Here is a 57,671-nt window from a genome sequence, read left to right on the forward strand (position 1 = left end):
TCAAATCCACGCCCAACTCGCGGGCAAAGCGCCGCACACTGGGGCTGGCGTGGGGTAATTGACCCGGGGCGATGGCGGCTAAATCTGCCGGCCGCGGCAGCACTGGTGCTTTGCGCGACTCACCGGCGAGCGCGGCAGTCGTGGGCGGATGCAGCGTTTTGTCATCATGGGCAAATAACGAGTTGACCGGCAGCTCTTCCGTCGCCGTCGGTAGCAGCGTCAACAAGCGGTCGCCGTAGCCGACCTGATCGCCCACCTGCACCCAGACGTGTTGCACTAAACCGGCAAGCGGCGTGGGTACTTCCAGCGTCGTTTTGTCAGTTTCCAAAATCAACAGCGGCTGCTCGGCGTTGACCACATCGCCGGGGCGGATTTGCACCTCGATGATCGGCACTCGTTTAATGTCACCGATGTCGGGCAGGCAAATCTCAATCGGGGCGAGGGGTGAGGCGGGCGCCGCAGTGGGTGCTGGCGCGGCGGGAAATCCCCCCTGCCCAGTTGCGCCGAGAAATCCCCCCTGCCCCCCTTTGTCAAAGGGGGGTGAAGAGATTGGCGCGGCCGGCGGCGTCACGAGTGGCGCAGGTGCGGCGGCAACCCCGTCCGCGGGCGTGGTGCGCATGAGCAAATCGCCTTTGCTCACCCGTTGCCCGGCGGTCACGATCAATTCCTGCACCACCGCCGCAGCGGGGGCGGGAATTTCAATCGTCGCCTTGTCACTTTCCACCACCAGCAGCGGCTGTTCCGCGCTAATGGTGTCGCCCACTTGGACGAGGATTTCCACGATTTCGACATCGGCCACGTCGCCAACGTCGGGTAATACAACATCAATCAGCGTAGTCACGCGCACATATCCTCAAATCAATAATAAAAAAGTGGTCACTATTCGGTCTGTTCATCATTCAGTTAATCCCGTTTATCAATTCAAAAGGGCGTAGCAGATTAGTCAAATTATTTCTCGCTACACTCGATATGACAAATCACAGTTGGGAAATATAATAGGTTACGCCGCGGCCACTCAACCGTCGCGGCTATTCCAACTGCCAATAGCCATGTTGTTTAATTTCTGTGTGCATGGCGTCAGGTGCTAAATCCAGATGTTCTAACCAAGTTAATACACCATCCACAATGGTCACGGCCGCGAATTGCAATGGGTCATGCAATGGTGCGAATACGCCGCGGAAAAATGTTGGCGAACAATAAATCATGCCTTCCACACCATCACGAAAACGTACCCATAAAGAAAACTCTGGCATGACTTTCACATCAACGACATCCCATTCCATGATGTTACTCCAATGGTGCAACTGATTTTGGATGTTGCATGGTTTGACACAATTGCCAGTTTTCTAATAATTCACTCTGATGCAGTTCAGCCCAATCTAACACAAGATTGAGTGCGCGGCGCGGTAGTTTGCCCTCAGTCAATTCCGGTGGGTTAATAGCAATAATTGCTTTGTAGTCGCCGTATTTAACGTGAAAATGCGGTGGGCAATGCTCCCGAAAAAACATCTGAATGACCATTCCATAAAACATGCTAATCGTTGGCATGGATCAATTCCATTTAATAAGAAGTGAATCGTCCCCACGCGCTGCATGAGAACGATTAATCAATCATTACCGCGTCACCGGATGCCCCTGATCCGTCGCAATTTGATAGCGCGCAATGGCATCACTCACCACCGCCGCGTCCAATTGCCCATCATCCGCCAACGCTTTTAATGCCGCGACCACGACATGCCAGCGATCCACCTCGAAAAATTTGCGCAATTGCGAGCGCAAATCGCTGCGCCCGAACCCATCCGTGCCCAGTGTGACATACCGCTGTGACGACGGGAGGTACGGGCGGATTTGGTCGGGATAAGCGCGGATATAATCAGTTGCGGCCACGATTGGCGTCGAACTCGCGCCCAACTGCGCAGTGACATACGCGACCCGCGGCGCCGCTGCGGGATGCAGCCGATTCCACCGCTCCACATCACTCCCATCGCGGCGCAATTCATTAAAACTGGTCACGCTCCACACCGCCGCCGTGATATTAAAATCATTCTGCAATAATTCAGCCGCGGCTAAAACCTCGCGCAAAATCGCACCGCTACCTAATAATTGCACCTGCGCATTTAATTGCGGTTGAATCGCGTACAACCCGCGTTTAATACCCTCTTCTACGCCATCGGGCAATGCCGGTTGCGGGTAGTTTTCATTCATCACGGTAATATAATAAAAACAATTTTCCCGCAATTGATACATCCGCCGCAAACCGTCTTGAATAATCACCGCCAATTCATACGCAAAGGCCGGATCATAACTCACGCAATTGGGAATGGTCGCCGCGTTAATATGACTGTGACCATCTTGGTGTTGCAATCCTTCACCCGCTAATGTCGTGCGCCCGGCCGTGCCACCAATTAAAAACCCACGCGCCCGCATATCACCCGCCGCCCACGCCAAATCACCGACGCGCTGAAAACCAAACATCGAGTAATAGATATAAAACGGAATCATCGCCTGCCCGTGATTGGCATACGCCGTCGCCGCCGCAATCCACGATGACATTGCCCCCGCTTCATTAATACCCTCTTGCAAAATCTGGCCTTTTTTGTCCTCGCGGTAATACATCACCTGATCCGAATCTACCGGTTCGTATAATTGACCGACCGATGAATAAATACCCAATTGGCGGAACATGCCTTCCATGCCAAATGTCCGCGCTTCATCAGGAATAATGGGCACAATCCGCGAGCCAAGTGCCGGATCACGCACCAGAATTGTTAATAACCGCACCAACGCCATCGTGGTTGAGACTTCACGCTCACCACTACTTTCTAATAACGGTTGAAATGCCGTTAATGGCGGCGCATCTAATGCAGGCGCGGTATCCCGCCGCGCTGGTAAATAACCGCCCAATTCCGCCCGCCGCGCTTTCAAATAAGTAATTTCGGGGCTATCATCGGCCGGCCGATAAAAGGGCGCTTCGGCAATGCGATCATCCGAAATTGGGATATTAAACCGATCACGAAATGCTTTTAAGTGATCCTCGCCCATTTTCTTTTGTGAATGCGTAATGTTCATTCCTTCGCCGGCCACGCCCATTCCATAACCTTTCACAGTTTTGGCTAAAATCACCGTTGGTTGACCGCGATGTTGCACCGCAGCAGCATAGGCCGCGTGGATTTTAATAGGATCATGGCCGCCGCGATTTAATCGCCAAATATCCTCATCCGTCATATTCGCCACCATCTCGGCCAATTCGGGATATTTGCCAAAGAAATGCTCGCGGGTATAGGCACCGCCCTTCGCTTTATAGGCCTGATAATCGCCGTCCACGCATTCCTCCATGCGCTTTAATAATAGACCGTTTTTATCCCGTGCTAATAACGGATCCCAATAACTCCCCCAAATGACTTTAATCACATTCCAGCCGGCACCGCGAAACACCGCTTCTAATTCTTGAATGATTTTACCATTACCGCGCACGGGGCCATCTAAGCGCTGTAAATTGCAGTTAATCACAAACACTAAATTGTCTAACCGCTCGCGGGCGGCTAATGAAATGGCGCCGAGTGATTCGGGTTCATCCATTTCACCATCACCTAAAAACGCCCACACGCGGCGGTTATCCGTATTCACCAAGCCGCGATCTGATAGATAGCGCATAAACCGCGCTTGATAAATCGCCATCAATGGCCCCAATCCCATTGATACGGTCGGGAATTGCCAAAAGTCCGGCATTAACCACGGATGCGGATAAGACGATAATCCATTGCCATTCACTTCTTGGCGGAATTGATGTAATTGCGCTTCGCTAATCCGCCCCTCCATAAATGCGCGGGCATAAATCCCGGGCGCTGAATGCCCTTGTGTGAAAATTAAATCGCCGCCGTGATCGGGTGTCGGTGCATGAAAAAAGTGATTAAAACCGACATCATACAGCGTCGCGCTCGATGCAAATGACGCAATATGACCGCCCAATTCAGTGGATAAACGATTGGCTTGCACCACCATTGCCATTGCATTCCAACGAATCAATGAACGAATACGCCGTTCCATTGCGCGTTCACCGGGAAAACGTGGTTGCTGTGGCACCGCAATTGTATTGAGATACGCGGTATTGGCACTGAATGGCAAATACGCGCCAAAGCGGCGGGCGCGTTCAATTAAACGTTCCAATAAATAATGCGCCCGTTCCGTGCCTTCATTTTCTAACACGGCAGTGAGCGCATCGAGCCATTCTTGGGTTTCTTGGGGATCGTGATCGGGAGAATTAAGCATGGTCATTGCAGTTTTTCAATTCAAGTTCATTGATTTAGTGGATGAAGTAATCGCATTTTTTTAATGCTGACACGCGGTTAATTATACGCGATTAACCAATTAGGGCGCGATAAATCGGGCGCTGCCGCTGACATAACTGCGCACCTGACCGGCGGCGTTTTCAATACAAATGCCGCCGTGCGCATCAATCCCGCGATATATCCCATTGATTTGTTGGGCATTATCCGCGTGATCGCCCAACGTCAAGCAAATCGCCTGCCCATTGTACTCGTCAAATTGCCGCCAGCGGGCGCAGCCGCGTGCGCAACCGACCTGCTCGAATTCCGCGCAGGCAATGAGTAATTCATTTAATAGCGCCGCCGCAATCGTATTGCGACCGCCGTTAGGTAATTGCCCGCTCATCACGGTGAATAAATCAACCGCCGGCTGGTCAATTGCGTTTAAGTGCGCCGCTGGTATCTGAACATTAATACCAATGCCAATGATGAGCGTGGTTAGTTTGGGATGAACTCGGCTGGTTTCAATTAACACGCCGCCCAATTTGCGCCGCTGCCAGTGTAGATCATTTGGCCATTTAAGCGCTAATGAGGATGCGCCAAGTGCGGTTAATGCCGTTGCAATGGCCGCGCCAATCACTAAACTCAAGCCGTTTAATTGCGCGAATTGATGGCGGCTGTGCCACAGCAATGAAAAAGCTAATTGCGCACCGCGTGGTGATAGCCATTGTCGGCCATTGCGCCCCCGCCCGGCAAATTGAAATTCAGCAAAACAACAACTGCCGCTGGGTGCGTTATTCTGCCGGGCATGATTCAATAACCAAGTCTGGGTCGAGTCCAGTTCATTAAAAACGTGCAATTCACCGAGTGATGCTTGATGATTGTGCGGCAGTGCGGCGCGAATGAGAGCAGAGTCAAGCGGGAGCAAAATGGCGTCCTGATATTCAGCATGAAGTGTCGTGTCACAGTGTGAAAAATTCACAGTTTTATCTTAATAAATAATTGGAACAGCAAATATGAATCCGACATTTTATTTAATTGTTTTTGCATTGACTGCGTTCGTGTCACAATTGAGTTTCGCTTATGATGAACCAATTGTGATTGGTCACGGGCGTTACCTGTCAACGCCTGAACAACAGGCATTGTTTCGCATGTTAGAGCAATCAAAACCCACCGCAGATAAACAGCAATATATTGAAGCGTATCGCAATTATTCGGCGCATCACGATCAAACAGATCGAATTGCGGTATTACAATTCACCCGATTCAGCGCCGTTGTCAATCCAGACTGGTATCAAAAAACGAAAACGGGTAATGAAATATTAATGATTTGTTTTGGATGTGAAGAGGGCATTCCAATTAAAGAACGTGTGCGGCGCGAAACGCATCCAACACACCTGTATGATATTTGGATTTTTTCAGGCGAGTTCATTCTATTGGATAAGCACCCGCAGTCAGGCGAATGGCATCTATTATACAGTGGGGGAGCAGAATAGACTTTCACAATTTAATCGTTCCCCCGCCCGCGCAGCGGAACGATCAAAAGTTTATTCCACCGCCATCACGCTGTCTAATAACGCCGGGATATTGGCAATTGCTGCATTGCGGGTAATGACATCAGCCGTCACACCTTCTAATACTTCGGTGCCAGCGGTGCGTAATTGCGCTTGCTGCGCGGGTGATAACGCAGTATAAATTATACCGCGTTCATCTTGCGCATCGGCAAATGCCAATCCCACTTGGGTTAAATGGCGGAAGCGCATCATATCATCGGCCGCATTATCATTTGCCCAGCCGCCGTTAATCATCGCAATAATTAACTCATGCCGCGCCGTATTGCCCGCTGCTAATTGCGCTAACCAATAAGTTTTACCTTCGAGATCAGCGGCGCGATTAAAGATATTTTCATACAACGCATCCACCAGCGCTTCATCACCGGCATCCAGTGGATAACGCACCTGCACCAATTCATTATCAAAAAAACTCTGCGCAACCGACGTGGGCGTCCAATGATCATCTAATAATTTATTCACCCAATAACGCAGCCCTTCGCTATCCGGCGCATACCCGAGCGTGGCAATGTAGATTTCGGTGATTTGCCACGCCAGCGCCGCCCGTTCAGACGCCCGCGGTTGGTAGCTGCTGAAGCGGAAATTTTGGTGCGGCTCTGACCAGCGCAGCGTCAAGGCATCACCGGCGAGCGGAAAATTGGTCACGCGCTGTTGCTGTTGGACGCCTAAAATCACGCCCAATCCGCCCGGCGTGGCGACGGTGAAACGGCGAGTTTCAACGGGTAAATCGTTGATATTTAACGTAATCTGATGTTGCCCGTCGGTAAAATCATTCCAGTTAATCGCCAGCGCGTAGCCGTTATGACTGTCACCGCACACCGGTTGCGTGTCTTCGCGCTCGCTGCCGTAGGGCAGGGTGAAGGTCACGACGCCGTCGAGCGTAGCCGTCAACTGCGCCGCGTCACACGCCCAGCCGCGCAACAATGTATTGCCGCTCTCAAAGCCATTCGGCAGCGGACTTTCCCAATTGTGCAAAGTTGCCGTCGCATCCCGCGCTGCGTAGCGCAAGTCAGGCGCCGCGACCTGAGTACTGCCGGTCACGACAAAGTTTTGATGCGGTTCTGACCAGAGCAGATTGGTGCTGATGCCGGCGGCGGGAAAATTCGCAACGGTTGCAGCGGCCGCCGCGCCCTTGAGGTAAGCCGTGCCGAGCGTGACCACGTCAACGGTGACTTGCGTCGTGATCTGACCATCGGCCAGCACCGTCAGCGTGTGTTCACCGTCGCCGTAATCTGCCCAGTTGATCGCCGCCGCAAACCCGTTGGCCGTATCACCACACAGCGCGGCACTGTCGGGACGTTCCGCGCCGTAAGCGGTACTAAATGCTGGAAAATCATCCACTTGCAAACTGACCGTCGTGGCCGCGCACACCCACCCGTCCACAACGCCGATGCCACTTTCGACGCTGCCGTTGAGCGGATTGCTGAGTTGGTACGGATTGGACAGCTCCGCAAAGTTGGCGGTCACTGCCGTGCTGCCGCCGACCGTCACTTGACAATCGGCCGTGCCGGTGCAGGCGCCGCCCCAGCCGAGTAGTTGCCAGCCAAGCGTGGGCGTGGCGGTTAAAATCAGTGTCGTTTCAATCGGATAGGTGACGATGCAACTGCCGGGGCAATCAAGATCGTCCAGGTCACTGGTGACATGCCCGGCACCGCTGATCGTGACTGTCAAAGTCAGGGGTTCAAAGCGGGCGCGGACGGCTTGTGCCGCGTCCATCGTAACGATGCACTCTGGTTCGCTACCAAAACACCCGCCGTCCCAGCCGGTGAACACCGCGCCAGCCGCCGCTTGGGCGGTGAGGGTGACTTGGCTGCCACGCGGGTAGCTGCCGCTGCACACGTCTGGGCAGTCAAGATCGCCCGAATCAGCAGTGACGCGCCCCAAATCCGGCTGGTCGAGAGTGACGCTCAATAACGCGAGCGGTGCCGCAAAAGTGGCCGTGACTGACTGCGCGGCGCTCATGGTGACGGTGCAGGTGGTCGCAGTTCCCGAGCAGGCGCCGCCCCAGCCGGTGAAGGTTGCATTGAGTAGTGGCGTGGCGGTTAAAGTAACGACGGTGTTGGCCGCAAATGTCTCGCTGCAATCCGTTCCGCAGGTGATGCCGGCGGGGTTGCTGGTGACACTGCCGATGCCGTTGACCGAGGTGGTTAACGAGTAAGTGCTTGTATTAGCAGCAAAAGTGGCCGTGACTGACTGCGCGGCGCTCATGGTGACGGTGCAGGTGGTCGCAGTGCCGGAGCAGGCGCCGCCCCAGCCGGTGAAGGTTGCATTGAGTAATGGCGTGGCGGTTAAAGTAACGACCGTGTTGGCCGCAAATGTCTCGCTGCAATCCGTTCCGCAGGTGATGCCGGCGGGGTTACTGGTGACACTGCCGATGCCGTTGACCGAGGTGGTTAACGAGTAAGTGCTTGTATTAGCAGCAAAAGTAGCCGTGACGGAGGTCGTTGCTTGGTTGGCAGTGACGGTGCAGGTGGTCGCAGTTCCCGAGCAAGCGCCGCTCCAACCCGTGAAGGTTGCGCCGGCGACGGGCGTAGCCGTGAGGGTGACGGCGGTATTGGCGGCAACCGCTTCGGTGCAATCGCTGTTGCCACCGCCGCAGTTGATGCCGGCGGGACTGCTCGTCACCTGACCGTTGGCGGATACATTCACCAGCAACATGGGCGTGGTGAAAATCGCCGTGACCGACTGCGCGGCGGTCATGTTGACGGTGCAAGTTGTCGCGCTGCCGCCACAGTTGCCCGCCCAACCGGTGAAGAGCGCACCAGTTGCGGGCGTGGCTGTCAAGATCACTCGCGAAGTCGCGGCAAAGGCTTCGCTGCAATCTGCGCCGCAGTCAATGCCGGCGGGACTACTGGTGATCGAGCCGTTGCCACTGACGGTGGTTGTCAAGGTGTAAGTGTTTGTTACAGCGGTGAAATCTGCCGTGACTGACTGCGCGGCGCTCATGGTAACGGTGCAGGTGGTCGCCGTACCTGAGCAAGCGCCGCCCCAGCCGGTGAAGGTCGCGCCGTTTAATTCAACTGCCGTGAGGGTGACGACTGTATTGGCCGAATAAGCCGATTCACACAAGGTCGCGGTGCTACTGCATTCAATACCGGCTGGATTGCTGGTGACTTTACCATCGCCAGTGCGGGTGACAGTTAATAGATAATTGCTGCTGGCCGTATTATCGCGCACTAGGCGCACGACATTTGCCCCTAAACGAACGCCGCTATCGGTTGTGCCGTCGGCGAAATGAATTTGCCACGACATGGTTTCATAGTCGGCCGATGGCGAACTGCTCCAATAATACGAGTTATGCGTATTCGGAAATACCGTGTCGTTAATTGCCTGATCAATTCGGCAGTTTTCAATTAAACTCGCTAATTCTTTACGATTTGGCAGCCGCCAATCGGTATAGTTTGCCCACGTTGAGGCCTCGGCTAAACTTAACGCATTTGACCAATCAAAGGTCGTGGGTTCACCCGAACAGCCATTGGTTGCGGCATTCCAGGTATTCCCTTCAGTGCATCTTTTCCACATTAAACCAGTGCGGGTATCCAACACCGTGCCATTGGCGTTAATGGTGTAAACATTGTCAGGATTATTAGCAGTTAATCCAGTTATGCAGGTCACGGCTGGCGCGGTTTCAATCCATAACAACGCCATTAAACTGACGATTACATGCAATTGTTTTTTCACCGCCGTTACTCCCCTGCTGACTTTAATCCCGCCGCTTTTTTTTCAAAAAAGCGGCGCCAATATTTCAAGATTTATTGCCAAGTCCCGCGCACTAATCGCACAGCATAGGCGCCATCATAAGAATGACTATAAACATTGCCGTAAGCAAAATCTATTTTCCACGCATCCGTGCCATTAGCATGGCGGGAATTGCTCCAATAGTATTTGGAATACTGATTATCAGCATCGACTGTATTGGGAAAGTAATTGATATCAATGGTGGGATTTGCAGTGCCTAAATTCATAATACTTTCAAGTTCTTGGCGCGTTGGTAATCGCCAATCAGTGTAGTCACATAACGCGGTTGAATTGACTTTATCAATATAGTTTTTGGTATTGCAGGGCACCGCCGTCACGCTGCCGAGTGTATTATTACAAGTGGTGGAATCACCGACCGCGCCAATTGCTATGCCATCTTGGATGGTGTACCAGGTGTAAGTATGATCTTTATCACGCAAAAAAGAATTGTCATTGCTGTCAGTTTTCACTTCCCAGGTTAATCCAGTGACCATGTCATACACACAAGATGTGCTAACGCGAGTAAAACTAAATCCCGCGTAACCATCGGTGCTGGCATTAGTTGCGCTTTGACTATCACGCCCGTATTGCGCGTCTTGACCGCTTGGATCACTCGTTAAACACGCTGTGTTATTACCTGACGCGGCGCCACCGCAGAATTGAATGCCAGTATCATTTAATTGCACGGCATGCAATGGCATGATGACTGTTAATGCTGCAATTCCGAGCCGATATGAATACATGAGTATTTACACCTCATCAATACATTCAATGTCAATCTAATTGATCATTCCCACGCGCCGCGTGGGAACGCTTGCGACAAACACTTGATGAACTTAGTCAATGATAACCTGAGCTACATCGCTCCTAATTTAATACAAAATCATTCGATAGTTGATAATTAAACTAAACCCATTAGTCATCGTCACCATGCCAAGTGGTAGTAGAGCTATCTTCAGTTAATACCCGCCCGCGGCCACTTAAAATAGCTTGCGCTAATTCACCTAAGTTGCGTAGTGCCGCTTGATTGCCGCTTTGATTCACAAATGTACAGGCGGTGGTTAATGGGCTAATCCAGGTTAACCGCAGGCGTTGGCGATCACCCGCTTCATTCGGCCAATCAATTTCAAACCAGGTGCCCAATGGCGTTTCACGCAATTGTTCAATCATCGCCTGCACGGCGAAGGTTTGATTGGATTGATGCACCGTATTGACGGTTGATGATGCAGTTGCCCCATTGGTCAGCGGCGGCGGCGCGGGAGCATCGAGGGTGAGCAACTCAGTTGGCGGTAATTCTTTCAATCCTTGTTGTAATTGAGTTGCATCAAAGGCGTCGGGAGATACCACCGCGGCGGGCATAACACGATTCGCCGCGGCGCTTTGATACTGACGCACCCGCTCGCGCAACGCTCGGGGATTCCCCAGCAGGGCATTGGCGGTAGTGAACACGGCGTGATTGTGGCTACCCAGGCGGGTGATGCCGTTGAAAATCCGCTGGCGCAGGCGCGGCAGGGCTTGAATGCGTTGTTGCAGTTCACTGGGGCTAAGTTGCGGGTCAAACAGCTCTACCAGTTGCGTCGCCGTTGCCACTGCTTCGTGCCACGCTGCACTATCGGGGCCCTCATCTTGCCGCAAGAGGATGTAAGTTAGCAAGTCTTGCCAAGTGCTATCGAGGAACTGACGGATGACATCCGGCAGGGCGTGGTGCGCGGTCAACAGGTGCAGCACTTGACTGGCGCGCTGTTGGGCGTGACGCGACGGTAGATGCCCGCGTACCAGTTGCGCGGCGCGAGGTTCGAGGCGTTCACTCGGGCGGCGCTGCTCGGTCATCTGGCGGCGCAGTTTGCTGCCAAGATGGTCAAATAACGCCACGTCAGCCTCGGCGGTTTGCAGCAGGCGATCAACGATTTTTTGCACCGTCGGGAAAATGCCGTGGGTTAAATTGGATTCATCAACCCACAAACTGCCGGCCTCGATCAGATCAGAGAGCAACTGCCGCGCTGGGTGGCGATGATTGGTCAGCAGCGTCTGGTCACGCAGCGCCAGCGTCAGATACAGCGTGTGCAGGCAACTGAGTTGCGCTTTGACCACCGCCGGCAAAAGCGGGGTGGCTAACATGTCTTCAAACCACGTCCCAACGCTATCAACCACCGCGTGCGCGGTGTCCAGTGAAAAACGACTGGTTGAACGCCGGACGGCGACGGTCTCCATTTCAACCCGCGTACTCAAATCAGTTTCAGTTGCCGCGCCGGCCGGCGGCGGTGTCACCCCCAGCAGCAGCGCCCGCAAACGGACATCCAACGGGGTGGCAGCCGATAGTGCGGTCAACAGGTGACTGGTGGGTGGCGCGGCGGCTGCAACGGCGCCGCGACGCACTGTGACTAATTCGAGGATGCTGGCAAACAGATCGTGATTGGCGGACGCGGGGGTGATTGCCGGCAGCGGCGCAGTTTTACCCGACCGCCGGTGGCGCAGGTTGATCGGATGGGTGCGTTGCAAAATACCGGTGTTGCGTAACAGGTTATTCAGTTCGGCATACAGCACGGCGGCGTGATTGGTGACGTATTTTTGCAGCAGCGCGTAGAGAATGATTTTTACCCCCGCGTCCAGTGCCAGTGGCGCGAGGGCTAACTGAAAACTGCCGACCAATTGCCGAGGGCCACCGGGGATGTCAGCATCCTTGAGTTTGCGCCCGTGATTAATCATCGCCAGCCGCTGACTGAGGGCGTACAGCTCGGGAAAACAGCCGGCATTGGCGGTGATGATGAGATTTTCCGTGGCGAGCATTTCTTCGGCGGCCAGCGGTGCAGGGTCACTGGTCACTGGCTCGGTCACGCTCGGCGGCGCGGTGGCAGTGATCTCCGCCGGCGGTGGGGTTAAGCGCGCTCGGATGCAAAACTGCGCCAACTTGTTGGTCAATTCGGCATCAATGCGCGCCAACATCGCCGCCCGCTGCCCGTTTAGTGTGGCAACCAGCGTAGTCACCCGCGGGATGGCTGGCGCATCGCCGATGTGAACCGCGATGGTCAACAGCGTTGGCTCAACCCGCTCGAACACCTGCGCAAAACTGGGCTGGCAAAAGGTGGCGACACAATTGCCATACTGCTGCATCACCTGCGTGTAACGCTTGAGCAGTTCCGGATCACGTTGCGAAGGTTTAGGCATGGGTTATCGGCAGGTTTGGGTGGCGGTGGGAAATAGTAATCAAATAACGGTGGGGCGCTCAACCGCCGCGTTATTCAATCTTCACCGATCACGCGCTCATCACGCGGCGTGGACAGCAGGCGCTCGGCTTCGGCTTCGGTGGGGGCAAACATCAGGCGGTAGTCGTCACTGACCTCGGCGGGGCGTTCACTGCGTAATTTGCGCACGAGCGCCCGCGCTTCTTTGTAATCACTCGTGGTATTCAAATGCGTTAATTGTCGCGGCTCGGCAATTTGATATACAAAATAGGGCATGATAATTTACCTTTATCATTCAATTATTTGATCGTTCCCACGCGCCAGCGTGGAAACGGTTTAATCAATTAACCCCGTCATTTTTGAATGGGTGACGGCACCGCAGGACCAGCGCCCCGATGTTGGGATTGAATCGCGGCAAATTCAGCGGCCGTCACCTGACCATCTTTATTCTGATCGAATTGATCGAACCCCGGCGCATTCGCTAAACCACGCATTTGATAACCCTGTTGCGAGCGTTCGGCAATTCGTGCAGCGCGGGCCTGTTCAAATTCATCCCGCGTTAATTGCCCATCACCATTCGCATCAAATGTACTGAACGCCGGCATCATCATGCGCCCCATACCCGCGCCGCCACCCGCCGCACCGAATGGTGGTTGCGCATCACTAGACAGTGTCATAAATAATAAACCGCCCACCGCGATGGTGGTAGTCAATTGACGTAATTGACGATTTTGCATAACCAATTCCTCTTTAATTGTGATTGACCACCGCATTCAAAATGCGGTGGATTCGACGTGACGCGCTAGGTTGATAAAATGATGCGGTGCATACGCGCCCCGCATCCGACGGATTTATCATTAAACAGTAATTGATTTAATGTTTTGCGGATGAGCGCCGCGTCACTAATGGTCGCGCATCTGCACGAATACGATCCAGTGTGGTAAATACCCGCCCGCTGCTGTGTTCCAAATCCCCCAGCAATTGTAATAACGCGGTGTAATCCGGCCCCCCAGTTTTTTCCAATGCTGTCAAAATGCGCTGCGTTGACGTATGCACCTGCGCATGGGGTTTTTCTAATTCGGCATAATTGCGGGAATGGGCAAAAAACTGTTTGCCTTCGCCGCGTTCATACCATTGCCCTAAACGGCATTGATGATGGTCAACAAAATTAAAGGCCGGCTGGCCGGTACTAATTGACAAATAGGTATTGACTTTCCAAATCACATGATCGAGTTTTGCCAAACTCATAAATACGCTATCTGACATGGATAACACATCACTACAGGTATCGTCCACATGATTATGTAATTGATTCAAATGCGTTTCAAAGCCGGCCACGGTGCCGTTAATTTCCCGCGCATTATTAACTAACTTGGCCGAGTTGGCTTCAACATTATTAATATTACCCAGCATATTTTGAATCACATCGCGGATTTCACCAATCGCCAATTGGGTTTTATCGGCTAATGCGCGCACTTCACCCGCCACCACTGCAAAGCCGCGTCCTGCCGCCCCCGCCCGCGCTGCTTCAATTGCCGCGTTCAATGCTAATAAATTGGTCTGCTCGGCAATGGTGCGAATTAACGTTAATACCGCGTTAATCCGCGAGGCGTGTACCGATAATTGCCCGACCACCTGATCTGAATCTTGCGCAATCGTTTCTAATGAACGTAAAAATCCGGAAATCTCGGTCACTTCAGCCGCGACTGAATTAAAATTGCCCGACAAATTATCAATTAACGACAAGCTGTGTTTGGCTTCATTCACCGATTCAGCCAGATTGGTTTGAATATCTTGTAAGCCCGTGCGGACGTGTTCATTTTCATACGTCATTAACGCCGAGAGCTGGCTTTGTTGGTCAACCACATGATCGCGCTGCGCGAGGATTTGGCGTAATTCCTCCACTTCGGCCCGCAATTGGGTATTTTCGGCAATTAATAGCGCATGTTGATCATTCCAATGACGCGCTTGTTGTTCATGTTTTGATTTTGCAAACATCATAGTAAGCACTCCTCACTCCTCCAACCGTTTTGTTATATTTTTCGCCAACACGTCCGGTGCAATTGCCATCGCACCAGACGGTAATAATCATAAGCACTTTTGTGCGTCTCGGCAGGGTCAATATGACCCGCCGACGGGTTTAACATTTTAGAATGACGCACTTGCTACGTTTATACCGTCCCACATCCTTCACTCACTCAACCGAGTCACTGCTAAACATGTCACCACCTTTGCTGAAACCAACTCCACCAACCGCCGCGCTCACCAATCAACCGCCGGCGCTGATGCTGCAATTACGCCACGCCACCGCCGGTATTCACACCGCCACGGAAGAATTGCCGCTGATGCGCCAGGTGTTAGCCCCGACGGCCACATTACAAGCGTACGTCCGTTATCTGATCGCGTTGTATCAGGTGTATTTGACCGTTGAACCGCTGCTGTATGCCGTCTGTTCGCGGATTACCCTGACGCAATTGGCGATCTACCCGAAGCTGCCAGCGTTGCAACAGGATTTATTGGCACTGGGGCAGCACGGGGCGTGGTTGCCGCTCGCGGGTTGGTCAAGCCGAATGCGCGAGTTGGTGACGGATGAGGCGACGGCGCTGGGCGGGTTGTATGTGTTGGAAGGGGCGACGCTCGGCGGGCGGGTGATTGCGCGCCAGTTGAAACGCCAGTGGTCAACGTCGCCCGACCCGCTGCCGGTCGCCTTTTTGGAATTTCGCGGTGACAGCGCGATTGCGGCCGGTTGGCAGCAGTTTGGCGCAGGTTTGGATCAGATAGCGCGACAATCGGCGCATCCGCACGAGATGAGCGCGGCGGTGGTGAGCGGGGCGCAGCGGGTGTTTCAAGCATTGCACGCGGCGTTGGGGGAAACGGCGGCGCATTGATTCACATTTAAGCGGCGTCACGCATGGAGAGATTAAAGATGGAGCAATTGGAATGCTGCGACTTATTTAGCGAAATAGAACCGCTCACCATGACAATTGATGAGGCAGCCGCTCGTTTAAAAGTCTCTACTGCCACTATTCGTAATTGGATTAAAACCAATTATTTAAAGCCGGCGGGTAATGGCAAGATCACGTTAGGATCATTGGAGAATTTTGAAAAGGCAATTGCTGGTCAAGAAAAACTCAACCAGCGGGCGAATAAATCGCTAAAAGATTCACACGATCATAATAAAACAACAGCCAACTTGATTGATAAGCTCGCTTCATCTGGTGAAGAATTAGAGAGGATTGGCGATGAATATGAAGCGAGTTTATCAGAATCTTACCGCAATAAAGAGGGGATTTATTATACACCGGCGGCGGTTGTGTGTGATTTATTCGCGCAACCAGCGGATGACATTGAACATGCAACATTCTGTGATCCGTGTTGCGGAACGGGCAACTTTATTGTTCGTGCAATCGCGCTAGGATTTAAGCCAGAGAATATTGCTGGCTATGATGTTGATCCGATTGCGGTTGAAATAACCAGGTCGCGCATTTTTAAATTGACGGGCTGTAAAACTGCGCATATCAAGGTTGCTGATTTTTTAAACATCACAGTCAATAACAGCGCCCCCCAATTTGATTACATCTACACCAACCCGCCCTGGGGGAAAAAAATTGACAAGTCAATAAGAGACGCTATTGGATTGAGACTGGGCGCGGGATCAAGCATAGACACTTGCGCGCTCTTTTTCTTTATGTGTTTGCAATGCCTCAAGGAGAATGGACGTTTAGGATTACTATTACCAGATGCCTTTTTTAATATCGCGGCGTTTGAAAATGCGCGAAACAATGCGCTGCATTGGTCTATTGAACGCTTGATTGATTATGGAAAGGTATTCAAAGGGTTGGTGACAAATGCACAGGCAATTGTGCTTAAAAAGCAGGCATCTGCTCCGGTCGCAACCATTGTGTGTGAGACTAGGCGCAGTAGTTATGAAAGAGTGAAAAGCTCGTTCTCATGTAATCCAAAATCCATATTAAATCTGTACTGCGATGATCGGGATGCGTTGACGTTGCAATACTTGATGTCAATACCACACATCACATTAAAAAATCACGCTGCTTGGGGATTAGGTATTGTCACGGGCAATAATAAAAAGTTTATTCAATCTTCGCCGCAAGACGGGTATATTGCTGTTTATAAGGGCGCGGATATTTTAGATGGGAAATTAAAACCCGCAACCAGTTTCATCCCCGCTGATATGAGTTTTTATCAGCAAGTTGCGCCACGTCACATCTACGATGCAAACGAGAAACTGGTTTATAAATTTATTTCCTCAAGATTGCGTTTCTTTTATGATGATCGGCAGCGCTATTTTTTGAACAGCGCAAATATGTTAATTCCTGATATAGATTTCCCAATTCCCCCCCAAGTGCTGGGGGCGCTGTTGAGTAGTGATTTGATGAATTGGATGTTTTCTAAAGTTTTTAACACCCATAAAATACTGCGTGGTGATTTAGAATTGCTGCCGATTTATAGCCAGTTTCTTTACGGGGCGACGCGCTTTGATGAGGAAACGTATCTCGATCATCTGCAAATCAAGCGGGATGATACTGGCACTTACAGAATTGAAAGATAGATTAGTTGCCGCGTTCAGTGAGATAAGAATTAGTGGGGCGCAGTTGAGTCAGTTGTTGATTGAGCGTTCCCATGCTTTGGCGTGGGAACGATTAAAAAAGTGTCTGTCGTGCATTGCTTTTTAATGACCATCAAATAGGAGATCGCTAATGAACAAACCTCGGATATCATCGTTAATCGTTTGTGCTTGCTTGTGTTTTGCGACGACGGCGTGTGCTAACGATGAAGTGCGTACCTACACAGCGAGTGATTATAAGACAGTCGTTCAGACTGATTCATTTGATGATGGATTGCGCGCCTACATTGCCGGCGATTACGCTAAAGCATTCCAAATCATGCAGCTATTGGCGGAACAGGGCGATGCAAAGGCGCAGTACAACCTAGGCGTGATGTATGAAAAAGGTCGCGGCACCAAGCAAGACTATGCCGAGGCGGTGCGTTGGTATCGCAAAGCGGCTGATCAGGGACATACAGAGGCGCAGTTCAACCTCGGTGTGATGTATGCCGAAGGTCGAGGCGTCACACAAGACGATGCCGAAGCGGTGCGTTGGTATCGTAAAGCGGCTGAACAAGGCTTTGCAGGGGCGCAGCTCAACTTAGGTGTGATGTATTACAAAGGTCGGGGCGTCACACAAGACTATGCCGAGGCGGTGCGTTGGTATCGCAAAGCGGCTGATCAGGGACAGGCAGAGGCGCAGAACAACCTAGGTGTGATGTATGCGGAAGGTCGAGGCGTCACACAAGACTATGCCGAAGCGGCGAGTTGGTTTCGCAAAGCGGCTGATCAGGGGGTTGCAGAGGCGCAGTGCGACCTGGGTTCAAAGTATTACGAAGGTCGGGGTGTTGAGAAAAACCATGCCGAAGCCGTGAGTTGGTATCGCAAAGCGGCTGATCAGAGCTATGCAAAAGCGCAGTTCAATTTAGGTGTGATGTATGAAAAAGGTCAAGGCGTCGCACAAGACTATGCCGAAGCCGTGAGTTGGTTTCGTAAAGCGGCTGAACAGGGCGATGCAAAGGCACAGCACGCCTTGGGTGTGATGTATGAAAAAGGTTTTGGCGTCACACAAGACCATGCAGAAGCGCTGAGTTGGTATCGCAAAGCGGCTGAACAAGGCTTTGCACAGGCGCAGTACAACCTAGGTGTGATGTATGAAAACGGTCGGGGTGTCACACAAGACTATGCCGAAGCGGTGCGTTGGTATCGTAAAGCGGCTGAACAAGGCTTTGCAGAGGCGCAGAACAACCTAGGCGTGATGTATGAAAACGGTCGCGGCACCAAGCAAGACTATGCCGAAGCGGTGCGTTGGTACCGCAAAGCTGCTGATCAGGGGGTTGCACAGGCGCAGAACAACCTAGGTGTGATGTGCAAAAAAGCTCCAGATGGCGCACGAGACTATGCCGAGGCACTGCGCTGGTTTCGCAAAGCGGCTGATCAAGGCAATGCAGACGCGCAGTTCAATTTAGGCGTGAGTTATCTTGCAGGTCACGGCGTTCCACAGAATTATGTTGAAGGCCTTAAATGGTTCATTTTGGCAGAGGCCGCCGGGAACGCGAATGCGACTAAGGTGCGCACTGAGCTGTCTAAGTTGATGACCCCCGAGCAAATTGCCACCGCCCAGCAACGAGCGACGGAATGGACGCAAAAACGGCAAGCTGCCGCGCCGCATTAAACTGTTACCGTTGTCAATTCTGAGCGTTCCCATGCTTTGGCGTGGGAACAATTAAAAAAGTGTCTGTCGTGCATTGCTTTTTAATGACCATCAAATAGGAGATCGCTAATGAACAAACCTCGGATATCATCGTTAATCGTTTGTGCTTGCTTGTGTTTTGCGACGACGGCGTTTGCTGATTCATTTGATGATGGATTGCGCGCCTACATTGCCGGCGATTACGCTAAAGCATTCCAAATCATGCAGCTATTGGCGGAACAAGGCAATGCAAAGGCGCAGAGCAACCTAGGTGTGATGTATGAAAACGGTCGCGGCGTCGCGCAAGACTATGCCGAAGCGGTGCGCTGGTTTCGCAAAGCGGCTGATCAGGGCGATGCAAAGGCGCAGCTCAACTTTGGAGTGAAGTATTTCGAAGGTCGTGGCATCAAGCAAGACTATGCCGAGGCACTGCGCTGGTTTCGCAAAGCGGCTGATCAAGGCTTTGCACAGGCGCAGAGCAACCTAGGTGTGATGTATGCCGAAGGTCAAGGGGTTACACAAGACGATGCCGAAGCTCTTAAATGGTTCAAATTAGCAGAGGCAGCCGGGAACACCGACGCGACTAAGGCGTGTGCTGAGCTATCTAAGTTGATGACCCCCGAGCAAATTGCCACCGCCCAGCAACGAGCGACAGAGTGGATGCAAAAACGGCAAGCGACCGCACCGCAGTAGACTGTTACCTTCCCAAACTAGCCGGGCTGTTAAGTTTCTCATTCACTCAACTGTCATTCTCGCGCCAGCGGGAATCCAGATCGCACAATTGCTGGCTTCCCGCCGTCGCGGGTGAGAAGCGCGATTTTAGTTGTTGATTTATCAGCACTTAACAGCCGTCCCCCCAAACTAGGAACTCAAACCATGCACATCCTCGGTTGCGGCTACATCGGCTGCGCCCTCGCCCGCCGCCTCATCGCCAATCAACACCCCGTCATCGGCGTCGCCCGCAGCGCCAGCAGCTGCGCCGCCATCACCGCCACCGGCGCCACCGCCTGTCAACTCGATCTGGAACACCACCCGCTCGCCGCGCTCCACTGCGCCGATCAACTGGTTTTCCACAGCGCCCCGCCGTCCAGTCACGACGACCAAGATCATCTAACCGCCCGATTAGTCTCACATTTTTTATCCACCGGCAACCCGCGCCGCGTGGTGTACCTCAGCACAACCGGCGTGTACGGCGACTGTCACGGTGACTGGGTGGACGAAACCTGGCCAGTTCGCCCACTCGCCGCCCGTGCCAAACGCCGCGTTGATGCCGAACAGCGCCTGCAAACTTGGGCAGCCGCCAGCGGTGGCGAACTGGTGATTTTGCGCGTCGCGGGCATTTACGCCGCCGACCGCCTGCCGCTGGAACGGTTACGCAACGGCTTACCAGTGGTCGCAGCCGCCGAAGCGCCCTGGTCAAATCGCATTCACGCCGACGATCTAGTCACCATTTGCCTCGCCGCAATGGAACGCGCCCCCGCCGGGGCGATTTACAACGTCTGCGACAATCAACCCAGCACCATGACTGACTATTTTTGTCAGGTCGCCGCCGCCGTCGGCTTACCCGCCCCGCCGCAAATCCCGCTATCCGCCGCCCCCGCGCACCTCTCCCCCGGGTTACTGTCTTACATGCAAGAATCACGGCGGCTGCGCAACGACAAGGTGTTGACCGAACTTGGTGTTACACTGCGCTACCCAACGCTGGCCGACGGCTTGGCTGACCTGCACCCGGTGACGTGATAACTCATGCGCGACTTGACCGATGACTACGCCGCCCTGCCGCATCACGGCACGATGCGCCTGCTCGAACAGGTCAGCGCGTGGGATCAGGCGCAGATTCACTGTTTAACCACCAGTCACCACGCGCCCGACAACCCGCTGCGCGGTGCCGCTCACCTGTCAGCGGTGCAGAGCGTCGAATACGCCGCGCAAGCCGCCGCGTTACACGGGGTACTGCTCGGGCAATTGGCGGGTGACAGCCCGGTATTATTTCTCGGCGCGGTGCAGAATTTAGTGTTACACATCAACTGGTTAGATCAGGTCGCCGCCCCGCTGCACGTCACCGCCCAGCGCGACGCGGCCGTGGGCGTCAATGTGCGCTATCATTTCGCCGTGTTCACCGCTGACCAACCCGTCGCCAGCGGGCAATTAACTTTATTACGCAGCGCCCTCGTCCGCCCATGATTGGCAATGAACTTTAATTCACCGCCCGCCCTTCACCTTTGACAGGATTATTAACGTGACCGCGCAATCTTCCTGCACCCTCGTCATTTTCGGTTCCACTGGCAATTTAGCGCAAATTAAATTATTACCCGCGCTCTATCAATTAGAACGCGCCGGGCAATTAGCGCCATTAACCCGCATTGTCGGCTGCGGGCGACGCGATTGGTCAGATAATGACTGGCGCGATGAAGTGCGACGCATTTTAACCGCCCGTTTTAATCATCAACTCGACAGCGCCGCGCTCGATCAATTATTAACCCGGCTGCATTTTATTAACAGTGATTTGCACGACCCGTCCGGTTTTACGCAATTAACCACGCGCTTTAATACCGAAACCACCTGGCCGACCAATCGCATTTTTTATCTCGCCGTCGCACCTGATTTCTATAGCGTGATTGCCGACCAACTCGCCGCCGTTGGATTAAATAGTGAAGCGCACGGCTGGACGCGCTTGGTAATTGAAAAACCCTTTGGCTATGATTTAGACAGCGCCAAGATTTTAGCGCAACAATTGCAGCGGCATTTCCACGAACACCAACTCTATCGTATTGATCATTATTTGGGTAAAAGCACGGTGCAAAACGTGCTGGTCTTTCGCTTTGCCAATTTATTATTTGAACCGCTGTGGCAGCGCAATACAATTGATCATATTCAAATCACCCACGCCGAATCACAAGGTATTGGCAGCCGCGCTGGATTTTATGATGGCGTCGGTGCATTGCGCGACATGATTCAAAGCCATTTATTACAATTATTAACGCTCGTGGCAATGGAACCGCCGCCCAGTTTAGATGCTGAAGCATTGCGCGATGAAAAGGTGAAAGTCCTGCGTTCTATTCGCCCCATTCCCCGCCAAGCCGTTCACGCCCACGCCTTTCGAGCGCAATACCGCGCTGCTGATGTTAATGGACGTTTATTACCCGGGTATTTAGACGAACCCAATGTTGATCCACACAGCGTCACCGAAACCTATGCCGCATTAAAGCTCTACATTGATAATTGGCGCTGGCGCGGGGTGCCGTTTTATTTGCGCACCGGTAAATGCCTCGCCGCCACGCATTCATTGATCGCCATTCGGTTTCGTCACCCGCCGCAACAATTATTTCAACACACCGCAATTGAACAACTGCGCCCCAATTGGTTATTATTAAACATCCAACCCAACGAGTGCATTCGATTAGAATTACTGGTCAAAAAACCGGGGCTAGAAATGCGCACCCAAATTGAACGTCTTGACGCCAGCACCTGCACTTTTGGCCGCGATCAAATTGATGCGTATGAAGCGTTAATTCTGGATGTGATTGAAGGCGATCATTCGCTCTTTTTACGCTATGATGAAGTTGAATACGCCTGGCGCATTGTGGATCCGGTGATTAAATTGTGGGCAACTGAACGCGCCTTTATTCCCACCTATCCCGCCGGTTCATGGGGGCCGGAAGAAGCCAGTCGTTTATTTGATAAAGACGATCAAGCCTGGCGCAATGGGTTAGACGAATAACCCGTTTACATTAACAGTTTTATTGCCAGTCAATTCACAGTATTATTACGGCACCGCGTATCACGAATCAATCAGGAGTTGTCACATTTATGACGCTAATCAATACCACTCCCGCCTGGCAGGCATTAACCGCACATTGGTCAGAAATGAACACGACGCATCTGCGTACCCTGTTTGCCAATGATCCGGGGCGGGCAGCGCGCATGACATGCACGGCGGCGGGTATTTATCTTGATTATTCAAAAAACCTCATTACCGATCACACGCTTGACTTATTATTTGCATTAGCGCGCACCGCGCAATTAGAACAGCGCCGCGAGCAGTTATTTAATGGCACGGCAATTAACACCACCGAAAATCGCGCCGTGCTGCATACCGCCTTGCGCAATCGCAGCAATACGCCAGTGATGGTTGACGGGCATGATGTCATGCCAGATGTCAATGCTGTTTTAATGCGACTGGAACGCTTTGTTAATCAAGTGCGCAATGGCGAATGGACGGGCTTTACTGGTCAAGCTATTACAGATGTCGTGAATATCGGGATTGGCGGTTCTAATTTGGGGCCGAAAATGGTTTGCCAAGCATTAAAACCCTATCAACGCCCGAGTTTGCGGGTGCATTTTGTTTCTAATATTGATGGCACGCACTTATCAGAAACCATTCGGGATTTGAATCCTAAAACCACGTTGTTTATTGTCGCGTCAAAAACGTTTACGACATTAGAAACCATGACCAATGCCCAAAGTGCGCGGCGCTGGTTAATTGACCAATTGGGTGATGATAGCGCCGTGCGGCATCATTTTGTCGCCGTTTCTACGAATACCGAAAAGGTCACAGCATTTGGAATTGATCCCGCGCAAATGTTTGAATTTTGGGATTGGGTTGGCGGACGTTATTCACTGTGGTCGGCAATTGGATTACCAATTGCATTAGCGATTGGCTATGATAATTTTACCGAATTATTAGCCGGCGCGCATGAAATGGATCAGCATTTTCATAGCGCACCATTAGAAAACAATTTGCCCGTGATTATGGCGTTACTCGGCGTGTGGTACGTTAATTTCATTGGCGCCAGCACCCAAGCCATTCTGCCTTACGATCAATATTTAGAACATTTTGCCGCCTATTTTCAACAGGGCGACATGGAAAGTAATGGCAAACATGTCACGCATGATGGCGAGCGCGTTAATTATGCCACGGGGCCAATTGTATGGGGGCAACCCGGCACCGATGGGCAACATGCTTTTTATCAGTTAATTCACCAGGGTACGACGTTAATTCCCTGCGATTTCATTGCACCGGTGCAAAGTCATAATCCACTGGGCGATCATCATGCCAAGTTAATTGCCAATTGTTTTGCGCAAACTGAAGCGTTAATGCGTGGGCGGACATTAGAAGAAGCGGAGGCGGCGTTATTAGCTGCCGGTCGTTCTGAGGTGGATACCAAACGCCTGGCGCCGCATTGTCAATTTGACGGTAATCGCCCGACTAATACGCTATTGGTGAATGAAGTGACACCGCGTACCCTCGGCGCGTTAATTGCGCTGTATGAACATAAAATCTTTTGTCAGGGCGTGGTGTGGAATGTCAATTCATTTGACCAATGGGGCGTTGAATTGGGCAAACAATTGGCAACTATTATTCTGAAAGAATTGGAATCTGGACGGGTTTTGAACACCGAACATGACAGTTCTACTGCGGCGTTGATGGATTATTTTTTGAAAAATCGTTAATGATGTATTGGTCAAATATGACACGATTTGAATGCCGATTGATTGATGTTGCATGAAGAATGCGTTCTCACCGGTGTGTGGAAACAATCAAAAAAACAACTCACAGGCCATCATAACTCATGTGTGGATTAGCCGGTATTTTCGATACGCGAGAACAGCGCCCCATTGATCCCGATTTATTAACGCGAATGAATGATGCGTTATGGCATCGTGGTCCGGATGCGGGCGGTGAACATCGAGAACCCGGCTTGGGGTTATCACACCGGCGCTTGGCAATTATTGATTTGTCGGGTGGTGCGCAACCGTTATTTAATGAAGATCACTCCGTTGTGGTCGTGTTCAATGGCGAGATTTATAATTTCCAAACGCTGGCAACGGAATTAACTGCGGCAGGACATATCTTTCGTACCCATTGCGATACCGAAGTGATTGTTCATGCGTGGGAGCAATGGGGCGAGCGGTGTGTTGACCGCTTTCGTGGCATGTTTGCATTCGCTTTATGGGATCGGCAACAGCAAACTTTATTTCTTGCGCGTGATCGCCTCGGCGTCAAACCATTGCACTACGCATTACTGGCGGATGGGCGGTTATTATTCGCCTCTGAAATGAAATCATTATTGCTTGATTCCAAATTGCCGCGTGATCTTGACCCCCATGCAATTGAAGAGTATTTCGCCTACGGTTATATCCCTGATCCGCGCAGTATCTTCAAATCTATTCACAAACTGCCGGCCGGTCATACGTTAACAATTCGGCGCGGTCAATCATTACCCGCGCCCCGCGAGTATTGGGATATTCTTTTTCAGCCATCATCAAATAAACTTGATATTCAAACAGCGGCTGACGAATTGATTGAACGGCTGCGTGAATCAATCCGTATTCGGTTAATTTCAGAAGTCCCATTAGGCGCTTTTTTATCTGGCGGCGTGGATTCCAGCGCCGTTGTGGCAATGATGGCGGGTTTATCCGATCAAGCGGTCAATACCTGTTCCATTGGGTTTAATGACCCCAAATATAATGAATCCGCCTTTGCCGAATTAGTGGCAAACCGTTACCATACCAATCATCATTTAGACACAGTTTCACCCGATGATTTTAATTTAATTGGGCAATTGGCCACGCTCTATGATGAACCCTATGCCGATAGTTCCGCTATGCCAACCTATCGCGTATGTGAATTAGCGCGGCGGCGTGTCACCGTCTGTTTATCGGGTGATGGCGGTGATGAAACCTTTGCCGGTTATCGCCGTTATCGTTGGCACATGTATGAAGACAAAGTGCGCCGTTTAATTCCACAATGGTTGCGGGGACCAGTATTTGGCGCGGCGGGTTTTATTTATCCTAAAGCCGATTGGGCGCCGCAAATCTTGCGTGCCAAATCAACTTTACAAGCATTAGCGCGCACATCAATTGACGGTTATTTTGATAGCATCGCTATTCTGAATAATTCGCTGCGTGCCGCGTTATTTTCGCCGCAATTGCGGCGTGAATTGCAAGGCTATCAAGCCGTCGAGGTCTTGCGTCATTACGCAAAACGCGCCCCCGATCATCCCGTTTCACGCGCTCAATACCTTGACTTAAAAACCTATTTGCCAGGCGACATATTAACGAAAGTGGATCGCGCCAGCATGGCTCATGCGTTGGAAGTGCGCGAACCATTACTCGATCATCCATTATTGGAATGGGCTGCGACCTTGCCGCCCGAATGGCAATTGAATGGTCGTGAAGGCAAGTTTTTATTTAAAAAGTCACTCGAACCCTATTTAGATAACGACAATTTGTATCGTCCCAAAATGGGATTTGCGGTGCCATTAGCGGCTTGGTTTCGCGGGCCATTGCGTGAACAATTACGCACTGTGGTATTAGGTGATACCATCGCTGATACCAGTTTATTTAATATGAAACGCCTGCGGTGGATGGTTGATCAGCATCAAGCGGGCATTCGTGACTTTAGCCCTGCGCTCTGGAGTCTTTTAATGTTTGGCGCTTTTCAAAACAATTTATTATCAAATACGCCGTCGGATTAATTGCCATGTCATTCACACTTATTTCGCGTCCACCGGTATTAGGCATTATTGGATTAGGTTACGTTGGATTGCCATTAGCGGTCACCTTTAGCCAAAAATACCCAACATTCGGCTATGATATTAAAGCGGATCGCATTGCCGCATTACGCGCCGGCCATGATAGTTCACTCGAAGTCAGTGATGAAGAATTGCGCGCCGCGACTAATTTAACCTATAGCAATGACGTCACCGATTTACGCCGCTGCAATGTCTTTATTGTCACCGTCCCCACGCCAATTAACGCGCATAAAGAACCCGACCTCACACCATTAGAAAGTGCCAGTCGTTTATTAGGCAGTATTATTAAAGTTGGCGACATTGTTATTTATGAATCAACGGTGTACCCAGGTGCCACTGAAGAGGTCTGTGTTCCATTATTAGAACAGGGCTCGCGGCTCGTTTTTAATCAAGATTTTTTTGTTGGCTATAGCCCGGAACGGATTAACCCCGGCGACCATGAACACCGATTACCGACAATCAAAAAAGTCACCTCCGGCTCTACGCCAGACATTGCGCTTTATATTGATGCGCTCTATGCCAGCATTATTACCGCTGGCACGCATTTAGCGAGTAGTATTCGCGTCGCTGAAGCCGCAAAGGTAATTGAAAACACCCAACGCGATGTCAATATCGCGCTCATTAATGAATTGGCGCTCATTTTTAATCGGCTCGGGATTGATACGGAAGAAGTATTACAAGCAGCAGGGAGTAAATGGAATTTTTTACCATTCCGCCCCGGTTTAGTTGGCGGTCATTGCATTGGCGTTGATCCGTATTATTTGACTCATAAAGCGCAAGCCATTGGTTATCATCCCGAGGTTATTCTTGCTGGACGGCGCTTGAATGACAGCATGGGGGCGTTTATCGCTACCGAAGTGATTAAACGTTTGAGTCAACGTGGTGGCATTTCTACTGCAACACGGGTATTGATTCTGGGATTAACATTTAAAGAAAACTGCCCCGATCTGCGCAACACTCGCGTGGTAGATATTATTAAAGAGCTGAATGAATATGGTATTCAGTGTGCGGTGCATGATCCCTGGGTAGATCGCGCTGAAGCAGCGTCTGAATACGGGTTGCAATTAGTGGAATTGGGAACGCCGGGATTGTATGATGCAATTATTATTGCAGTTGCACATCGGCAATTTATTGCGCTTGGCAGTGCCGCCATTCGCGCATTAGGTAAACCTAATGCGGTGATTTACGATGTCAAATACCTATTTCCTAAATCAGACGTTGATGGGCGATTATAGTGCGGCGCGATTTTTAATTAGCACACAACGGATTTTATTAGCCACCATTGTTTTGTTAATCGCTGTTATTTATTGCAGATGACACCGCGATAATTGCAATTACTATTCAGTCGAATCATCAGATGTATCGCCCAACGCATTACCAGCTGAAGGGTCTTGATTCAGCCACTGTTGCAACGCATCAATAATCGCCTGCGCCTGCGCCCGACTAGAGATATTAAACTTTGATTGCTGGCGATATTCACCATTGCGTTTTTGATAACGACGAATGCTGTAGCGCTCTGGACTGTAAGTTCCTTTAGCACGTTCCCACTCTTGATAACGATACAATACAGTAGTCCAACTTCCTTTAGATAAGACCACCTTATCCAATTCACGGGTAGTTTCAATACCATCTTCGGTATAACTGATTGTGAGGTCTTCTATTTTTTCTGCCATTATAACACCAAGATATTGAGGGTAAATAGCTAATCACTTCGGATGAAATTCAGTCAACAGTGATTAATATTTCGATTTATGCTTGTTAAGCATAGGTGACAGCACTCCCATCGTCAAGAGAGTATAATTTTTGACATAGTGCATCGTCAATCGATTATTTATATTGGTGGCGGCTAGAGTTATTTCAGTGAAGCGCATTTTTATTCACAAAAAATTGGGGGAGTCATGCGATCTGTTCGTGTGTTTCATCACTATATGCGGCTACCCTTATTGCTTCTTGCTGGGGCAGAAGCCGTGCTATTTGCCGCTTGTTACTACATTGGATTTCATACTCGCTGGTTATCAATTAACGCCGGACCCGTTCCTGAATCAGCCAGTCCACTATTATTATCAGGATTAGTTGCCATTGTGTTTGTGATTTGGATGGCAGCAATGGGGCTATATGAAGCACACCTACGGGAAGGATTACATGGCTCATTAATTCGCGTTGTTTTAGCGTTGTTATTAGGGTCTGTGACATTAGCGGCCATTTCTTTTGCAATGCCAGAGTTGCCTTTGTGGCGCAGCACTTTATTATTAGCCGTCATCTTCTCTTTTATTGCAATTTTATTGCTGCGAGGGGGGTTTTATTTTTTTCGTCCAAATTTTTTTAAGCGCCGTATTCTAGTCGTTGGCTCGATTGATCTAACACAAATGGTGATAGATACTGATTCACGCGGAATTGATTTTGTTGGTTTTTTGCCTTTGGAAACAGAAGCAGACGCGCCGTGTTCAGTACCAATTATCCATTGTGATGAACCATTGCCTTTTCTTGCTGCTCGCCTACAAGTAGACGCAATTGTTTTAGCACTTCCTGATTGCCGAGGTAAGTTGCCAATTGAAGAGTTATTAGATTGTAAAGTGAGTGGCATAGATATTCTTGAATTACAATCGTTCTTTGAACGTGAAGTTGGTATTATTAAACTGGATTTGCTGTCACCGAGTTGGCTGGTGTATTCGGATGGGTTTTCACATGGGAGCATTAGTTTAGCTGTTAAACGCCTATTCGATTTAGTCATGGCAACTATTCTGGGTTTGATATTTGCACCCTTTATGTTAGTTGCCGCGCTGGCAATTTTTATTGAAAGTGATTTTCGGTATTCGGTTTTATATCGTCAAGTACGCATTGGCGAAAACGGGATGCCATTTCAAGTCATTAAATTTCGCAGTATGCGTATTGATGCAGAAGCCGACGGACGGCCGCGTTGGGCAACTAAACACGATGATCGAGTTACTCGTGTTGGGCGTTTTATTCGTAAAACCCGGATTGATGAAATGCCGCAAATCTTTAATATCATTAAAGGTGATATGAGTTTTGTTGGACCACGTCCCGAACGCCCCGAATTCGTCACCATGTTAGCCAAGAAGCATATCTATTACGCCAGTCGCCATCGTGTGAAACCCGGTTTAACTGGTTGGGCACAATTATGCTTTCCCTATGGGAATACTGAAGCGGATGCGTTGAGCAAATTAGAATATGACTTGTATTATGTCAAAAATTATAGCTTATTTTTGGATATGTTAATTCTTGTGGAAACAGTTGAAGTTGTGTTATTCGGTAAAGGCGCACTCTAATTTGATTAATTTTGCACACGGTTTATCTAACTGTCACTTGACTAAAAAAACCGCTCACCGCATTAGATTAAAAGTACTGCTTTGGTTTCATAACAACGACTCTTTATTTGTTGTTTATTGTCAAACTGATTTTTCCAACCCCCGCCAGCTACACAAGCGGCTTTATTAACGGAGTAATGATGTGATTAAACCTGTTGGTTCTGACGAATTAAAACCCTGCTTTGTTTATGATCCAGAACAGCATCACGCCTTAATGGCTGAGGCTGCACAACTGCCGTCAATTGTAATTAGCTCCCAAGCAGCCGGCAATGCCGTCATGCTTGGCGGTGGTTATTTCAGCCCATTGCCTGGTTTTATGAATCTTGCGGATGCGTTGAGTGTTGCAAGTGATATGCGCATGACCAATGGTGCATTTTTTCCCGTGCCAATTGTGTGTTTAATTGAAGATACCAGTGCGATTAAACATGCCACCCGCATTGCATTACGCGATCCGAATATGGAAGGCCATCCGGTATTGGCCATTATGGATGTCACAGCAATTGAAACTGTGACCGATGACCAAATGGCGTTAATGACGCAGCAGGTCTATGGCACACAAGATGCCGCTCATCCCGGTGTTGCAGCATTTAATAATCAAGGACGGGTTTTATTATCAGGTGCTATTCAGGTATTAAACTTTTCTTATTTCCAAAGTGATTTTCCTGATACATTCCGCACCGCAGTTGAGATTCGCCATGAAATAGCCGAGCGCGGGTGGCAGCGGGTGGTGGCATTTCAAACGCGCAATCCAATGCACTTGGCGCATGAAGAACTATGCCATATGGCAATGGAGCGTTTGAATTGCGATGGATTAGTGATTCACATGCTATTGGGTAAATTAAAAGAGGGTGATATTCCAGCGCCCGTGCGTGATGCATCTATTCGTAAAATGGTTGAGTTATATTTCAAACCGAATAGCGCAATGGTCACCGGTTATGGCTTTGATATGCTTTATGCGGGGCCGCGTGAGGCGGTGCTTCATGCGTATTTCCGGCAGAATATGGGCGCGACGCATTTCATTATTGGACGCGATCATGCCGGCGTTGGTGATTATTATGGCGCCTTTGATGCGCAAACGATTTTTGATGAAAAGGTGCCTGCCGGGGCATTAGAAATTGAGATTTTCAAAGCCGATCATACCGCGTATTCTAAAAAGTTAAATCGCGTGGTGATGATGTGTGAAGCGCCGGATCATACCAAAGAGGATTTCGTTTTATTATCGGGAACGCGGGTGCGTGAAATGTTGGGAAATGGTATTGCGCCGCCACCGGAATTTTCACGTCCTGAAGTGGCAAAAATTCTAATGGATTATTATCAATCGCTGTAATTTACAGCAGTAGTTGTAAAATTAAGTTGTTAGTTGGTTGGCGCGGTTTGATGACTAAACCGCGCTATTTTTTTTGGACGTTAATTATGCAGCTCAAATGGTTAAGAATCCAACTAAATTATAAGTAGTGTATTAAATATATTTATTGAAATTCTATTTAGCGTAAATGTGTACAAAATGTTTCGTTAACGTATACAAAATGTGTTATAATTACTACGTTTCTAAAAATTCACTAGGCTACACCAGTAGATATTAGCCTTTTATTTGATACGATGTCGAATTAAAATAGACGCTAACGCGGAGCAAACATGAAGCAGTTTACTGTTGCCCAATTATTATATTCGTTGGTTGGTTTTTTATTGGTTTTATTAGTAGCAGTTGCATCGCTTGGTTTGAATACAGCGAAAATAGCGAATAGTGGATTGGAAACAGTTTATAATGATCGCGTAGTGCCGTTGGAACAGCTCAAGATCATTTCTGATATGTACGCAGTCAATATTGTTGATAGCAGCCATAAAACGCGGAATGGTAATATTCGCTGGGAAGTTGCGTACAACAGCGTGGCACAGGCGATCAAAATAATCGCACAAACTTGGAAAAGTTATTTAGCAACCAGTTTGGTACCTGATGAACAGCAGTTAATTCAAGAATTGAAACCACTGATGATTAATGCTGATGCGGCAGTCCAAAAACTTGAACAACTGTTGCAACAACAACAGCAGGATCAATTAGCCCAATTCACGATACAGAAGCTCTATCCTGCCATTGATCCGGTGACTAATAAGATTGCTCAACTGGTCGCTTTACAATTGAATATTGCTCATCAAACATATGCAGAAAGCGAACAGCTATACCACAAGCGCCGCTTTAGCATGATGCTACTTGTTATGATTGGTATCATTCTTGCCGCCACACTGTCTATTATTATGATCCGTAATATCACTAGCCAGCTTGGCGGTGAACCTTATCAAGTCAGACAGATTGCACAGCAGGTTGCAAATGGTGATTTATCAATCTCATTTGCACCATTCAAATATCAAAACAACAGCATTATGGCGGCTATTGAAAAGATGGTGGCAAACCTGCATCAATTGGTGCAACAGGTGTTATCCGCTTCGCAAAACATCGCTGCCGCTGCCGCACAGATGCATCGCACTGCTGACCAGATGACTACCGGATCTAAATCCTTGTCTACCCAAGTGAATTCGCTTGCCACCGCCAGCGAGGAGATGTCAGCCAGCAGCAGCGAAATTAGCCGCAGTTGCCATATTGCCGCTGATAGCATCGGGGTTGCCGCAAATACCACCCAAAATGACTTTTCGACCGTCAAACGCACGGTGGAAGGCATCCGTTTTCGTGGCGAACAAACCCGTGAAAATGCCGCCATGATGGCAAATTTAGGCAAGCGTTCCGAACAGATCGGCGCCATTGCCGACACAATTGGTCAAATTGCCGACCAGACCAACCTGTTGGCACTGAATGCCGCAATTGAAGCGGCACGGGCGGGCGAAATGGGACGCGGGTTTGCTGTTGTTGCCGACGAGGTGCGTGCTTTAGCTGGACGCACGACGAATGCGACCAAAGAAATCAACGAGATGATCCATGCAATCCGGCAGGAAACCCAGGTTGCCGTCACTTCGATGGCAGCGGGAGTGAAGGGCGCCGTACAGGGTGCTGTTGAGGCGGCTGAACTTGAAAGCTCTTTAACGCAAATCCTCAATCAGGTTGACCATGTCGACCTGCAAATCACACAGGTCGCGGCGGCAACTGAAGAGCAAGCGGCCGTGACCCTTGAAATCACGACTAATCTGCAACACGTCAACAATATTGCGTTAACCACAGTACGCGGTGCTGAAGAAACCGCCGTTGCCGCTATTCAGCTTAATAGGCAAACTGAAAATTTACAGCAGTTAATGCAGCAATTTACGCTGTGAAACCTGATTATGATTGCATAGTTGACTGGCGCGGTTGGGCAATAAAACCGCGCCATTTTTGTTGGCGTTAATTGTTCAATCTGAATTGATTAACTGCCGTTTTATTCAATAAAACTTGAATAAACCTTGTGCAATTAACCGCCGCGTTTGCGCCCCGCCACCCGCAAGCGTAACGCATTCAACCGAATAAAACCCGTCGCATCCGCTTGATTATAAGCGCCGGCGTCTTCTTCAAAAGTAGCAATGGCAGTGTCAAATAAACTATCGCTATCAGACTGCCGCCCGACGACCGTGACATTGCCCCGATATAATTTCAAACGCACCACGCCATTCACCACCTGCTGGGTTTGATCTATTGCCGCTTGCAACATGCGCCGCTCGGGACTAAACCAATAACCATTATAAATTAAACTGGCATAGCGCGGCATTAACTCATCTTTCAAATGCGCCGCCTCGCGGTCTAATGTTAATGACTCCATTGCCCGATGTGCTTTTAATAAAATCGTACCGCCGGGCGTTTCATAACAGCCACGAGATTTCATTCCCACTGAGCGATTTTCAACCAGATCAGCGCGCCCAATCCCATGCGTTCCACCAATGCGATTTAATTCAGCCAACGCGATTGCCGGCGTCATCGTTTGACCGTTAATTGCCACCACGTCACCGTGTGCAAAAGTTAATTCCAAATACGCCGGCGTGGCGGGCGCCTGTTCCGGCGCAATTGTCCAGCGCCACATATCCGCCGCCGGTTCTTGCCAGGGGTCTTCTAATTCATTCCCTTCATAGGAAATATGCAATAGATTCGCATCCATTGAATAAGGCGATTGACCACTGGCACGTTTCATTTCCACTGGAATCCCACGCGCTTCAGCATAGGCTAATAACTTTTCGCGTGATAATAAATCCCATTCGCGCCACGGGGCAATGACTTGAATATCGGGTTTCAGCGCATACGCACTCAATTCAAAGCGCACTTGATCGTTGCCTTTACCCGTCGCGCCATGTGCAATTGCATCCGCGCCGGTAATAACCGCTATTTCAACTAATCGTTTCGCAATTAACGGCCGCGCAATTGAAGTGCCAAGTAAGTATTCACCTTCATACAGTGCATTAGCGCGAAACATGGGATAAACGAAATCACGCACGAATTCTTCACGCAAATCATCAATAAAGATTTCGCGCACCCCGGCCGCAATTGCTTTAGCGCGGGCTGGTTCTAATTCTTCACCCTGCCCAATATCAGCGGTAAAGGTCACAACCTCACAGTCATACTGCTCACGCAACCAATGCAAAATCACCGACGTATCCAGCCCGCCTGAATACGCTAATACCACTTTTTTAATGTTTTTTGTCATCACTTCATTCACCTAACAATACAATTCAATTCAATTCTGTTTTATGGCACTAAATATGTTGCGCCATTTCATTATGTCAATTGTCGATACCCATACTCATGTGCAATAGACCGCAAATAGGCGGCGAATTCTGGCCCCAAGTCTGGATGTGCTAATGCCAATTCCACCGTTGCTTGTAAATAACCAATTTTGCTACCGCAATCATAGCGTTTACCAATAAACGGATGCGCAATGACCAACTCATGTTTTAATAATTCGCTAATGGCATCGGTTAATTGAATCTCGCCACCCGCCCCGGGTTGAACACGTTCTAATTCGGTGAAAATGCCCGGCGTCAATAGATACCGCCCAACGACTGCAAGCGTTGAAGGCGCAACTGATGGGTGCGGTTTTTCCACAATTGAGGTCACGCGCAATGAACCATCCGCTTGGCGTTCGGTTTCCACAATTCCGTATTTATTTGTTTCTTCACGCGGTACTTCAACGACGCTTAATACACTGGCACCCGTGCGTTCATACACCGCCGCCATTTGCTCAACCACCCCCGATTCATTACCCGTATCAATTAAATCATCGGCTAAAATCACCGCAAAGGCTTCATCACCCACCACCGGTTTTGCGCATAACACCGCGTGACCTAATCCCAATGCGACGGCTTGGCGTAAATAGATACAACTGGTGCTTTCGGGTAAAATCCGATGTATGATGTTTAATAACTTAGTTTTACCCGCCCGCTCCAGTTCGGATTCAAGTTCATAGGCTTTATCGAAATGATCTTCAATTGACCGCTTGCTGCGCCCGGTAATAAACACCAACTGCGTAATGCCGGCATCTTCCGCCTCTTCGGCTGCATATTGAATGAGCGGTTTATCAACAATGGGCAACATTTCTTTGGGGCTTGCTTTCGTTGCTGGTAAAAAGCGGGTGCCTAATCCTGCGACGGGAAAAACTGCTTTTCTAATACTTGCCATGCGTATGCCTAATCAGGTTAATGGGATTAAATGAAGTGCGTTTTATTAAATGCAATGACTGATTGCGCATTCAATTCAATTCAGATTCAATTGCCGCCAGCGCCGCCAGTGGATCAGGCGCGGCGGTAATTGGGCGACCAATCACCAAATAATCTGCGCCCGCCGCTCGCGCCGCTGCTGGCGTCATCACGCGCTGTTGGTCATCCGTCGCGGCAGTCAGCGGGCGCACCCCGGGCGTGACCAACACCAAACGAGCGCCGCTGTCTGCGCGGATCAGTGCCGCTTCTTGTGGTGAACATACCACGCCGTCGAGGCCGGCGGCGGCAGTCAGTCGTGCCAAATGCAACACCCGTGCTGCTGTCTCACCTGCGCAACCAACGGCCGCCAATTCGGCTTGATCGAAGCTAGTTAACACGGTGACGGCGATCAACAGTGGCGGTTGTGCAACTGTCGCTAATCGCTCACGCGCCGCGATCAACATGCGCGGGCCGCCGCTGGCGTGAACGTTGACCATCCACACGCCCAAATCCGCCGCGGCGGCGACCGCGGCAGCGACCGTGTTGGGAATATCGTGAAATTTCAAGTCTAAAAACACGTCAAAGCCCGCCGCGATCACCTGTTTTACCAGCGCCGGTCCCTCACGGGTGAACAGCTCTTTGCCGATTTTTACTCGACAGCGGCGCGGATCAAGTTGGTGCAATAATGTCCACGCGGCGGCGGCGTTGGGGTAGTCCAGCGCGATAATGAGCGGGCGATCTGTTGTAGATTTGGTCACACTCACCCTCTGTCGTTATTCGGCCAAAAGTTGATGTTTCGGCAGCGGCAGTGCGCCAGTCATCACGCCCGGCTCGACCGCTTTAATGCTGCCCCAATGCTTGCAACTCGGGCATTGCCAGTGCAGCACCCGTGCCGTAAAGCCACAGTGGTCACATTGATACACCGGTTGCGCAGACAACAAATGTTGCACCACCGCCAACAAGATCGCGTCGGTGACAGCGGGCGTTTGCTGCTGTTTGAGGCGCAATTCCAACAGTCGCTCTGCGCCCGCCAAATCCGCCCGTTCGCGCAAATAATCGGTGAGAAAATGTAACGCCGCCGTGCTGCCCTGCTCGCGTTCGAGAGCGTTAGACAGTTCCAACATCAGCGGGGTGCTGGGTTGCGCGTGAAACAATTGCGCCAATTCGGCAGCGACGCTGGTGTAGCCAAGTGCTTGATAACACTCTAATAATCCGGGCAACATGGTTGGTACATAGCGCGGCCCGCGCTCGGCAACGCGACGGTATAACGCGAGCGCAGCGCGGGCGTCACCACCAGTCATTGCCATTTCCGCCTGTAATAAATTGGCACGAATGCAATTACTATCCACCATTTGCGCAGTGCGTAAATGAAAACGCGCCGATTCAGTTTCATTGCTGCGTAAATACTGTTCGGCCAATTCGCAATGAAACTGGGCGATTTCAATCCGCAGCAGTTCATTGCCATCCATCTTTAACTGCTCGGCCATTTCTAAACAGCGCAGCCAATCTTTTTCTTGCTGGTAAATTTCAATTAACGCCCGCAATGCTAATGGGCGTTGCATTTGCATATCAACCAGTTCTTTAAATAAACTTTCGGCGCGATCAAATAGCCCGGCGTGTAAATAATCGCGTCCCAGTTCATACAGCGCAAGACTGCGTTGCGCAATCGGCAATTTCACTCGCGCCACCAAATCTTGATGGACACGAATTGCCCGTTCTACTTCGCCGCGCCGCCGAAATAATGCCCCCAATGCCAAATAAGTTTCGGCCGTTTCACCATCTATTTCGGCGAATTTCAAAAAAACATCTAATGCTTTATCGGGTTGTTCATTCAGCAAATAATTCAAGCCACGAAAAAAAACCGTATCCGCAGCGGCATGATTCGCCCGACGGCGCGGCGTCTCATTCCGCCGCGCCACCCACCAGCCCGATGCCGCCGCGACTGGCAATAAAAGAAATAACCATTCCATCAGCGCCCCCGGTGGCGTCGGTCAGCCGCAACGTGATTGCCCAGCGGCGGTCATACCCACCCGTGCCGCAACCCATCGCGCTGCCAACGTCATTAGAATCGCGGCGCGTCACGGCAATTTTCTGTCGCAGCGCACCGATTAATCACCTGTCAGCGTAACGCGCCTTGCCCTGTGAAACAACTTGTCTGTGTGCGTCGTCACGCGCAAGTTAGATTGTCGGGTATTGAAGAATTTGCTAACGTGACACACTGTTTTAATTCACTCAACGCTAAAACGCAACTCATCTATTCATGTGTAAGTTTATTTTTGTCACTGGTGGCGTCGTGTCATCATTAGGTAAGGGTATTGCATCTGCTTCACTCGGTGCATTATTAGAAGCGCGGGGTTTGCGCGTCACTATGATTAAACTGGATCCGTATATCAATGTGGATCCGGGCACCATGAGTCCATTCCAACATGGCGAGGTTTTTGTCACGGATGACGGCGCCGAAACCGATTTAGATTTGGGACATTATGAACGCTTTTTAAGTATTCAAATGGGGCGCTGTAATAATTTCACCACCGGGCGCATTTATGATAGCGTCATTCGCAAAGAACGGCGCGGTGATTATTTAGGGCGCACCGTGCAAGTCATTCCACACATCACCAATGAAATAAAACAAAGCATTCTCCTTGGCGCCGGTCAAGCCGATATTGCATTAGTTGAAATTGGCGGCACGGTGGGCGATATTGAATCATTACCCTTTTTAGAAGCTATTCGCCAAATGCGCATCGAGCGCGGCCGCGATCATGTGTTATTTATGCACTTGACGCTCGTGCCGTATATGCGCACTGCCGGCGAAATTAAAACCAAACCCACGCAACATTCGGTAAAAGAATTGCGCTCAATTGGGATTCAACCCGACATTCTACTCTGTCGTGCCGAACAACATTTACCCGATGAAGAACGCCGCAAAATTGCATTATTCACCAATGTTCCCGAGGAGGCGGTGATTTCAGCGGTGGACGCCGATAATATTTACCGCATTCCCTTATTACTCCACGCCCAACAATTAGATCAATTAGTAGCGCGGCAATTTCGGATTGAACTACCGCCCGCTGATTTATCGCAATGGCAAGCCGTATTGGCGGGTTTTGATAATCCGCGTGATCGCGTCACCATTGCAATGGTCGGCAAATATATGGGATTAACCGAGGCGTACAAATCATTATCCGAAGCTATTGCTCATGCCGGCGCGCATGTCGGTGCAAAAGTCGATATTCATTACCTCGAAGCCGAAGATATTGAACGCAACGGCCCCGGTTGTTTAATTGGTTTAGATGCCATTTTAGTCCCCGGTGGCTTTGGTGAACGCGGGATTGAAGGCAAAATTGCAACGGCACGATATGCGCGTGAACAGGGCATTCCGTATTTGGGGATTTGTTTAGGAATGCAAGTTGCGGTCATTGAATATGCGCGCCATGTTGCCGGTTTAATTGATGCGCATAGCACCGAGTTTATGCCAACGACACCGCATCCGGTTATTGCGTTAATTACCGAATGGCAGACCGAACAGGGGCAGCGTGAAGTCCGCACTGTCAATACGGATAAAGGCGGTACTATGCGCTTGGGTGGTCAACAATGCCAGCTCGAACCACACAGTTTAGCGCATCAAATTTATCATCAAGATCAAATCCGCGAGCGCCATCGTCATCGCTATGAGTTTAATAAACGCTATTTGACTATTTTACAAACCGCCGGGCTGCGCTGTTCGGGTTGGTCATTAGATAATGAATTATTAGAAATGATTGAAATCGCCGATCATCCCTGGTTTATTGGCTGTCAATTCCATCCTGAATTCACCTCAAAACCGCGTGATGGCCATCCGCTCTTTTGCAGTTTTATTGAAGCAGCACGAGCGCAGCGAATGCGTGTGAATACGCTGGCGCTTGCGGTTTCATAACGTCACTTCGATTAAAAACTGCGGCTTTTTTAAATAAACCAATCAGGTTTGATCGTTCTCGTGTGGGAACGATCAGTCGCCTGTATTAAAACGAGCGTTTCACGATGTCACCGCTGTCTATTTTACTCGATCATTACCGGTCTATTTCACAATCGGAACGCGAAAAAGGCACTTATTTTGAAGAGTTAATGCTGTGTTATTTGCGCACCGAACCCTATTATCAAGATCAATACGCCGCCGTGTGGTTGTATGGTGATTGGGCAGCGACGCAGGGTTTATCGCGGCAAGACACGGGCATTGATTTGGTGGCAATGACTCGCGGCATTGCTGAATACCACGCGATTCAATGTAAGTTTTATTCCCCCGATCATGTCATTAGTAAAGGCAATATTGATAGTTTCTTTACGGCGTCGGGTAAAACCACCTTTAGTCATCGCATTATTATCACCACTACGCCGCATTGGAATACTCATGCGCGGACGGCATTAGAGAATCAACACCCGCCGGTGACGGTGATTGATTTGCCGGCATTGGAGGCGAGTCAAATTGATTGGGCACAGTATCAACCTGAGAATAAAACGGCGGAATTAAAACCGCGTAAAACGCCGCGTGAGCATCAGGTTGCCGCAATTAAAAAGGTGGTGGCGGGATTAAAAACAGCCGAGCGTGGCAAATTGATTATGGCGTGTGGCACGGGCAAAACGTTCACGGCATTGAACATTGCCGAAGCCATTGGCGGCGCGGGTGGGCGGGTGTTGTTTTGTGTGCCGAGTTTGAATCTGTTATCGCAAACGCTGACCGAATGGACGCAGCAGAGTCAATTGCCGTTACATTCATTTGCGGTGTGTTCGGATACTGAAGTTGGTAATCAAAAACCAACTAAAAAGCAGGATCAAGATGCCGATCAGGTGGATTTGCGCGTGTCGGAATTGCAGTATCCGGCCACGACCAATGCCGCGCAGTTGGCAATGAAAATTGCGCAATGCCACGATGCCGAGCATTTAACGGTGGTGTTTAGTACTTATCATTCGATTCATGTGTTGCACGAGGCACAAGTCAATTATCAACTGCCGCCGTTTGATTTAATCATTTGCGATGAAGCGCACCGCACCACTGGCGCGATCTTTAATGATGCCGAGGAGAGCGCGTTTGTACGGGTGCATGATAACGCCTATGTGCGGGCGAATAAACGGCTGTATATGACGGCGACGCCGCGCATTTATGCGAATACGGCCAAAGCGATTGCCGAGCGCGATAACGTGACGCTGTGTTCAATGGATGATGAGCAATTGTATGGTCAAGAATTATTTGTCTTAAACTTTTCAGAGGCGGTGTGGCGCAAGTTATTAGTGGATTATAAAGTGGTGGTATTGACGATTGATGAAGCGCACGTTAGTCGGCGAATTCAAGAATTATTAAAAGATGAAAATAACCAATTAAAAATTGATGATGCGGCGAAAATTGTCGGCTGTTGGAAAGCATTGGCGAAATATGGTTTGACCGAACAATTAACGAATGACGCGACGCCAATGCAGCGGGCGGTGGCGTTTTGTCAGGTGATTGAACCGAATCAAAACCGCAAAACGCACCGTGTCAGTTCTAAACACATTGCGGCGATGTTTCAATTGGTGGTCGAGGCGTATCAACAGCAGGAGCAATTAACAACGGCGGCGGTTGCGCAATTAAAGTGTGAAACGCGGCATGTGGATGGATCAATGGGTGCGAGTGAAAAAGCGGCGCATTTGCAATGGTTGCGCGATGCTCCGCCCGATAATACCTGCCGCATTTTAAGTAATGTGCGCTGTTTATCTGAAGGCGTGGATGTGCCGACATTAGATGCGGTGTTATTTCTCGCGCCGCGCAATTCACAAGTGGATGTGGTGCAGGCGGTGGGGCGGGTAATGCGTATTGCGGAGAATAAAAAACGCGGTTATGTGATTTTACCGGTGGTCATTCCCGCCGGCATGACGCCGCATGAGGCGTTGAATGATAATAAAACCTACGCGGTGGTGTGGGAGGTCTTGCAGGCGTTGCGCTCGCATGATGATCATTTTGATGCGTTTGTGAATAAACTGGAATGGATTGGGCGCGATACGAATAAAATGGAGGTGATTGCCATCACCGATCACATTGGCAAGGCGACGATTAAAAAGGGTGATAAAACGGCGCGGCGGGCGAATAAAAAACGGTCTGGACGGGATGATTTTACGATTGGTGAGGCGGAAATAAACACGCCGACGGTGGCAGATCAGGGGGAATTGACATTTGCAATTGGCGAAATTGAACGCGGGATTTATGCCAAATTGGTGGAGAAATGCGGTAATCGCCATCATTGGGAGGATTGGGCGAATGACATCGCTAAAATTGCGAATACGCACATTGATCGGATCACGGGGATTTTAGCCAATCCGGCGAATACCAATGAGCGGGCGGCGTTTGAGGCGTTTGCGCATGAATTGCGTGATGATGTGAATGATAGTTTGAGTGATGGCGATATTATTGAAATGTTGGCGCAGCATTTAATTACTGAGCCGGTGTTTGCGGCGTTATTTGCCGATTATGAATTCGCTAAATATAACCCGATGTCGCAGGCGATGCAGGCGATTTTAACCCAATTGCATGAGCATCATTTGCATAAAGAAACGGATACGTTGCAGGGCTTTTATGACAGTGTGAAGGTGCGGGCGGCGGGGATTGATAATGCGGCGGGTAAGCAAAAGATTATTGTCGAATTGTATGATAAGTTTTTTAGAAATGCGTTTCCGAAATTGACTGAGCGGTTGGGGATTGTTTATACGCCGGTGGAGGTGGTGGATTTTATTTTGCATAGTGTGAATGAGTTATTAACCAGTGAGTTTCAATTGTCGCTGGGTAGCGCGGGCGTGCATATTCTTGATCCGTTCACTGGCACGGGGACGTTTTTAACGCGGTTATTGCAGAGTGGGTTGATTACGCGGGAGCAATTGCCGTTCAAATATCAATCTGAGATTCACGCCAATGAGATGGTGCTGTTGGCGTATTACATCGCGGCAATTAACATTGAGTCAACTTATCATAGTTTGGTGAGTGGTAGCTATCAACCATTCGCGGGGATGTGTTTAACCGATACGTTCCAGTTGTATGAGAAGGGTGATTTGATGGATGCGTTGTTAATTGAAAATAGCTCGCGGCGGCGGAAGCAAACGCAATTGCCGGTGCAGGTGATTATTGGCAATCCGCCGTATTCAATTGGGCAGGGCAGTCAGAACGACAACAACGCCAATGTTGATTATCCAGGACTTAATAAACGCATTGGTGAAACTTACGCAGCAAAGTCAAAATCTATTAATGCAAAAAGTTTATATGACAGTTATATTCGGGCAATTCGCTGGGCATCAGATCGGATTGGTGATAATGGGATTATTGGGTTTGTATCAGGCAGCGGTTTTATTGAAAAACCAGCAACTGATGGGATGCGTAAATGTTTATTTGAAGAATTCTCTAGTATTCATGTGCTGAATTTACGCGGCGATATTCGTAAAAATATGTTGAGTAAGGGTCGAGCGAAAGAAGGCGAAAACATTTTCGGTAGCGGTAGCATGACGGGTATTGCAATCACCTTTTTTGTTAAAAATCCTGCCGCAACGCAGCAAGGACAAATTTATTATCACGATATTGGCAATGCACTAAAAAGGGCAGATAAACTAGGCAAAATGACTGAACTGGTGAGCATTGCCGGGATTACCGCCGCCAATGGTTGGCAATTGATTACACCGGATGCGCACGGCGATTGGTTGAATCAACGCGACGACAGTTTTAATGATTTTATTGTGTTGGGTGATAAAAAAAGCGGGGCAACGAAACTGTTTGATAATTTCTCATTAGGCGTTGTGACAAATCGGGATACATGGTGCTACAACGCCTCGCGCAATCAGGTTGCGGCGAATATGGAGCGGATGATTGCGTTTTATAATCAGGAAACGGCTCGTTTTCAATTGGCAGTTGCGGGATTAGATAAAAAAATATTAGAGACCAAAGTTGACGAGTTGATTAGCACTGATCCTAGCCAAATTAGTTGGTCACGCGCTTTGAAACAAGAATTGGTGAAAGGACGGCAATTTAGTTTTGCGCAATCCAATTTAATCACTAGCCTGTATCGTCCATTTACCAAACAATGGTTGTATTATGATCGGCGCTTTAATGAAATGGTTTATCAAATGCCCCGCATTTTTCCCGACACGACGGCGGACAATGTGGTGATTTGTGTTACTGGAATTGGCGCCAGAAGTGGTTTTTCAGTATTATTAACTAATTTATTACCTAATTTACACACGCTCGACACTGGGCAATGCTTCCCGCTGTATTTATACGATGACGCCGCCCCCGCCAATGACAATTTATTTGCCACCGAATTAACCCGCACCCGCCGCGACGCCATCACCGACGCCGGCCTCGCGCATATTCAAGCGCACTACCCGAATGAACCGATCAATAAAACCGACCTGTTTTATTACATTTATGGGCTATTGCACTCACCCGACTACCGCGCCCGCTACGCTGACAATTTAAGTAAAGAACAGCCGCGCATTCCGTGTGTTAAAAGCGCCGCTGACTTTTGGGCATTTAGTCAAGCGGGGCGGCAACTCGCTGAATTGCATTTGAATTATGAAACTGTCGCGCCGTATCCCGTCACTATTAAAACCAATAAAGCCGAATTGACCGCAGCCGAGTATCGCGTGATTAAAATGAAATATGGCAAGCCGGGCGTTCCCACGCTGGAGCATGGGAACGATCAAAAACGCGGCAAGGATAAAGATTTAACCACCGTGATTTATAATGACTTCATTACGATTAGCGACATCCCGCTGACCGCGTATGAATACATCGTCAATGGCAAACCGGCATTAGACTGGGTGATGGAACGGCAGGGCGTCAAAACCGACAAAGACAGCGGCATTGTCAATGATGCGAATGATTGGGCAATTGAAACCATGAATAACCCGCGCTATCCACTCGAATTATTCCAGCGCGTCGTGACCGTGAGTGTGGAGACAGTGGGGATTGTGAAACAATTACCGACATTAACATAAACCATGCGGAGAATAACACAATGACAACGATTGAACTGTCTAATGAAATTGAACAGCGGTTAGCACAATTGGCGGTGCGTAGTGGCACAACCACCGCCGCGTTATTAAATGATTTCATCGAACAAGGCATTGCCGACATGGAAGCGGGTTATCACGCTTTGACGGTATTAGAGCGCGTCCACACCGGTCAAGAGTCCATTCACTCGACAGCGGCAGTGAGAATAGCACTTGAATTGGATTGTTGAATACACCACCACCGCGGCGCGGCAATTGCGCAAATTAAAAAGCAACAACAATGATTGAATTACCCTATGCACTTGTGATTGAAGCGACCGCTGAAACTGATTTTTTCACGTTCTTTGCACCCGAATTGCCCGGCTTTACCGGTGTTGCCCAGTCGGTGGAAGATGCAATACAACAAGCACGGCTCGGCATGGCAGAACACCTCGCGCTGTTATTAGAAACCGAGCGCCCAATTCCACCACCGACGAATGATCCGACGATTTTAATTCGCAATGCGCCGAATATAAAACAGGCCGCGTGAATTAAAGATGTGCGCGGCAATTGCATCATGTTTTTTCCACACTTGACGGCGGTCGAGGCATTAAAACCCTATTGTGTGCGCACTCACTGGCACACGGGCGAAGTATTAGAAGTGGATTTAGAAACGCGGTTGCGGCGTTATTCAGCATTAGCACCCATTTTAGACCCCACTGTCTTTGCGCGAGTGCATCTGGGTGAATGGGGTAATAGCATTGAATGGCTGGATAATGAATTCGGCGCTGATAACGTATATGCGTGGGCAAAAGAACAACGCGGTGAAGTCAGCCAAAATGAGATACGGCAAGATGCGCATTTGGTCACACTTTTACGCAAAGTTGCGACCGACGACCATTAACCCCCGCCCAATTGGGTTATTCAAGATTCCGCCGCCCTTGCCGATCTATCCAATAGTCTCCATGCGCCCGCGTTTAATCTGTTTTATTTGCCCAGAGCGCCCCACCTGGCAACAGTTTGCTAAATAACTGCGATTGGGGTCACAAGTTGATTGCAGAAAATGACATACACTCCAACCATGACACCTGACAAATTCTGCCACTTTACTCTGGAACTGCCGCCATGTTTGCACCATTCCCAACCCCAGCGACTGCCGCCAGTCACCACTCTGCCGCCAGCCATTTGCGGGCGGGGCTACCGTGTCCGAGCCAATGGCGACTGACGCCGCTGCTGACGCCACCGCGAGCGGAGCGTGCCACGGATTCATTTTTTACCACCATGCAGCAGGTGCTGACCGCGTTACACCGTGCCAATGACACCCGCGCTCGTCCTGCCGCTCGGTTACAGGCGACGGAAACCTTAGCGCACTGGCTGTGGCCGCGGCTGCTCGACCAGTTGCACCAGTTGACCGTTGACCAGCGCGGTATCGCCGAAACCACCGGGCAGCGCGAGTTTTACGCCCAACTGGAACAGGTGATTGACGCCATGATCGCGGCGTATCGGCTCGTGTTAGCCGACGATTACGGCGATTTACCCACACCCAAGCAGGCGAGTTGGGCGCGGCTGTCACTGGCGGCGCTGCGGATTTTGGAGTGGGTGCAGTGCGCGCAACGTTTGAGTGCGTTGCGCTACCGGCCGCTGGCGCCAGAATTGTGGCGCGTGACCAACTGTGTGTTCAGTGCGATTGCCACCATCGGTGCAGATCACGACGCGCAGCCGCGCTTGACGCCCGGGGTTTTCACCGCGCCTGCCGCCGCGACCGCAACCGTGACCGAGCAATATTTGGCCATTCAAACGCTCGGGTTATTTGATACCTGCTCTTGGTCACGCCACGATCACGAGTTGATCCTGAGTTACTGCGCGACCGTGACGGACGGAGTGCGGGTGGTCAGGGCAGATGCGGCGCCGCTGACCAAATTGGACGACCTGCGCTTCACCAGTGCCGATCACGATGCGCCGCCGTGCTTGACGCAACCGACTGGCGAACACCCGCTGATGATCTTGGATTGTCAACGGCTGGCCGCGGTGGTGCGCCAAGATTATTCCGATCTGTTCAATCCCAACGCGGCGACTGATCTGCACACCTCACCGAGTTTGGCGGTGTTACCCGCGTTACAACGCCGCCCATTTTTGCGGCTGCTGGCGCGGGATTTGGACGAGGGCGCGATCACCGACGAGTCAAGTGCAATCACGTTGCCGACCAGCGGTGAGCCAGTGGCGTTGCATGTCGGCTTCACGCCAGTGCGCGAGCAGTTGCGGCACATTTTCTCCCGCCCGACGGCGGCGGCGACATCGGAATTAGCCAGCGCCGGCAGTGGCTATTCTGGTCAACCGCGCTCGCGTCACGCGGTACCCGCACCCGCGTCACACCTGCGCAGTGCGTGGGCGGTGGTGGATCAACGGGCGCGGCGGTTGTGGATTAGCACCCGTGACCAACGCGCCGGGCATGGTGTGACCGTCGGGACGCTGGCGCTGTATGACATCGGGCGGCACGAGTTGACCAATCCGGTGCTGGGCAAGGTCGCCCGCGTGGCGCAGTTGACCAACGGGGCGCTGGTGGTGGAGCTGCAAATGTTGGCGAGTTTTGCCACGCTGGTGGCGCTGCGTTCCACTGAAGCGGTGGCGCTGGCGCGGGATCAGGACGCAGCGCGGCTGCCGAGTTTGTTGATTTATGACGCGGATTTCGGCTGGGGCGTGATGAGTGCGCCGCAAGTGCAGATCAGCGAGGGCGAGGCGATTGAAATTGGCAGTAAGCGTTTGACGATTGCGTCACGGCTGCGGCGGCTGCGCGAGGCGACGGGTGAGTTTTTGCTGTATCAAATTGATGCTAACGATGCGCGGCTGGGGGTGCCAGCCTATCCTGGGCAACGGGTGGCGCGGCATTCGGCGGCGGTACCGTCCTCGGCGGCGGTGGCTTGACCAGCGCGGTGTAACCGATTGTTTAATTAAGAATTTCTAATCAACAACGAGAGATGATGATGCGTTCAGGGTACGTTTTAGTGTTGTATTACAGCCGCTACGGGGCGACGGCGGAATTGGCGCGGCTGATTGCGCGGGGCGTGGAGGAGGGCGGTATGGAGGCACGGGTGCGCACGGTGCCGGCGGTGTCAACCGTCTGCGAAGCCGTCGAGGCGGATGTGCCAAGTGACGGGGCGCCGTATGTCACGTTGGATGATCTGGAAAAGTGCGCGGGGTTGGCGCTGGGCAGCCCGACGCGGTTTGGCAACATGGCGGCGGCGTTGAAATATTTTCTCGATTCGACCTCGCCGCTGTGGTTGCGCGGCGCATTGATCGGCAAACCGGCGGCGGTGTTCACCTCGACTTCCAGTTTGCACGGCGGGCAGGAGACGACGTTGCTGACGATGCTGGTGCCGCTGCTGCATCACGGCATGATGATTTTAGGGTTGCCCTACAGCGAGCAGGCGCTGTTGCATACCACCGGCGGTGGGACGCCGTATGGCGCATCACATGTCGCGGGAATTGACAACAAGTTGCCGGTGACGGATGAAGAAAAGCAGTTGTGTCAAGCACTTGGACGGCGGCTGGCGCGCACGGCGGCGGCGCTGATGCAGGTGACGCGGTAGGAAATGTTGGGTTGTGTGCCGGGCGGGTCGGTTTATTCGCCATCAATCGCGTGCAGGCACACAACCGCTTGCTTTGATTAAATCCCCCCAACCCCCCTTTTCCAAAAGGGGGCAATAGACTTGTTTTGACGGCGTGAGCAGTATCACTCTGATTTATAAAGTTTTATTTTTGCCACATCCCCAGAAATGTGGGAATTCAGCGTTGCTAACTCCTTGTTTTACAAGTGTTAGAACAAGTCTAATAAAAAACCCGCCTAGCAATTCACATCACGAGGCGGGTTCTCATTCTCATCTCACTCAGATCGTCAAACAGCGGCAACCCAACCGTTGCTGCTACAACAGGCATTGCAGTTCCTCGGTGGTTAATCGTGCCTGCTTGAGTATCTGTGACAGTGTAGAGCGTTTAATCGGCCGATGTGCTGGAACGGTGAGTTTAAGGGTTTCGGCCGCGGTGTGCTTTTGCAGCCGAATATGGCTGCCTTTCTGCCGGACAATGACCCAGCCATCGCGCTGTAGCGCACGAATCAGGCGATCATACGACAAGCTGGGCATGACGCTCATACAATCATGTCAAGCTGTTCAGCATGGACGTACCCGGCCAGATCGTCTTCGCAGACTTCCAAGTAAAGATCAATTGCCTCACGGATATTGGCAATGGCTTCTGCACGGGTATCGCCTTCACTAATACAACCGGGCAGTGCTGGGACAAATGCGGTGAATCCACCTTCATCACTTGCTTCAAGGATAATTTTCAAATTCATGGTGTGGTCTGCGGCAAATGCGTTGGTGTGATTATAAACCAATCACCCAACAAAAACCCCCACTCCGCCATCAAGCGCGGAGCAGGGTTTTCATTCTCAATCTCACCCAGTCAGGTCGCTAAACAGCGGCAACCCAACCGCCGCCGCTAAACGACACGGCTCAGACATGGAATAGAACGCTCATAAAGCGTTTCCGGTGCAATATCAATGTCGGCCAAGTCACGGTACCGTAGTTCACACGCGCCAGTGAAAAATAACCGGCATTCTGCAAGCGTTGAAACACCGGGTAATGTAAATAAGGTTGCATATCAAACTATCTGCGTTCACCGTTATTAAAGTCAAGTACCAACCCATAAGGGATAATGACCCTGACCGCATTGACTTCAATCATTGTTAATTTCTCAACGTAATGGATCAATTGGAAAGACTGATTCACCATTGACAGCGAGCGTCCAATTCGCCATTAACTCCTCTTCATGGATTGTGATCCACGCCTGTACTAAACGGAGTTTTTTTACAGGCAATGCACCTTCCAATACGTTTCCTTCAGGAATTGCAATCACAACTTTGTGTTCTTGATATTCAACATGAAGGTGCGGTACAGGATGCGGTTTATTGTCCATAAATAGCATCCGAATAATAATCCCATAAAACATGCTAATCGTCGGCATCCGTCAACTCCGCTGCGGCAATTGCTGTGAATTGAATTGGGTTAAATGGTGGGCGGGGAAATGTTGGGTTGTGTGCCGGGCGGGTGGGTTTATTCATCATCAATCGCGTGTCAGGCACACAACCCAACCTACACGGCTACGCTGCTATCCTTGACTGTAATATATTGCGTCAACTGTTTTTTTGATTTCATCAGAATCTGAATAAGAAACTGCTTTTTTATAAAATTCCTCGGCGATATAAGAAACTGCTTTTTTATATTCCTCGGCTTTATCTTTGAAGTCTACTTCTGTTATTTCCTCTGTTGACACCCGGTACGAGTGAGCTGCTTTTGCACATAATATCGCTTTTAGTTCGTCTGAATCATTAAACCCTAAGTCATTAAATGCTTTAACATAGTAATTTGCAGCATAAAAATGATTCAGCTTTCTTGACGAATAATCCCCAAGAAGATTATAAGCTGTCGCTTTAGAAATTGGTGTTACATAGTTACCTTCATCATAATCCTCAATGTTTTTTTCAAGCTCCATGGAGCTTGAATATTTCCCAAGACCATTAAGCGCCACTATTTTAATAATAATTGGTTCGATTACGTCTTCTTCTCGGCTTATTGCATAGTCTGCAAGTTCTATGGATTTTTCATAATTGCCTTTATCAAGATATGCTATACTTTGCAAATAGCATGCAAAAGATGCATCATTTTGACATTGCAACATATGCGCATACTCATCAAATTCATTAATATACCCAAGGTTTCTTATTAAAATAAGAGCAACAACTGCATCTTCATCAGCAGGACTTGGAACGCTTTTAAGTAATCTTATTGCTCTCTCTGCAATATATTTGTTTTTCTCCAAATAATCTGTTTTTGTTATTTCTTCGTCCTGATATTTTTCAGTGTTATATTTGAATTCTTCGACTAAATCTTGAGCATAATCTGATCCAACATCCGTAGTAATCGGCATTGTCACTAAAAATTGGTCGATCTTTTTTTCTGGGTCTGGGATGGCAACCATTCCTAAAGTTTGAGCAACTTCTAATGATGCAACCACAACCATAGGGATGCCTTTTAGGGCAGAACTTCCGATCAGACTGGCGGCTATTCCGTTTAATATGGCAGCGCCAACTATGGCATTGCCACCAACCAATCCGCCGACCATTGAAAGACCAGCCATGTAAGATCCCGCACCACCACCAGCTAATGTACTTGCAACAGTACTAACTCCCGCAGCAGCCGCAGGCGCACCAGTTCCAGCGGTCATAGTTGTAACTACTGCTGCTCCTATGGCTGTAGCGGTAATTACGCCGCCAATTACCCATCCGTTTTGCCATAGTGGTTTATCGTACACATCTTCAAATTGGAGATTCACCGATGATGCTTGTGCTGTTGATATCCAGGTTAGTGCTATCACAGCGAGAATATTTCTATTGGATAGTTTGAACATTTCTACCTTCCTCTATACAAGAAGCACAAAAATTAACCGCAAATGTGACTGCACTGCATAAAGTAGAATCGAGACAACTTCGGCAATCAACGCCGGGGCGCGGACGATGCGGTCGCCCTCGGGTGCAAAGCAGATAACGATCACATCCGGGCGCGTGACCGATACATTTTTCTTAAGCGTTACTGAGCGAAGCTCAGTAACGCTTAACTGCCAATCCGAAGATTGGGGTGTATCTACCAAGGCTGCAAAAACAGATGTTTTTACAGCGCGAACTCTTTGATGCGTTTCAAATTTTACGCCAGCAACTCGTGCTGGCAACCACATACTCGAACTTGTTAAAGAGCGTGATTAGCAACACGGGCTTGGTTATCGCCATTAGGTACATGCTGCTCTGTTTAGAATAACGACGGATTTGTGTACTGTCAAAGTCGTTATCTGTAGAGATATGCTGGACTTAGCATTCCTAAATCATACTAAGCAAAACACAGTTTATTGAATACTATGTGGCAACCTTCCCAGCGGCGGTAATCGTCAAGGCAATAATGCTCGATCAGGGCGGTGCTGGACATTGGCCGTTGCTCCATTGTTGCGGTGACACAGACGCGGCATTTTAACGTGCAAAACGCCCCCGCACCGCCGCGGGCGGGTGGCAACAAATCCCAACCTGCGGCAGATCACCACCCACTGTAGTATTCTGACTGCGCCGTTTTCGCAAAAATTCCCTCTTCAACCACCACAACTCCAGCGGATTATTCAACCAGTGACTGAGCTAAAAAATGACACCTTTTTACGCGCCCTGCTGCGGCAACCTGTTGATTACACACCGATTTGGATGATGCGCCAGGCGGGGCGCTATCTACCCGAATACCGCGCCACGCGGGCAAAGGCCGGCAGTTTCATGGATTTATGCCGCAATCCCGAGCTGGCGTGCGAAGTGACGCTGCAACCACTTGACCGCTTCCCGCTCGACGCGGCAATTTTATTCTCCGACATCCTCACCATCCCCGACGCGATGGGCTTGGGGCTGTACTTTGCCGAAGGCGAGGGGCCGCATTTCACCCACCCGGTGCGCAGCCGCGCCGACGTCGAGCGCATCGGCATTCCCGACCCCACCGTCGAGTTACGTTATGTCATGGATGCGGTCAGCACCATCCGCCGTGAACTCAACGGCCGCGTCCCGCTGATCGGTTTCTCCGGCAGCCCCTGGACGCTGGCGACCTACATGATCGAAGGCAGCGGCACCAAAAACTTCGCCCTCAGCAAAGCGATGCTGTTTGACCAACCCGCGCTGCTGCACAGCCTGTTGCACAAGGTCGCCGAAACCGTCACTCAGTACCTCAACGCGCAAATCGCCCACGGCGCGCAGGCGGTGATGGTGTTTGACACCTGGGGCGGCGTGTTATCCCCGAGCGATTTTCGTGAATTTTCATTGCGTTACATGGCACAGATCGTGGACGGCTTAACCCGTGAAGCCGACGGGCGGCGGGTGCCGGTAATTTTATTCGCCAAAGGCGGCGGGCAGTGGTTGGGCGACATGGCCGCCACCGGCTGCGACGCGCTGGGCGTGGATTGGACGCTAGATTTAGCCGATGCCCGCAAGATCGTGCAAGATCGCGTCGCGTTACAGGGCAATATCGACCCCTGCACTTTGTACGCCTCGCCGGCGCGCATTCGGGACGCGGTGGCGGCAGTGTTAGCCAGTTACGGCCACGGCAGCGGGCATGTGTTCAACCTCGGGCATGGCATTCATCCCGACGCCAATCCCGAACACGCCGCCGCGCTGGTCGCCGCCGTGCATGAACTCAGCCGCGCTTATCACGCACCCATTGCCTGATGTTCATATTCACCAGCGTATAATGATTGACAAGCGCCTCGTTGAATTGCACGGGGCGTTTATTCACCCGATCTTCATTCCTGTTAATTGCTAAGTTGATCCACCATGGATCCAAAATCCTTCGTTTCATCCGCCGTTTTATTATTAGTAGTTGCCGCCACTGCCGTCACCTTATTTCGGCATTTCGGCCTCGGCTCCATTCTCGGATTATTAGTCGCGGGATTATTCATAGGCCCGCACACCCCGGGCTTGACCGTCACCGGCAATGTAGATGACCTGCGCAATTTCACCGAAATCGGCGTCGTGTTATTACTCTTTGTCATTGGCTTGGAAATGCAACCCAGCCGCTTGTGGGAATTACGTCGCACCCTATTCGGCCTCGGTTCATTGCAAATTATCCTCTCCGGTTTAGCCATTGCGCTGTATTTCCGCTTATTTGAATCGGAATGGTCAGTCGCATTATTACTCGGCATGAGTTTAGCATTATCGTCCACCGCATTAGTCGTGCAAACGCTACATGAAGACGGACAAATGGCCAGTCAACACGGACAAACCGCCTTTGCCGTCTTATTAATGCAAGACATCGCCGTCGTGCCATTGATGGCCATGATTCCCATTATTGCCGATAATGGCCCTTTACCAATGTCCACTCCATTATGGCAGCAATTAGCCACCGTGATTGCAATGGTCGGCGTGGTATTAGTCAGCGGACGCTATTTGGTGCCCTGGTTATTAGAACGCTTAACCCGACAAAAGAATCGTGACGGCTTCTTTCTGGTGGTATTAGCCGCCGTTTTTGTCGCCGCCTTTGCAATGGAACACGCCGGCATGTCAATGGCATTGGGCGCCTTTTTAATGGGCGTCATGCTGTCACGCTCCCGCTATAGTTTGCAAATCCACGCCATTGTTGAACCGCACAAAGGGTTATTAATGAGTTTATTCTTCGTCGCCGTCGGCATGTCGGTTGACGTGGAAATGTTAATGGCACAGCCACTGATTGCCGCATTACATGTTTTCGTGATCGTGTTAATTAAAATCACCGTGTTATTTGTATTATGTTTGATTTTCGAGACCGGGCGCGGTAATGCCGTCAGAATTGCATTTTTATTATCACAAGCGGGCGAATTTGGTTTTGTCTTATTCGGTGCTGCGAAAGCATTGGGCGTGATTGACAGCGCGATTTTCGCCATGGCTATTGCCGTCATTTCATTAAGCATGTTATTAACGCCCGCGATGGTCAAATTGAGTGAATGGGTTGCACGGCGCTTGCCGGAAACAATGAAACCGATTGATCCATCATTGAATTATCCCTGGCAAACTGGGCAACCGGTGGCGCGAGTTGTGATTGGTGGGTATGGACGAGTGGGGCATACCATTGGCGCGGTATTAAATAGTCACGGCATTCCGTATATTGCGTTTGAATCCGATCCTGAATTAGTCGCTAAATGGCGCGGCGAGGGCTTTCCGGTTTATTATGGTGATATTGGTAATCCGCATTTATTAACCGCCGCGCAAATTGAACAAGCCGATTTGGTGGTATTAACCATTGATGACCAACACGCCGCTATTAACGCGACTCGTTTAATTCGCGCTCATGCTCCGGCGGTGGTGATTGTGGCACGCGCACGCGATTTAACCACCTGTGACGCGCTATTCAGAGCGGGGGCGAGTAAAGCATTTCCCGAAGCTGTGGAGGCGAGTTTGCGATTAGCGGCCGAAACATTAGAGGGATTAGGAATTACAACCAGCGAAGTGGATGATTTATTACACGGTGTGCGTCAAACTGATTATGCACTGGTGCGCGAAGCAGTGGAGGGTAATACGTCAACCTAATCAATCGCACTATAAAATTGCCCAATCATTTTATTCACTCTGATTAACAAAACGGGATGAACATCATGGCGATTTCTCTGGATAAACTACAAACAAAAGCCCCGCAATTAGTTGATTTGCGTAAATCAGTTGATTCAACGCTCAAGAATCATTCGTCCTTGACTGGACATGTTGCAAAGGTAGCATTGGCATTAGATTATTCTGGGTCAATGACTAGCCTGTATGATAATGGTTGGGTACAAAAACTTGCCGAGCGTGTATTAGCACTGGGCACCGCATTTGATGATGATGGCGATATTGACATTTTCATTTTTGAATCAAAAGCCTATTATGTTGGCGTCCTTTCCATTGATAATTATCAGGGCGGAGTTAATCGCCTTTTGGCTAAATATCACATGGGATCAACGAATTATGCGGCGGTGATGCAGTTAATCCGCAATCATTACAAAACGGGGTTGATGCGTAAATTATTTGGCAGTCAAGAAAAAAAGTTGCCATCCTATGTGATGTTTATTACCGATGGTGAACCCGACTCCCGTTCAGATGCTGAAAAACAAATCCGTGAAGCATCCAAAGAACCAATCTTTTGGCAATTCATGGGCGTGGGCGGCACTCGGTTTGAGTTTCTATCAAAACTGGATACCATGAGTGGACGGTTTATTGATAATGCCGGATTTTTTTCTATTACAAATCCGAATAAAATGTCCGATCAAACGCTGTATCAAAACATGCTGTCTGAATACCCCAGCTGGGTTAGTCAAATGACCGCTAAGGGCATTATCACTGCTTGAATTGGTCGTCTCATGTTTAATAACTCACCGCCGCACCATCATTCACTCGCGCTGAATATTGGGTTAATTAAAACACCCCAACCAGCGCGGTGATGAATTGACGCAACACCATGCCAGTCAATCATTTTTCTGCTGACATTGCCAATGTATCTGCAATCTGCGCCAATAACGCCCAGGGATCACCGGCCGCCCGCCCTTTAATGGCTTGATCAACGGTCGCGCACTCCAATAATAATTGCCACAATTGCGCCAGCGAATGCCGTTTTAATACCGCTAATAGCAGCGGGCGGCGATTATCCCACACCTGATATGCATGAAACACTGGCTCTAATTCTTGACGCGCCTGTTGGGCAAATGCTAATGCCGCCAAGGCGCGCAATTCACGACTTAATACCCATAACACCAATGGCTCGGCCGTGCCTTCCGCCATTAACATTTGCAATACCCGACGGGTGCGTACCCGATCACCTGCAATTGCCGCCGCCGTTAAATCATATAAATCAAAGCGGGCGCTATCGGTAATCGCAGCGCGCAATCCCGCCACATCTAATACGCCGGGCTGGCGCACTAATGCCAATTTAGTGATTTCTTGATCCGCCGCCAATAAATTACCTTCCGTTTGATCGGCTAATAACGACGCCACCTCCGGTGTGGGTGAAAATCCTTTACTGCGCAACCGATTTTCTAACCATTCAATTAACTTCTGCCGATTAGCTGGTTCACGGGTTTGAATGACAACTCCCACCTCATCAATGGTTTGTACCCATTTAGTTTTTAAGTCCTTGCCATCCAATCCCAATGCCATGACCAATAACAACACATCTTGATTTAATTGGTCACAATAACGCCGAATAGCATTACCGCCTTCCACGCCAATTTTCTGCTCACCAATCCGCAATTCAATCATTTGCTGCGCCGAGAATAATGAACGCGCATTGGCTGTGGCAATTAACATATTCCAATCAAAGTCTTTTTGATATTCCAGCACATGCCGTTCAGTAAAACCAAGACGATGGGCATGAGTCCGCACTGCATCCAATGATTCATTAAATTGCAATGGCTCATTACCGCACAGCAAATACACGGGCGCGAGCTTACGCTTTAAGTGATCGCTTAATTGTGAAGAAGAGACGCGCATGAGAGTGACCGTCAATGTGACTAATGTGATTGCGATGGAGTAGTCGTTTTTACCATCAATGCCGCCCGCAGTCTTAATAATAAACTGTCGGCAACATCGGCAATTAAATCCCGATAAATTAAATCAGATTCTAATTGCTTACCTAATACTGCAACGTCGGGGTTATCATCAAACATGCGCACGACAGTAATCGTTTGCAATGGTAATAATACCTGACCATCACGCCGCTGCGCTTCACATTGCACCCGATAACTCAATTCATACGCTAATGCTTTACCGTCACGATCAACCGCGACAATGCGTGATTGGCGTTCTTCATTCACAATGCGCACGCTAAATGCCGCAGTTGCTGGTTGGTCAGTTAAAGCAATTTGGCTATTGCGCAGGCGTTCCATTAACGCCGCACTAATGGCCGTGCCGGGTTGCACATAAACGGGTGTTAAATCGGCGGGTAATTCAAAACTGCCGCGCAAATGAAACCCGCAACTCATCACTAAACCACTGGCAATTAAGAATAACACCCGCCATGCGGCGCTGTTTTTTAGATAACTCATGCCGATTAACTCACCACAATATTTAACAGTTTACTTGGCACAAGAATCACTTTACGCACGGTTTTACCATCGGTGTGACGGCGAATAGCATCTTGATTTAATGCGGCTGTTTCAATGTCAGCGGCGGTAGCATCAATTGGCATTTCAATATGCCCACGCAATTTACCATTCACCTGTACCGTATAAGTGATGCGGTCTTGAATTAACGCGCTATCATCCACTTGCGGCCAAGAGGATTGCAAAATATCCGCGCCGAATTGCAATTCTTGCCACAAATAATGACTTAAATGCGGCGTGATCGGTGCTAATAACCGCAGCAAAATTGACATGCCTTCGCGTAATAAACGCGGCGCACTGGGTTGCGTAAACTCCAGTTTTTGCAGGATATTCACCAGACTCATACAGCCGGACACGACGGTATTAAACTGGTGGCGTTCATAATCAAAATTGGCTTTTTTCAGAATTAAATGCAGCTCACGGCGGGCGTTAATCATCACCGCATCAAACGGCACTTGTTGATCGGCATTCATGATCACTTCATGGTGCGTGACAGCTAATTGCCAGACCCGTTTTAAGAATCGTGCCGCGCCTTCGACACC

The 57,671-nt window shown here is 50.0% G+C and carries 49 protein-coding genes (2 of these 49 cut by a window edge); 24 read left to right on the forward strand and 25 right to left on the reverse strand.

What is annotated here, in order from left to right:
• The 5 genes from HUK38_RS00260 to HUK38_RS00280 form a co-directional block, all read right to left on the reverse strand.
• Positions 1 to 841, reverse strand: partial view of a 2-oxo acid dehydrogenase subunit E2 gene (locus tag HUK38_RS00260; RefSeq protein WP_182581767.1) — the 5' portion only. It extends 932 nt beyond the left edge of the window; 841 of the gene's 1,773 nt are visible here — the first part of the coding sequence; its start codon is at positions 839 to 841; its stop codon lies off the left edge, out of view.
• Between the two features lie 187 nt (positions 842 to 1,028).
• The gene (locus tag HUK38_RS00265; RefSeq protein ID WP_182581768.1) at positions 1,029 to 1,283 is read right to left on the reverse strand and encodes a DUF2442 domain-containing protein; all 255 of its coding nucleotides are present in this window, start codon (positions 1,281 to 1,283) and stop codon (positions 1,029 to 1,031) included.
• A 4-nt stretch (positions 1,284 to 1,287) separates the two neighbouring features.
• Positions 1,288 to 1,548, reverse strand: a complete 261-nt coding sequence (locus HUK38_RS00270; RefSeq protein ID WP_182581769.1) for a DUF4160 domain-containing protein — start codon at positions 1,546 to 1,548, stop codon at positions 1,288 to 1,290.
• Between the two features lie 66 nt (positions 1,549 to 1,614).
• Positions 1,615 to 4,269, reverse strand: a complete 2,655-nt coding sequence (gene aceE / locus HUK38_RS00275; protein ID WP_182581770.1) for a pyruvate dehydrogenase (acetyl-transferring), homodimeric type — start codon at positions 4,267 to 4,269, stop codon at positions 1,615 to 1,617.
• Positions 4,270 to 4,368: 99 nt separating this feature from the next.
• On the reverse strand, positions 4,369 to 5,247 hold the full coding sequence (locus HUK38_RS00280; RefSeq protein ID WP_182581771.1) for a biotin--[acetyl-CoA-carboxylase] ligase: 879 nt from the start codon (positions 5,245 to 5,247) through the stop codon (positions 4,369 to 4,371).
• A gap of 34 nt (positions 5,248 to 5,281) precedes the next feature.
• On the opposite strand from HUK38_RS00280, the gene HUK38_RS00285 reads away from it, so the two are divergent.
• On the forward strand, positions 5,282 to 5,761 hold the full coding sequence (locus HUK38_RS00285) for a hypothetical protein (protein WP_182581772.1): 480 nt from the start codon (positions 5,282 to 5,284) through the stop codon (positions 5,759 to 5,761).
• A 51-nt stretch (positions 5,762 to 5,812) separates the two neighbouring features.
• Here the strand turns inward: HUK38_RS00285 and HUK38_RS00290 are convergent, their stop codons facing one another.
• The 6 genes from HUK38_RS00290 to HUK38_RS15300 form a co-directional block, all read right to left on the reverse strand.
• Positions 5,813 to 9,517 carry an InlB B-repeat-containing protein gene (locus tag HUK38_RS00290; RefSeq protein ID WP_182581773.1) on the reverse strand — a complete coding sequence of 1,235 codons (3,705 nt, stop codon included), beginning with the start codon at positions 9,515 to 9,517 and terminating at the stop codon, positions 5,813 to 5,815.
• Positions 9,518 to 9,588: 71 nt separating this feature from the next.
• A complete protein-coding gene (locus HUK38_RS00295) occupies positions 9,589 to 10,317 on the reverse strand; it encodes an Lcl C-terminal domain-containing protein (RefSeq protein WP_182581774.1) in 729 nt (242 codons plus the stop codon).
• A gap of 172 nt (positions 10,318 to 10,489) precedes the next feature.
• Positions 10,490 to 12,739, reverse strand: a complete 2,250-nt coding sequence (locus tag HUK38_RS00300; protein ID WP_182581775.1) for a DUF1631 family protein — start codon at positions 12,737 to 12,739, stop codon at positions 10,490 to 10,492.
• Positions 12,740 to 12,813: 74 nt separating this feature from the next.
• Positions 12,814 to 13,032: a hypothetical protein gene (locus HUK38_RS00305; protein WP_182581776.1), complete on the reverse strand. Its 219-nt coding sequence runs from the start codon at positions 13,030 to 13,032 to the stop codon at positions 12,814 to 12,816.
• A gap of 77 nt (positions 13,033 to 13,109) precedes the next feature.
• Positions 13,110 to 13,493, reverse strand: a complete 384-nt coding sequence (locus HUK38_RS00310; protein ID WP_238787330.1) for an EF-hand domain-containing protein — start codon at positions 13,491 to 13,493, stop codon at positions 13,110 to 13,112.
• Between the two features lie 136 nt (positions 13,494 to 13,629).
• The gene (locus tag HUK38_RS15300; protein ID WP_182581778.1) at positions 13,630 to 14,757 is read right to left on the reverse strand and encodes a methyl-accepting chemotaxis protein; all 1,128 of its coding nucleotides are present in this window, start codon (positions 14,755 to 14,757) and stop codon (positions 13,630 to 13,632) included.
• 218 nt (positions 14,758 to 14,975) lie between these two features.
• Here HUK38_RS15300 and HUK38_RS00320 point away from each other — a divergent pair, with 218 nt between their 5' ends.
• From HUK38_RS00320 to HUK38_RS00365, 10 genes are all read left to right on the forward strand, one after another.
• A complete protein-coding gene (locus tag HUK38_RS00320; RefSeq protein ID WP_182581779.1) occupies positions 14,976 to 15,644 on the forward strand; it encodes a biliverdin-producing heme oxygenase in 669 nt (222 codons plus the stop codon).
• Positions 15,645 to 15,667: 23 nt separating this feature from the next.
• Positions 15,668 to 17,329: a TaqI-like C-terminal specificity domain-containing protein gene (locus tag HUK38_RS00325; RefSeq protein WP_238787331.1), complete on the forward strand. Its 1,662-nt coding sequence runs from the start codon at positions 15,668 to 15,670 to the stop codon at positions 17,327 to 17,329.
• Between the two features lie 148 nt (positions 17,330 to 17,477).
• Positions 17,478 to 18,998: an SEL1-like repeat protein gene (locus HUK38_RS15305; RefSeq protein WP_275284985.1), complete on the forward strand. Its 1,521-nt coding sequence runs from the start codon at positions 17,478 to 17,480 to the stop codon at positions 18,996 to 18,998.
• A 108-nt stretch (positions 18,999 to 19,106) separates the two neighbouring features.
• Entirely contained in the window at positions 19,107 to 19,709 is a 603-nt protein-coding gene (locus HUK38_RS15310) for a tetratricopeptide repeat protein (RefSeq protein WP_275284986.1), read from the forward strand.
• Between the two features lie 183 nt (positions 19,710 to 19,892).
• Entirely contained in the window at positions 19,893 to 20,756 is an 864-nt protein-coding gene (locus HUK38_RS00340) for an SDR family oxidoreductase (RefSeq protein WP_182581781.1), read from the forward strand.
• A 6-nt stretch (positions 20,757 to 20,762) separates the two neighbouring features.
• Positions 20,763 to 21,200, forward strand: a complete 438-nt coding sequence (locus tag HUK38_RS00345) for a hotdog family protein (protein WP_182581782.1) — start codon at positions 20,763 to 20,765, stop codon at positions 21,198 to 21,200.
• 55 nt (positions 21,201 to 21,255) lie between these two features.
• Positions 21,256 to 22,737: a glucose-6-phosphate dehydrogenase gene (gene zwf / locus HUK38_RS00350; protein ID WP_182581783.1), complete on the forward strand. Its 1,482-nt coding sequence runs from the start codon at positions 21,256 to 21,258 to the stop codon at positions 22,735 to 22,737.
• An 89-nt stretch (positions 22,738 to 22,826) separates the two neighbouring features.
• Entirely contained in the window at positions 22,827 to 24,470 is a 1,644-nt protein-coding gene (gene pgi / locus HUK38_RS00355; protein ID WP_182581784.1) for a glucose-6-phosphate isomerase, read from the forward strand.
• A gap of 119 nt (positions 24,471 to 24,589) precedes the next feature.
• A complete protein-coding gene (locus tag HUK38_RS00360; RefSeq protein WP_182581785.1) occupies positions 24,590 to 26,497 on the forward strand; it encodes an XrtA/PEP-CTERM system amidotransferase in 1,908 nt (635 codons plus the stop codon).
• Between the two features lie 5 nt (positions 26,498 to 26,502).
• A complete protein-coding gene (locus HUK38_RS00365; RefSeq protein ID WP_182581786.1) occupies positions 26,503 to 27,789 on the forward strand; it encodes a nucleotide sugar dehydrogenase in 1,287 nt (428 codons plus the stop codon).
• Between the two features lie 102 nt (positions 27,790 to 27,891).
• Here the strand turns inward: HUK38_RS00365 and HUK38_RS00370 are convergent, their stop codons facing one another.
• Positions 27,892 to 28,227, reverse strand: a complete 336-nt coding sequence (locus HUK38_RS00370; RefSeq protein WP_182581787.1) for a hypothetical protein — start codon at positions 28,225 to 28,227, stop codon at positions 27,892 to 27,894.
• A 225-nt stretch (positions 28,228 to 28,452) separates the two neighbouring features.
• Here HUK38_RS00370 and HUK38_RS00375 point away from each other — a divergent pair, with 225 nt between their 5' ends.
• From HUK38_RS00375 to HUK38_RS00385, 3 genes are all read left to right on the forward strand, one after another.
• On the forward strand, positions 28,453 to 29,841 hold the full coding sequence (locus HUK38_RS00375; RefSeq protein WP_182581788.1) for a TIGR03013 family XrtA/PEP-CTERM system glycosyltransferase: 1,389 nt from the start codon (positions 28,453 to 28,455) through the stop codon (positions 29,839 to 29,841).
• A gap of 181 nt (positions 29,842 to 30,022) precedes the next feature.
• A complete protein-coding gene (gene sat, locus HUK38_RS00380) occupies positions 30,023 to 31,207 on the forward strand; it encodes a sulfate adenylyltransferase (RefSeq protein ID WP_182581789.1) in 1,185 nt (394 codons plus the stop codon).
• Positions 31,208 to 31,515: 308 nt separating this feature from the next.
• Entirely contained in the window at positions 31,516 to 33,141 is a 1,626-nt protein-coding gene (locus tag HUK38_RS00385; RefSeq protein WP_182581790.1) for a methyl-accepting chemotaxis protein, read from the forward strand.
• A gap of 134 nt (positions 33,142 to 33,275) precedes the next feature.
• Here HUK38_RS00385 and HUK38_RS00390 read toward each other — a convergent pair whose 3' ends face one another.
• From HUK38_RS00390 to HUK38_RS00410, 5 genes are all read right to left on the reverse strand, one after another.
• Entirely contained in the window at positions 33,276 to 34,496 is a 1,221-nt protein-coding gene (locus HUK38_RS00390; RefSeq protein ID WP_182581864.1) for an argininosuccinate synthase, read from the reverse strand.
• 71 nt (positions 34,497 to 34,567) lie between these two features.
• A complete protein-coding gene (gene galU, locus HUK38_RS00395) occupies positions 34,568 to 35,467 on the reverse strand; it encodes a UTP--glucose-1-phosphate uridylyltransferase GalU (protein WP_182581791.1) in 900 nt (299 codons plus the stop codon).
• 70 nt (positions 35,468 to 35,537) lie between these two features.
• On the reverse strand, positions 35,538 to 36,242 hold the full coding sequence (gene pyrF, locus HUK38_RS00400; RefSeq protein WP_182581792.1) for an orotidine-5'-phosphate decarboxylase: 705 nt from the start codon (positions 36,240 to 36,242) through the stop codon (positions 35,538 to 35,540).
• Positions 36,243 to 36,257: 15 nt separating this feature from the next.
• Positions 36,258 to 37,454: a lipopolysaccharide assembly protein LapB gene (gene lapB / locus HUK38_RS00405; protein ID WP_338065335.1), complete on the reverse strand. Its 1,197-nt coding sequence runs from the start codon at positions 37,452 to 37,454 to the stop codon at positions 36,258 to 36,260.
• Entirely contained in the window at positions 37,387 to 37,566 is a 180-nt protein-coding gene (locus HUK38_RS00410; RefSeq protein WP_182581793.1) for a hypothetical protein, read from the reverse strand. Before HUK38_RS00410 ends, lapB begins: the two co-directional genes overlap by 68 nt.
• A gap of 178 nt (positions 37,567 to 37,744) precedes the next feature.
• On the opposite strand from HUK38_RS00410, the gene HUK38_RS00415 reads away from it, so the two are divergent.
• The 7 genes from HUK38_RS00415 to wrbA all read left to right on the forward strand — a co-directional run bounded on the left by HUK38_RS00415 (position 37,745) and on the right by wrbA (position 48,047).
• Positions 37,745 to 39,397 (forward strand): CTP synthase, encoded by a 1,653-nt coding sequence (locus HUK38_RS00415; protein WP_182581794.1) that lies wholly within the window; start codon positions 37,745 to 37,747, stop codon positions 39,395 to 39,397.
• 104 nt (positions 39,398 to 39,501) lie between these two features.
• A complete protein-coding gene (locus tag HUK38_RS00420; protein WP_182581795.1) occupies positions 39,502 to 44,466 on the forward strand; it encodes a DEAD/DEAH box helicase in 4,965 nt (1,654 codons plus the stop codon).
• Positions 44,467 to 44,486: 20 nt separating this feature from the next.
• Positions 44,487 to 44,711 carry a type II toxin-antitoxin system RelB family antitoxin gene (relB, locus tag HUK38_RS00425; RefSeq protein ID WP_182581796.1) on the forward strand — a complete coding sequence of 75 codons (225 nt, stop codon included), beginning with the start codon at positions 44,487 to 44,489 and terminating at the stop codon, positions 44,709 to 44,711.
• A gap of 50 nt (positions 44,712 to 44,761) precedes the next feature.
• Positions 44,762 to 45,010 (forward strand): type II toxin-antitoxin system HicB family antitoxin, encoded by a 249-nt coding sequence (locus HUK38_RS00430; RefSeq protein WP_182581797.1) that lies wholly within the window; start codon positions 44,762 to 44,764, stop codon positions 45,008 to 45,010.
• Positions 45,011 to 45,037: 27 nt separating this feature from the next.
• Positions 45,038 to 45,364, forward strand: coding sequence for a DUF2442 domain-containing protein (locus HUK38_RS00435; RefSeq protein ID WP_182581798.1), 327 nt, complete (start codon positions 45,038 to 45,040; stop codon positions 45,362 to 45,364).
• Between the two features lie 221 nt (positions 45,365 to 45,585).
• Entirely contained in the window at positions 45,586 to 47,382 is a 1,797-nt protein-coding gene (locus tag HUK38_RS00440) for a hypothetical protein (RefSeq protein ID WP_182581799.1), read from the forward strand.
• 53 nt (positions 47,383 to 47,435) lie between these two features.
• Positions 47,436 to 48,047 carry an NAD(P)H:quinone oxidoreductase gene (gene wrbA / locus HUK38_RS00445; protein WP_238787332.1) on the forward strand — a complete coding sequence of 204 codons (612 nt, stop codon included), beginning with the start codon at positions 47,436 to 47,438 and terminating at the stop codon, positions 48,045 to 48,047.
• A gap of 333 nt (positions 48,048 to 48,380) precedes the next feature.
• Here the strand turns inward: wrbA and HUK38_RS00450 are convergent, their stop codons facing one another.
• The 5 genes from HUK38_RS00450 to HUK38_RS00470 form a co-directional block, all read right to left on the reverse strand.
• Complete coding sequence (locus HUK38_RS00450) at positions 48,381 to 48,599, reverse strand: type II toxin-antitoxin system HicA family toxin (protein WP_202985496.1); 219 nt, start codon at positions 48,597 to 48,599, stop codon at positions 48,381 to 48,383.
• A gap of 5 nt (positions 48,600 to 48,604) precedes the next feature.
• Positions 48,605 to 48,808, reverse strand: coding sequence for a type II toxin-antitoxin system HicB family antitoxin (locus HUK38_RS00455; RefSeq protein ID WP_182581802.1), 204 nt, complete (start codon positions 48,806 to 48,808; stop codon positions 48,605 to 48,607).
• Between the two features lie 401 nt (positions 48,809 to 49,209).
• Positions 49,210 to 49,479: a DUF4160 domain-containing protein gene (locus HUK38_RS00460; RefSeq protein WP_182581803.1), complete on the reverse strand. Its 270-nt coding sequence runs from the start codon at positions 49,477 to 49,479 to the stop codon at positions 49,210 to 49,212.
• Positions 49,480 to 49,623: 144 nt separating this feature from the next.
• The gene (locus tag HUK38_RS00465) at positions 49,624 to 50,922 is read right to left on the reverse strand and encodes a hypothetical protein (protein ID WP_182581804.1); all 1,299 of its coding nucleotides are present in this window, start codon (positions 50,920 to 50,922) and stop codon (positions 49,624 to 49,626) included.
• A gap of 12 nt (positions 50,923 to 50,934) precedes the next feature.
• Positions 50,935 to 51,240 carry a hypothetical protein gene (locus tag HUK38_RS00470; RefSeq protein ID WP_182581805.1) on the reverse strand — a complete coding sequence of 102 codons (306 nt, stop codon included), beginning with the start codon at positions 51,238 to 51,240 and terminating at the stop codon, positions 50,935 to 50,937.
• 442 nt (positions 51,241 to 51,682) lie between these two features.
• Here HUK38_RS00470 and hemE point away from each other — a divergent pair, with 442 nt between their 5' ends.
• The 3 genes from hemE to HUK38_RS00485 all read left to right on the forward strand — a co-directional run bounded on the left by hemE (position 51,683) and on the right by HUK38_RS00485 (position 55,380).
• On the forward strand, positions 51,683 to 52,756 hold the full coding sequence (gene hemE, locus HUK38_RS00475) for a uroporphyrinogen decarboxylase (RefSeq protein WP_182581806.1): 1,074 nt from the start codon (positions 51,683 to 51,685) through the stop codon (positions 52,754 to 52,756).
• A gap of 105 nt (positions 52,757 to 52,861) precedes the next feature.
• Positions 52,862 to 54,589, forward strand: coding sequence for a cation:proton antiporter domain-containing protein (locus tag HUK38_RS00480; protein WP_182581807.1), 1,728 nt, complete (start codon positions 52,862 to 52,864; stop codon positions 54,587 to 54,589).
• Between the two features lie 65 nt (positions 54,590 to 54,654).
• Positions 54,655 to 55,380, forward strand: coding sequence for a VWA domain-containing protein (locus HUK38_RS00485; protein WP_182581808.1), 726 nt, complete (start codon positions 54,655 to 54,657; stop codon positions 55,378 to 55,380).
• A gap of 121 nt (positions 55,381 to 55,501) precedes the next feature.
• On the opposite strand, the gene holA is transcribed toward HUK38_RS00485, so the two are convergent.
• The 3 genes in view from holA to leuS are tightly spaced (at most 20 nt apart) and all read right to left on the reverse strand, a layout consistent with a single transcriptional unit that may run on beyond the window.
• Positions 55,502 to 56,518, reverse strand: coding sequence for a DNA polymerase III subunit delta (gene holA / locus HUK38_RS00490; protein ID WP_182581809.1), 1,017 nt, complete (start codon positions 56,516 to 56,518; stop codon positions 55,502 to 55,504).
• 20 nt (positions 56,519 to 56,538) lie between these two features.
• On the reverse strand, positions 56,539 to 57,072 hold the full coding sequence (locus HUK38_RS00495; RefSeq protein WP_182581810.1) for an LPS-assembly lipoprotein LptE: 534 nt from the start codon (positions 57,070 to 57,072) through the stop codon (positions 56,539 to 56,541).
• A 5-nt stretch (positions 57,073 to 57,077) separates the two neighbouring features.
• On the reverse strand, positions 57,078 to 57,671 hold the 3' portion of the coding sequence (gene leuS / locus HUK38_RS00500; RefSeq protein ID WP_182581866.1) for a leucine--tRNA ligase. It continues 1,974 nt past the right edge of the window; the window shows 594 of its 2,568 coding nt (coding positions 1,975-2,568); its start codon lies beyond the right edge, outside the window; it ends in the stop codon at positions 57,078 to 57,080.

Source organism: Thiospirillum jenense (genome assembly GCF_014145225.1).
GTDB classification, from domain to species: Bacteria; Pseudomonadota; Gammaproteobacteria; order Chromatiales; family Chromatiaceae; genus Thiospirillum; species Thiospirillum jenense.

What these genes read in the sequence shown, in the direction of transcription:
- HUK38_RS00265 (WP_182581768.1), bottom strand. Translation starts at nt 1,283, where the DNA reads ATGGAATGGGATGTCGTTGATGTGAAAGTCATGCCAGAGTTTTCTTTA.
- HUK38_RS00270 (WP_182581769.1), bottom strand. Translation starts at nt 1,548, where the DNA reads ATGCCAACGATTAGCATGTTTTATGGAATGGTCATTCAGATGTTTTTT.
- aceE (WP_182581770.1), bottom strand. Translation starts at nt 4,269, where the DNA reads ATGCTTAATTCTCCCGATCACGATCCCCAAGAAACCCAAGAATGGCTC.
- HUK38_RS00285 (WP_182581772.1), top strand. Translation starts at nt 5,282, where the DNA reads ATGAATCCGACATTTTATTTAATTGTTTTTGCATTGACTGCGTTCGTG.
- HUK38_RS00295 (WP_182581774.1), bottom strand. Translation starts at nt 10,317, where the DNA reads ATGTATTCATATCGGCTCGGAATTGCAGCATTAACAGTCATCATGCCA.
- HUK38_RS00300 (WP_182581775.1), bottom strand. Translation starts at nt 12,739, where the DNA reads ATGCCTAAACCTTCGCAACGTGATCCGGAACTGCTCAAGCGTTACACG.
- HUK38_RS00305 (WP_182581776.1), bottom strand. Translation starts at nt 13,032, where the DNA reads ATGCCCTATTTTGTATATCAAATTGCCGAGCCGCGACAATTAACGCAT.
- HUK38_RS00310 (WP_238787330.1), bottom strand. Translation starts at nt 13,493, where the DNA reads ATGCAAAATCGTCAATTACGTCAATTGACTACCACCATCGCGGTGGGC.
- HUK38_RS15300 (WP_182581778.1), bottom strand. Translation starts at nt 14,757, where the DNA reads ATGATGTTTGCAAAATCAAAACATGAACAACAAGCGCGTCATTGGAAT.
- HUK38_RS00320 (WP_182581779.1), top strand. Translation starts at nt 14,976, where the DNA reads ATGTCACCACCTTTGCTGAAACCAACTCCACCAACCGCCGCGCTCACC.
- HUK38_RS00325 (WP_238787331.1), top strand. Translation starts at nt 15,668, where the DNA reads ATGGAGAGATTAAAGATGGAGCAATTGGAATGCTGCGACTTATTTAGC.
- HUK38_RS15305 (WP_275284985.1), top strand. Translation starts at nt 17,478, where the DNA reads ATGAACAAACCTCGGATATCATCGTTAATCGTTTGTGCTTGCTTGTGT.
- HUK38_RS15310 (WP_275284986.1), top strand. Translation starts at nt 19,107, where the DNA reads ATGAACAAACCTCGGATATCATCGTTAATCGTTTGTGCTTGCTTGTGT.
- HUK38_RS00340 (WP_182581781.1), top strand. Translation starts at nt 19,893, where the DNA reads ATGCACATCCTCGGTTGCGGCTACATCGGCTGCGCCCTCGCCCGCCGC.
- HUK38_RS00345 (WP_182581782.1), top strand. Translation starts at nt 20,763, where the DNA reads ATGCGCGACTTGACCGATGACTACGCCGCCCTGCCGCATCACGGCACG.
- pgi (WP_182581784.1), top strand. Translation starts at nt 22,827, where the DNA reads ATGACGCTAATCAATACCACTCCCGCCTGGCAGGCATTAACCGCACAT.
- HUK38_RS00360 (WP_182581785.1), top strand. Translation starts at nt 24,590, where the DNA reads ATGTGTGGATTAGCCGGTATTTTCGATACGCGAGAACAGCGCCCCATT.
- HUK38_RS00365 (WP_182581786.1), top strand. Translation starts at nt 26,503, where the DNA reads ATGTCATTCACACTTATTTCGCGTCCACCGGTATTAGGCATTATTGGA.
- HUK38_RS00370 (WP_182581787.1), bottom strand. Translation starts at nt 28,227, where the DNA reads ATGGCAGAAAAAATAGAAGACCTCACAATCAGTTATACCGAAGATGGT.
- HUK38_RS00375 (WP_182581788.1), top strand. Translation starts at nt 28,453, where the DNA reads ATGCGATCTGTTCGTGTGTTTCATCACTATATGCGGCTACCCTTATTG.
- HUK38_RS00385 (WP_182581790.1), top strand. Translation starts at nt 31,516, where the DNA reads ATGAAGCAGTTTACTGTTGCCCAATTATTATATTCGTTGGTTGGTTTT.
- HUK38_RS00390 (WP_182581864.1), bottom strand. Translation starts at nt 34,496, where the DNA reads ATGACAAAAAACATTAAAAAAGTGGTATTAGCGTATTCAGGCGGGCTG.
- galU (WP_182581791.1), bottom strand. Translation starts at nt 35,467, where the DNA reads ATGGCAAGTATTAGAAAAGCAGTTTTTCCCGTCGCAGGATTAGGCACC.
- lapB (WP_338065335.1), bottom strand. Translation starts at nt 37,454, where the DNA reads ATGGAATGGTTATTTCTTTTATTGCCAGTCGCGGCGGCATCGGGCTGG.
- HUK38_RS00415 (WP_182581794.1), top strand. Translation starts at nt 37,745, where the DNA reads ATGTGTAAGTTTATTTTTGTCACTGGTGGCGTCGTGTCATCATTAGGT.
- HUK38_RS00420 (WP_182581795.1), top strand. Translation starts at nt 39,502, where the DNA reads ATGTCACCGCTGTCTATTTTACTCGATCATTACCGGTCTATTTCACAA.
- relB (WP_182581796.1), top strand. Translation starts at nt 44,487, where the DNA reads ATGACAACGATTGAACTGTCTAATGAAATTGAACAGCGGTTAGCACAA.
- HUK38_RS00430 (WP_182581797.1), top strand. Translation starts at nt 44,762, where the DNA reads ATGATTGAATTACCCTATGCACTTGTGATTGAAGCGACCGCTGAAACT.
- HUK38_RS00435 (WP_182581798.1), top strand. Translation starts at nt 45,038, where the DNA reads ATGTTTTTTCCACACTTGACGGCGGTCGAGGCATTAAAACCCTATTGT.
- HUK38_RS00440 (WP_182581799.1), top strand. Translation starts at nt 45,586, where the DNA reads ATGTTTGCACCATTCCCAACCCCAGCGACTGCCGCCAGTCACCACTCT.
- wrbA (WP_238787332.1), top strand. Translation starts at nt 47,436, where the DNA reads ATGATGATGCGTTCAGGGTACGTTTTAGTGTTGTATTACAGCCGCTAC.
- HUK38_RS00450 (WP_202985496.1), bottom strand. Translation starts at nt 48,599, where the DNA reads ATGCCCAGCTTGTCGTATGATCGCCTGATTCGTGCGCTACAGCGCGAT.
- HUK38_RS00455 (WP_182581802.1), bottom strand. Translation starts at nt 48,808, where the DNA reads ATGAATTTGAAAATTATCCTTGAAGCAAGTGATGAAGGTGGATTCACC.
- HUK38_RS00460 (WP_182581803.1), bottom strand. Translation starts at nt 49,479, where the DNA reads ATGCCGACGATTAGCATGTTTTATGGGATTATTATTCGGATGCTATTT.
- HUK38_RS00465 (WP_182581804.1), bottom strand. Translation starts at nt 50,922, where the DNA reads ATGTTCAAACTATCCAATAGAAATATTCTCGCTGTGATAGCACTAACC.
- HUK38_RS00480 (WP_182581807.1), top strand. Translation starts at nt 52,862, where the DNA reads ATGGATCCAAAATCCTTCGTTTCATCCGCCGTTTTATTATTAGTAGTT.
- HUK38_RS00485 (WP_182581808.1), top strand. Translation starts at nt 54,655, where the DNA reads ATGGCGATTTCTCTGGATAAACTACAAACAAAAGCCCCGCAATTAGTT.
- holA (WP_182581809.1), bottom strand. Translation starts at nt 56,518, where the DNA reads ATGCGCGTCTCTTCTTCACAATTAAGCGATCACTTAAAGCGTAAGCTC.
- HUK38_RS00495 (WP_182581810.1), bottom strand. Translation starts at nt 57,072, where the DNA reads ATGAGTTATCTAAAAAACAGCGCCGCATGGCGGGTGTTATTCTTAATT.